Here is a 57,671-nt window from a genome sequence, read left to right as displayed (position 1 = left end):
CCGCTTTCATCGGTTGGAAGCCTGAAATTTTTCATGGCGGTTATTTCCAGCGCATCTTTTTTTACTAGTGTAAATTCATCAGCCTTATCTGTCGGCTGGTTCATCAATTTGTACTTGCCGGTTACAATTAAGTTGTGCCATTCGTTATAAGCATATCGTACGCCAGCGGAATCTTTAACAATAGTATTTGAGTCTATGTTGCTGGTTCTCTTTACGATGGTTGTGGTGGTGCCTGAGGCGTTGGTCCTAGTTATTGTCCCTGTAGTTTTAACGGTCTCTACCTGTGCGATAGCTGCCAGGCAGGAAATGGTGAGTGGTATAAGCAGGCTAATTATTTTTTTCATTATCGTGCAACGTTTAGATGAAATGAAAATACAGTTTACCGGGGATATAACAAACAGAAATAATTGCATTTAAAACAAAAAAGCACCATTGCGGTGCTTTTTGTTTGTATGTTAATAACGATTACTTCAACATAAAGCTGGTTTTACCCATCGTATAGCCATCAGCGTATAGCAGCACGGTATAGGAGCCTTTTTGGAAAGCCACCGGGTTTAGCCAGTCGATAGTATATGCGCTTCCGTCATCTTTAAACTCAATAGCTGTTTTATAGGTAAACTGCAGTTCCTGTCCGTCAGCATTAAATGTACCTGAGTCGGCCCCGGTTATTAAGTTACCTGTCGGGTCAATCACACGAACATAAATGTCGTGCATCGCTTTTTCGGCTACAGCATTGCTTGCAACGGTAAAGTTTATTTTGATTTTTTTAGCAGGACTAGCCCTTTTGGTATCTACCTCTTTACCACTGCCCCTTATTTTATAGGCCACAATATCAACGGTAGCAATTTTAAGTGCCGATGCTACTTTAACCTTGGTATCCAGTTCTTTATTTTGCTTTGTTAAAGCGCTGTCTTTTTTAGCAGCAGATACTAAGTTGGTTTTTAAGGTGTCGCGTTCAACAGCAAGTGATGCATTCTGTTTTTTCAATTCTTCAATATCAGCTGTATATTTGGTAACAAAATACCTTAACTGTTTTACATCTTCCTGGGCCTTTGATAGTTCGGCTACGGTTAGCTTGCCTTTTGAAAGCTCGCTGCGTAAAACCCTGATCTTAGCCTTAAGCGAATCGTTTTTTGCCTGCAACATTGCCGACATTTTTGTTTTACCCGCATTAACTTGTTCTATTTGTGCTTCAAGGCTATCAAGTTCCGTTTGCAGGCGGGTTTTTTCATCGTTTTGGTAAACAATCTTGGTGTCAGACTTGTTTTTTTGCAGGTACAAATACACATCCGTAGCAAGCAAAGCCAATACTACCACAATAAGGAAGTAAATGACATTCGAATTTTTTTTAGGTGTTTGGCCTGTTTGGTTTTCCATAGCGATTAGTTTAAAAAGTTTTCAATAATAGTTAAATATTAGCCGCTTGTAAAATAATATGTGTTGCAACTTATTTGTTTTTATTGCGTCAATATTTATTTCCGGTATTTAAATTATTTACTCCATTTTGCATTTTAACAGTGTTGAAAATATAACGCAGATATTAACCAGGTGATATAAAAAATAGTTTGAGCCGGGCTAAAAATAAACACAATATGGTTAAAACACAAAATACGGCTAATTATTATCCTGTATAATAAAACAGCTAAGCTATGAGTTTATATCTTTGCAGCTTTTAATTATTTATTTAATGTGCATCTATCGGCAGGTACTTTTTTTAATTTTTACATTAATTATTGTTAAAGAAGCAACGGCCCAGCCTATCCTTAATATTGACTCCGTCCATAATTCAGACACCGTTGTTAAAGATATGCTTGCTCCTAAACGCGAGTTTAGAGGCGTATGGATAGCTACTGTTGGTAATATTGACTGGCCAAGTAAGCCAGGCTTAAGCACTGCTGATCAAAAGCGGGAACTGATTGACCTGTTGAATATTCACCAGCAACAGGGCATTAATGCAGTAATGTTCCAGATAAGGCCTGCTGCAGATGCATTTTATGCAAAAAGCCGTGAACCGTGGTCAAAATGGCTTACAGGCAAACAGGGGCTGGCCCCCAGTCCGGCGTATGATCCCCTTGAATTTGCCATCAATGAAGCGCACAAACGCGGTATCGAGCTGCACGCCTGGTTTAATCCTTACCGCGCAACCAATGACGGCCAGTTTTCACTATTGAGCCCCTCACATATTACCCGGATTAAACCGGAATGGTTTTTTACTTACGGAGGCATTAAGTTGTTTAACCCCGGAATACCCGAAGTGCGCGACTATATTGTTAAGGTGTTTTTGGATGTGGTTGATAATTACGATATAGATGGCGTACACCTGGATGATTATTTTTATCCTTACCAGATTGACGGCCAGCATATAAATGATGCGGAAGCATTTGCAGCTTATGGAAAAGGCTATGATAATATAAAAGACTGGCGCCGCCATAATGTGGATACACTTATAGAAATGCTGAGCGACAGCATTCAAAAACACAAGCCGCATGTTAAGTTTGGCATCAGTCCGTTTGGAATTTGGGCTAACACTTACCAAAATCCCGAAGGCTCTGATACCCATGGCGGATCATCCTACTATGAATTATTTGCAGATTCACGCAGATGGATAAAAGAAGGATGGGTTGACTATATTAACCCACAGCTTTACTGGCCTATTGACAACCGTTCTGCCGCGTTCAATAAGTTGCTGGACTGGTGGAGCAATAATACTTATGGCAGGCATTTATACATTGGGATGGCAGCGTACCGGATAAATGAGCGCAAAGTAAGCAGGTTCAAGAATGCGGGGGAAATGCCGGACGAGATTAAATACCTGCGAAAAAACCCGAGGGTGCAGGGGAGCGTTTATTTCAGTTCAAAATCATTGGTTAATAACCCGCTTGGCTTTGCTGATTCGCTTAAACAAAATTATTATCATCATCCTGCACTTCCGCCTGTTATGCTTTGGCTCGATTCAATCCCCCCAAATGCACCGGTTAATTTTACCGCCGCTACAGGGGTAAATTGCGTTGAACTAACCTGGGCCACGCCGCCATTAGCCCGGGATCTGGAACCTGTTTATGGTTATGTAATTTACCGTTTTGACGGTAAAGAAAAGGTGAATTTAAATGATCCGGCCCATATTCTGCGTATTCAATATAATAACAGTACTTGTTTTGTGGATGATAGTGTAAAGAAAGGACAAACCTATTTATATGTTGTTACCGCGTTAGACCGGCTTAAGAATGAGAGTGAACCATCACCTACAATTGCAGCAACGCCGCGCTGGAAAGATCAGCGACCAGAAACAAGAAAGTAAGATATTCTTAACTGTTCATTACAGCCCCGCAGTTTATATCTATAGCCTGGCCGGTTATTGAACTTTGGCTTAAAAGGTAGGTAACCAATTGGGCTATTTCTTCGGGATCGCTCATTCGCCCCAGCGGTACGCTTTTCATTGCCATTTCATAAAATTCCTGTTTACTAATCCCTATTCCGTCGGCAATACCCTGCAAGCCGCTTTGTGCCATATCAGTGTTTACCCAGCCGGGGCAAATAGCATTTACTAAAATATTCCGGGGTGCATATTGGGTTGCCCATGAGCGCATTAAGCCCAGTAGTCCGGCCTTTGATGCACAATAAGCGGAGTAATTGGGCACGCCTAACCTTGCTAACACAGATGAAATTATAACTACCTGCTTAACTCCGGTTGGTTTGTTTAGGTAAGGCAGAAAAGTGTTTACAAAATTGTAAGTGCCTGTTAAATTGGTGGTAATTATATCATCCCAGCGGTCGTCTTCGCCCCAGTGATTTTCGCCGCCGAGGCCCGAGTTGGCAATTAAACCATCAATTGACAATACACTTAACAAGTCGGATGCTTTTTTTAAGCTCTCTTTATCTTTTATATCGGCAATTAATATTTGATGATTGCTTTTGGTAAGTGTTTCTAAGGTTTTTCTGAGATTCTCAGCATTGCGGCCAAGTAAGATGCAATTATGGCCACCGCCACTTAAAGCTTGAGCTATTGCCCTGCCTATGCCGCTGCCGGCACCACTAATAACATATGTTTTACTCATTTTACTGTATGCTGATCAAACCAAGTCGTTTAAGCTTGTCGAGATAAATATTTATTTCAGAATCGCCCATCCCGTAAATCTTTTCAGTTTTCCAAAATTCCAGGTAAATCTCCGGTTTCGTTCTGATTCCGTAATTATAAATATCCAGCAGCTTTTGTTCAACTGCATTTAAACCATGTTCATTTACCTGCAGGCGTTTAAGTTGTGCCTTCAAAGCGGGTTTTAAAAAATGAAGGCTTCCCCAAAATATGGTGCGTGTTAAAAATTCGGTAAGTAACTCAACATCAAGGCTACTGTAAGCTTTCCATGCCTTTTTTGCCAGCATAAAATCTTCATCGCTGAGTTCCTCGCGGATGTTATCATAAAGATATTCCAGCTCTTCACCATTTAATTCGCCCATACCCCTAAAGTTTTCTTTACCCGGAAAATCGCCCGGACAAATTAAATAAACTGAGGGACGGGAGAGGTCGGCCTTCTGTTCCAGGCAGGCAATAACTCCAAGCAGGTTTGCCTGGCAATGTAAATCAAATTCAAACCAGAGGTTTATTACCTCATAATGATCATTCAGCAGGCTAAGCTGGCCGAGCATTTTTTGCTGATAATTTTCCGGATTTTCATCGAAAGTGCTGCAGATCCATTCTTCGCGGTTTTTCCAGAAACGGGCCGCTGAAATATTTTCTTCCAGCGGCCCTTCTGATAAAACCTCGCGCCAAATCACCACATCTCCATCTAGCCCTGTTTCTTCAAAGGCGGGCAGGGTAGCATCTCCGTTAAGAATGTGAAGAATGTTCATACAGGCATTTAATATTCAAGGTGCTTTACCGGCACATCGCCAGTCAGCGTATTAGTCGTTTATCGCTTTAACCCCCGGAAGTTCTTTACCCTCCATGTATTCAAGTAAAGCGCCGCCGCCGGTTGAAACATAGCTAACATCGTCTGTAAAGTTAAATTTCGCTACGGCCGCAGCTGAATCGCCACCTCCAATTAAGGAAAATGCACCATTTTCAGTTGCCCTTACAACAGCTTCGGCAATTGCTTTGGTACCTGATTCAAACTTTTCCATTTCAAAAACCCCCATTGGGCCGTTCCACAATATAGTTTTTGATTCCTCCACTACTTTTGAGAAAGCTGCTATCGATTCCGGCCCAATGTCTAAACCCATCCAGCCATCTTTTATATTGTCGTTTTTAGCTACATCGGTGTTCGCGTCGTTGCTGAAATTATCTGCAATAATTGAATCGGCAGGCAACAGTAAATTGACGCCTTTTTCCTTTGCTTTTCTTACCAGGCTCAAAGCAAGATCAAGTTTGTCAGCTTCAACCAGTGATTTGCCTATGTTTCCGCCCTGCGCTTTTGCAAAGGTGTAGGCCATGCCTCCGCCGATGATCAGGTTATCAACCTTATCTAAAAGTTTTTCTATCAGTTCAATTTTATCAGACACCTTGGCGCCTCCCATTATAGCCGTAAATGGCTTAGCTGCGCCATTTAACACTTTTTCTGCATTCGCCAGTTCACCGGCCATCAGGTAGCCAAAATATTTTGCATTAGGGAAAAACTGCGCTATAATGGCTGTTGAGGCATGAGCGCGATGCGCAGTACCAAAAGCATCGTTTACATAAACATCGCCAAGCTTTGATAGTTTTTCAGCAAAGTCTTTATCACCTTGCTCTTCTTCTTTGTGAAAACGCAGGTTCTCTAACAAAAGCACTTCGCCTTTTCCCAACGCTTTTGATTTAGCAAGCGCATCTTCACCAATGCAATCATCAGCAAATTCAATCTGCTGGCCAAGAAGGTCGGCCAGATGCGGCACTATGTGCTTTAAAGAATATTTTTCTTCGGGGCCACCTTTTGGCCTTCCCAGGTGCGACATAAGGATCACTGCTCCGCCATCTTTCAGGATTTTTTTAATGGTAGGCAGGGCCGCGGTCATGCGGTTGTCGTCGGTAATAGTATAATTCTTATCAAGTGGCACGTTAAAGTCAACCCTTATAAGAGCGCGTTTGCCGGCAAAGCTAATTTGGTCAATGGTTTTCATTTAGCAATTGGTTTTAATGATGATGAATAAGCCGTCGCAGGGCTGGGCATTATTCAGGCCTCATGTAGTTAGTTTATTATAAGTAATGTATTCAGACGCCAAATTCAGCATTTAATTCTAAAATCGGAACGTAAAAGTTAAAAAGGTGTTTTTATTAATGAAAAAATCATTGAATTTTAACATACATTACGTGATGCGCGCCAATGCCAGCGACATCAAATTCGGCAGATATAATTTCAAAACCTGTGTTTAAGTAAAATTGAAGAGCTTTTTTACGGGCATTGCACCAAACGTAATTAGCTTTTTGCCCGCGAAGATAAACTACAGCAAAATTGAGCAATTGGTTACCGATACCTTTGCCCCTGTATGCCGCAGTGGTAGCCATACCACGCAATTGGTAGCCTGTACCTGTAAAATCACCGTAACTTTGCGGATAGAAAGATGCGATGCAGGCCAGTTCGCCATTTTTATAATAACCTAAATGAAATGCCCCAGGCAACTTGTCAGAAGGGAAAATACACTCTTCGGGGGATAATTTTCCATCCCGCAACACTTCATTACGCACAGAGAGTAGTTCTTCAACGGCAATAAATTTTATCATTGTTTAATTTTCTATAGTTCAGCGCCATAAAACCGGGCATTTTTTCCCCAAACTTATTTGTGTTTTCTCCGTATAATAACATTGTTTAATATGTTTTAACTCACATTTAAACGGGTTTCCCGCTTGTAGTTATGGCTTTTAACAAATACCGTAAAAATAGCACAACTATTGCATGATATGTTAGTGTTAGATATTAAGTTTTATCATGAAATCATTAGTTTCAATAATTTTACTTTGCGTAGTTGTTTGGGGATGCGGCAAGCAAACTGATATTAAGCCAACCGACCCAGCCAAAACGGACGGTAATCCATCAACTCCAATTAAAGATACCACAAAGACGCAGGGTAAGGATGATTCGGTACACATGGTAACTTTTGTAGTTTATGCTCAAAAAGTTAAAACCAGTGTATCCGGCAAGAAATTATCACTCGCATATGACGAAGATGTTAACCTGTTTTTAACTGCGGAAGGATATCATAAAACATCGGCTATTCATTTAAAGGAGGATTTTAAACAGTCAGCCCTTGGCGCATTTGATTTCAGAACGGAGAATGCGGAGGGACAATTAACGTTTAATTACGTTGACGATAATTTAAATAACGTGAAATTTAAGTCAATAACAGATACCGTTGTAAATGGTATAAAGATGGTTAAGATAAATGTTCATCGTTTAATAACATTTTCAAAAGAATACGGTGTGGCGCAGTTGGCTGTTGACCAGCAAAACCTGTTACTGGGTAAAACCGGAGACATGTTGACCTTTTCATCATTTACCTATTACAATCAAAAAAATTACCCGGCTGTAAGCGCCGTAGCTTATGTACAGTATATCAAATAGGGTAGTTTAGCGATAAATAGATTGCTACCCTGCTAACCGGGTGTTACATTGTTAAATAATATCAGTAATTTAGACTGATATTAATTTAATAAAGGGCTGATTAAACCCTCATTCTGGATAGTTATTGATGCCCTTGATCTTCTAAAAAATATGATTGCTATTGTGCTATCCGGCGGCCTCGGAAATCAGTTGTTTCAGTATGCATTTATATACAACCAACATAAAAGGCTAAATACCCCATTTTTCCTGGTTAAAAATGGTCTTCCCATTGATCTCTACAGGTATTTTGAGCTTGAAATGAATTTTTTTTACGGCCTTGACCGTGTTTTCTTTAATCATCGTGGCTTTAAATTATTGTTTAGCCATCATTTAAGGCGGGGGTTTTATAACAGGGTTTGTAACCTTTTAACACCGCGGCATTTAATGGTTAGCATGAGTGAAGATCCGGCTGATGTTTTAAATAAAGCTCAAAACGGGACTTTGTATTTTGGCTTTTTTCAATCTGAAAGCTATTTTAAAGATTACGCGGCCGGCTTATTAAACAGGTTTTCGATTAAACGGAAATATTTAAAGGCGTACTCCGAAAAATTTAGCTGGTTAAAAAAACACACCAGCGTTGTTGTTATTCATATCAGGATGACGGATTATAAGGCAGCCGGAGAAAACGAAGAAAGCCTGATTTTGCCGCTAAGCTATTATCACCAGATAATCGGTGAGATTCATACGCCCGCAAATTTTTATGTAATAATGTCTGACGACACGGCCGCTGTTCGTAAAGAATTTGATTATCTCGAAGCGAAATATTTTTCGGGAGAAAGTGAGATTATTGATTTTCAGCTCATGATGAATGCTGATATTTGTGTGATAGCGAACAGTACATTCAGCTGGTGGGCGGCGTATTTAAACAAAAAAAAGAACAAGAGCGTTTATTGTCCAAAGCACTTCCTGGGCTTTAATAAGGGTGAAGATTACCCGGCTAAAATATACCCTGCAAATTGGGTTACCGTACCTGTGCTTTAAATTGGAAGACCAGCCTGTTTAATATCGCTGATTTTTTTTACCAGGTCTGCAAGGCGGGCAGAATAGCCCATCTCATTGTCATACCAGCCCACAACCTTTACCAGTCCGCCAACAATTGAGGTAAGTTGGGCGTCAAATATACAGCTATGGGTATTTTCCAATATATCGGTCGATACGATAGGGTCTTCTGTATATTCAAGCACATTTTTCATAGGCCCGTTGGCGGCGTTTTTAAAAGCCAGGTTAATAGCTTCAACGGTGGGCTGTTTTTTTAGGCTGCAGGTAAAATCTGTTAGTGAGCCATTTAATACAGGCACCCTAATTCCTGCGCCACCAAGTCGCCCCTCGAGGTGGGGGAATATTGCGGTAATTGCTTTGGCGGCACCTGTAGTTGTTGGGATAATTGACGCTGATGCCGCTCTTGCCCTGCGCAAATCCTTATGTGGCGCATCGTGCAGGTTTTGATCTCCGGTCATAGAATGCACAGTGGTTATATAGCCGTCAATAATACCCCAGTTCTCATCAAGTATTTTAACCATCGCAGCCACGTTGTTGGTGGTGCACGAAGCGTTAGAAAGGATAGGCGCCTGCAGGTTAACCAGGCCATCGTTTACGCCAAGTACCACCGTTGGGATTGATTTATCAGTACCGGGCGCAGAAATAATAACCTGTTTTGCGCCAGCCTTCAAATGTTGTTCAGCGCCCTCTTTAGACGTGAACTTACCCGTTGATTCAATTACAAGATCGATATTAAACTGCTCCCAGGGCAATGCTGAGGGCTTGGGCTCGGCGATAACTTTTATAGCTAAATTATTGATGTATAAGTGGTTGTCGTCATAGGTTACGCTACCTTTAAAGCCGCGATGTACAGAATCGTATTTAAAAAGGTGAGCGAGTGTTTTAGTGTCCGTCAGATCGTTAACAGCAACAACTGTTACCTGGGGCATTATTAAAATGTTTCTTAAAAAAATACGCCCGATACGCCCAAACCCGTTTATTGCAATCCTCATTTGTGTAAAATATAAGATGGCAAATTTAACTAAAATTAAGGAAGGTAATATCCTTCCAATCTATTATGAATGCGGCCTGACAAAAAACGGGAAGTAGGTTAACAGGATGAAACGGATTAAATGAACAAATTACGGAAGGCCAGGCCCTCGCGCTCTTTGGAGCGGATAAAAAAGGTTATTACCCAGTTGAACGCCAATGACATTAACACAATTAAAACGATAAGAAAAGAGTTGCTGTAGTCTTTTAATAATAATATTATAAAAATGGTTAATATATTGGCACCGGTTAAAATAAGCGTGGTTTGTAAATGGTTTAGTCCCAGTTTTAACATCCGGTGATGTATATGGTTCCGATCGGCAACGAACGGCGAACCACCGTTAACAATTCGGATCACAAATACACGGATGGTATCAAAAATAGGGCCTATAAGTATAGCAATTGTTATTGCCGGGGCTTCGGGCAATTGCTGTAGTTTACCTGTAGGTTGCATATTTACTTCGATAAACTTCAATGCCATTACTGCAGATATTAACCCAATAAGCAAAGAGCCGGTATCGCCCATAAATATTTTTGCAGGCGTTAAATTAAACCGTAAAAAGCCCAATATTGACCCCGCCATTGCAAATGAAACAGCAGCCAGTTCATATTGCTTTATGTAGATAAACAAAATTGCAAATGCTCCGTTAGCAATAATTCCTGTTGTAGCCGCAAGCCCGTCAATCCCATCAATTAAATTAAAGGCATTCACAACAAGTAAAATTAATAAGATGGATAAGCCGGCACTGATAACATAAGGGAGTTCATAGATGCCAAATACGCCGTACATTCCGGTTAATCGAATGTTGCCAAGGATTACCAGGATAGCACAAACAACAAATTGAATAACAAATTTTGTATTGGAGTTTACGCCCGACAGATCATCTTTAAGGCCCATTGCAAATAAGATAATGCAGGCGGTAAGTAAATAGTTTATCGGTAATGACTTATCCGTCATGCAGAACAGCAGTGACGTTATTGTAAAGCCAACAAAAATGGCTACGCCGCCTAGCCTGGGTATGCCGTGATCATGTTCTTTCCTGAAATGGCCAAGGTCGTCGTATAAATGGCGAAAGCGTGCTACGTGTAAAATTGAAGGAATAGCGAAAGTGGTGATAATTGTAGAAACTGCAATGATGAAAACATAATATATATACGTGTAGTTATGTAAAAACTCCATCATTTTTTAATTCCGCTAAACTCAAAAGTTAATTAGTAGTGCAAATAAATGATAATTGTTTTTTATTTCTACTACTAATTATTAACATTTCAACACTAATTTTATCTGAGTTAAAAGTATTGCATGATTTTGCGTAAAGGTTTAATTATTAGTGTTAAAACCGGAAGCAAAATCCCGTTAGTCCTCATTGCTTTTAAATCAAAGAATAATCCTTTTACGCGGTTGTTTAAATTTTTGTTGCTTTTTCCACCCGTTTTCATATTAATCATTACTTTTTTTATATAGTATGATTTTAATTTGTTGATATACAGGTATCTGAGCATTAATTCATAATCAGCGGCGGTGCCATAATTTAAACTATACAACCCTAGTTTTTCAAATAAACTGCGTTTGCAATACAAAGTAGGATGTGGAGGCATCCACCCAAGGTTAAAGCTTTTGGAAGTAAATTCGCCAGCCCGCCATTTTCTGATCACTCGGCCGGCTTTATTTATGTAATTCAGATCGCCATAAAGCGCATCGATATCGTTTTTTTTAAAGGCGTCGGCAATTGCATTCAGAACAGTGTCATCAGCAAAAAAATCATCTGCGTTAAGTAAACCTACCACATCGCCTGTTGCCAGTGTTATGCCTTTATTCATCGCGTCATAAATACCTTTGTCGGGTTCTGAAATAAAAAGGCTTAAATGGTGCTTATATTTTTCAATCACCCGGACGGTACCGTCAGTTGATCCTCCATCGATAATTATATACTCCAGATTAGGGTACTTTTGCCTTAAAATAGATTCGATGCAATAACTTATAGTGCTTTCTGCATTAAAGGAAACTGTGATTAATGAAATTTTTAAGTCCTGCACTAAGGAAAATCTATTTAAGTCGCAAAAATATGTAAATTTGAAGCTGATCCCTAATCAAACAATTAGTTTAAAGGTGAGTGTATGGGTTATAAAATTTATTTTTATTTACTTCTTGGGTTGTTTTTAATTTGTACTTCCTGTTCAACACGTCAGTACCAGGTTCTTTTCCAGCAGAAAAACGCATTGTCAGACAGCTCTTATCAAAATACTGATACTGTTGCTGAATATAAAATAAAAGCCCAGGATGTTTTACAGGTTAGAAACCTTCAGGATACCAAACTACTTGTTAATAATAACCCCAGCCCGGCCCTTAATACCAGCGTGTTAGCGAGTGGCGCTGCGTCCACTTCTGAACAGGATTTTAAGGTTGATGATGACGGTACTGTTATATTGCCTGCCATAGGGCGGATAAAAGTTGCCGGTTACACCCGCATCGAAGCTCAAAAGCTTGTAGAAGAGGCCTATCGTAAAAATGTGCTAGTTAACCCCATAATTGAACTTAAGATTGTTAGTTTAAAAGTGACCATGCTTGGCGAAATAAGGGGCCAGGGGAATTTTCCGTTAATAAAAGATCACACTTCGCTAATTGAAATGATTGGCGCTGCAGGAGGAATTACCGAAAAAGCTGACGAAACCAATATTAAGATTATCAGGGGTACAAAAAAGAATCCAAAGGTTATTGTAGTTGATTTGGGGAATATACAATCAGTTAATGACCCGAAAACAATACTTCAAAATGGTGATATAATTTATATCGCACAAAATAAACGGGCAACACGCAACGATAACTACCAAAGTTTTACAACTACCATTTTTCAGCCGGCATTGCTTTTATTTAATACGGCGTTAATTATTTTTACGCTTATTCGTCATTAAATGGAAGAAATAAGTAAAACGCAGCCAAAGCTACCCAGCCAGGAGATAGATTATCTTAAGATAGTTAAAATAATTTTAAGCCGTTGGTATTGGATTGTTGGATCGCTTACCGTTTGCCTTATTATAGCCAATGTGTACTTATGGTACACACCTAAAACTTATGCAACGGGTGCAACGCTGAAGTTTGAAGAAAAAAAATCGGAAATATCTGACCTGATAAGTGTACCGGGGGCCAATGACCGGGGGAACGTATCTAAAATTCAAAGTGAAACAATAGTGTTGCAAAGTACCGCGCTTTTGCTTAACGCTATAAAGCATTTGGATTACAGGATTAGTTTTTATGTGGTTGGGCGTGTGCTGAACCGTACCAATGAGTTATATCCGCAAAAGCCGCTGGCTATTGAACTGATAAAGTTTGATAGTTTGAATTTTTTTCATGATATGGTTACTTACAGGCCAATTAACAGCAGTTCTTTTAGCATAAGTTACAAGGTTTCAGGAAAAGATATAAAGAATACGTATAACTATAATACGCCGTTTTCGATTGGCCCAACAGCTTTTAGCATTAAATATCCGGGCTTCCTTCCAAAAACAGCAATGTTTTTATTTAAACTAAACTCGCCCGAGGAATTTGTTGGAAGGGTAAGGGGCGGGCTGCATACTGCTGAAACTGCCAGGAATTCAAATATCATCTCACTGCAGGAAGTGGATTCAAACCCCCAGTTTGCTGCCGATGCTTTGAATGCGGTGATGAAAGAGTATTTGAACTACGACAGAAACCAGCGGACACAATCGGCTTCACAAATGATCAAATTTATTGACAAACAACTTGATTTTTTGTCAAATGAACTTAAGGGATCGGATAACTCCATAAAGGATTATCAAAATAAAAAAAAGATAATGGATGTGTCCACAGCATCCACCAGGGCCTTAAGTAAGGCAACTGACCTTGAGTCTCAAAGTTCCTTGTTAAAGATAGATGAACTGGCTATTGATCAGCTTAAACAGGAAGTAATTAAAGCTAATGATAATTTGCTTCCTAACTTTAGCATAGGTGGTGTTGAACATCAACAACTAAGCGAAGCTATAACCAGTCTTAATGTACTTATTAACGACAAAAAAAACGCATTAAAAACTTTTACCAAAAACTCCCAGACTATCCAGGACCTGGATCAGCAGATTTTGCAGGTAAAAAACAATATTTTAAACAGCATTAATGCCACACACGTTTTAATAGAAAACAAATTAAAATATATACAAAGCGAGCTTGGACCTATTAACCAACAAATATCAGAACTGCCGTCGGCTGAACGGGATATGGTGGCTTTGAAGCGCGATTTTGATATTAATGATAAAGTTTATTCCTTTCTTTCCGAAAAGAAATTAGATGCGCAGATAAATAGTGCAGGGATATTGCCGGGAGCTACTATTATTGATTTTGCGCAGCCAAATTACAGCCCGGTTTCGCCTGACGAGCGCGGCGTTGAGCGTTCAGCACAAATCTTTGGCCTGGCAATAGGGTTTGGGTTGATTGTACTGATAAGAATATTGAATCCATTTATTTACGATAAAGAGACCATTGAAAGCCTTACCACCATTCCAATAATAGGAGTGATAAGAAAATTTCCGGAAGAAATTGATGAATACAGCACCCAGATACTGGCCATTAGTAAACCAAAATCCATTTTTGCAGAATCGGTGCGGTCTGTGCGTACCAACTTAAGTTTCCTGGCTACCGATAAAATAAGCAAGGTAATTTGTATCACATCGGAAGTTGCGGGGGAAGGGAAATCGTTTGTGGCTGTTAATCTTTCAAGTACTTTGTCACTCATTGATAAAAAGGTGATATTGATAGCGGCAGATTTAAGGCGTTCTAAACTGCATAAAACGTTCCATGTACCTAATGACATTGGATTGAGTAGTTACCTTGCCAATCAATGTAACGTTGACGATATTATTTCTCATTCAAACCAGGAAAACCTTGATTTTATCATATCGGGACCGGTCCCGCCAAATCCCTCGGAATTATTGCATTCAAAAAGAATGGGGCTATTGATAGAAGAGTTAAAAAAACGATACGATGTCGTTATGATTGATACCGCGCCGATTGGTTTGGTATCAGACGCGATCCCTTTAATAAGAGTTAGTGACGTTAACTTATTCGTGATCCGGTCGGGAAAATCCAAATTCTATGCAGCTACAGTTCCGCAACGAATAGCCCAAGAGTATCATTTGGACAATACTGTAATAGTGTTGAATGCATTTGCACAGGATTTGCTGCACTCCAGGTTTTATACCACCAAATTTACAGGTGATAATTACGGATCAAAGTACTACTATTACTCTGATTATACCGGGTATGAAAGCTCCGGGTATTATATAGATAAAAGTGAAAATAAATGGTGGGATATTATGCGTTGGTTCAAAAAGCGCTGATGGGATTAACTTATGGCTTTAATAAATAAAGATACCTGTAAATGGTATCCGGTTTATACATCTCCCCGTGCAGAAAAAAAAGCTTACCAGGCATTGTCAGACAAGGGAATTGAGGCTTACCTGCCCCTGCATAAACAACTAAAGCAATGGAGTGACAGGAAGAAATGGACAGAAGAGCCATTTCTTAAATCATATTTATTTGTCAGGATAAAAGAACAGGAACAGATAGAGGTGTTAATGACAAAAGGGATTGCACGCTTTTTGTATTTTTCGGGTAAAATAGCGTCTATGCCTGACAGGCAGATAGATGAGCTTAAATTATTGATGGCAAGCCCTTATGAGTTGGAGATAACAGCGGAAGATTTAAAACCCGGAGAAAAAATCATGATCAAGGCAGGGCCGCTTAAAGGGTTCATTGGCGAAATCATATCTTATCGCTCACAAAAGCAACTGGCCCTGCGCCTTGATAGCCTTGGGTACTCCATAATTGTTTATGTTGCAGCAACATTGATTGATAGATTTTAGGTTTATATTAAGCGGATTAAACGTTGTTTTTGTTTAATTTGAGGCCTTAATATAGTAGTTAGGATAAATATATAATTATTTGATAAATAATAAGTTACATAATTAAATGTGACTTACGGGGCGAAGCTATGAATATTTATAACCTATGTGCAGGATAGCAGGTATTGTGTCAAATACGTTACCGGCAAGTGAAATTAGCGGGAGGGTAGGAATAATGTGCGATGCGTTAAGGCATGGGGGCCCTGACGACCAGGGTATATTTTTAAACGAAGAGGGCAGGCTGGCATTTGGGCACCGGCGGCTTGCAATAATTGACTTAAGTAAAAATGGGCACCAGCCAATGGCTGACGTTCAGAAAAGGGCCTGGATTACCTTTAACGGCGAAATCTATAACTTTTTTGAATTAAAAGAGCAGTTAGTTAAAGCCGGTTCAACGTTCTATTCGAATACAGATACTGAAGTTATTTTAGCCGCATACCTGCAGTGGGGAACGCCAGCCTTTTCCAAATTCAGGGGGATGTTTGCCTTTGCCTTGTACGACGTGGAAAAAGCAACTACCTATTTGGTTAGAGACACATCAGGAATAAAACCGCTTTATTATCACATCAATAATGATGGGTTGAGCTTTGCGTCAGAAATTAAGGCGTTTAAAGCTGCCGGCATAGCAACCGACGCAGACCCGGCTTGGGCGATAAGGTTTTTAGCTCTGGGCAATATTCCGGAACCGTACACAACGCTTAAAAATGTATTTAGCCTTGCAAAAGGACATTATTTATCATGGCATCACCCCAGTGCCACCTATAAGATTGTCCCTTATCAAGAGGCTCCGCCCGTTTTAAATTACATAACAGACATTGAGGTTGCAAAGGAGTATATTCACAATACCTTTAAAACGGCCATAGAGCGCCAGCTTATTTCCGATGCACCCATTGGGGTGTTTTTGAGCGGCGGTATCGATTCAAGCTTATTATCCCTGCTGGTCCACGAGCAACACCGCAATCTAAAAACTATCTCCATTTATTTTAACGAGAAAAGCTACGATGAACGGGCCTATCAAAATATAGTTCTTGACCGGTTAAGCGGCGAAAAATTTGCACATCTTGTTCAACAACATGATTTTGAGACCTTTTTACCTCAAATCATAAATAGTATGGATATGCCGACTACTGATGGTATAAACTCTTGGTTTATAAGCAAGTATGCGCATGAAGATGGTTTAAAAGCGGTGTTGTCGGGCGTGGGTGCTGATGAATTGTTTGGCGGATACCCATCTTTTAATCGCATTAAATATCTTGGTTACCTGCGTAAAATACCCGCGTTATTATTCGGGGCGGCTCATTATTTTAAGGAAGACAGGTACAGGAAAGTTTCTTTTTTACAGCATGATCATCCCCTGGCCGACTATCTTTTGCTTCGGGGCCTATTTGTACCCGACGATATTGCTCAAATACTGGATACGGATGTGAGGGAGGTAAATGAAGTGCTATTCGGCGAAAACAATATGCCGGAACTTGGGCCATATAACAAAGAACATGCGGCCTGGTTTGAAACTAACCTGTATATGCAAAATCAATTGCTTAGAGATACTGATGTTTTGAGCATGAGCCATGGGTTAGAAGTAAGAGTTCCGTTTTTGGACGAGGATTTTCAGCAACTGGTGCAGCGCATAGCACCTGCAATAAGGTTTAATTCAAAGCAGCCAAAAAGGCTGTTGATTGATAGCTTTAAAGGTGTTTTACCTGATGAGGTTTGGAACAGGCCTAAAATGGGATTTACCTTTCCTTTGCAGGAATGGATGAGCAAACACCCCGAAATAAGTAATTTAAACAGGTATAAGGGGAAGCCGGCCCAAACCCTGGTGAGAAGTTTTAAAGAAGGACATTTACACTGGTCAAAAATTTTCGCGCTTTATCAGGTTCAGCTCAATAACTAATGCGTATTTTTAATAAAATTAAAAACACTACCACAATCCGTTTGAATGACTAAAAAGGTTATTTTATATACCTTACAAACCTTTAGTACCACCGGAGGCATTCAAAAAATGACCCGTACGCTTGCGCATTCTTTACACCTGCTGGCTGAACGCAACAACTGGGATTTTAAATTATGGTCGGCCTACGATTCAAATAGTGATTTAATGCCAAAGTATCTGCCCGGAAAAGAATTTAGAGGGTTTAAGGCAAACCGTGCGGATTTTGTTTTAAAAACTTTAATGCTTAAAAAAAAGCCCGACATAATTATTATCAGCCATATTAACCTGGCGCTTATTGGGTTGCTGATAAAAATAATGCACCCCAGCAGTAAAGTATGGCTTATTGCACACGGTATTGAGGTTTGGCGGCCCTTGTCGGTATTGAAAAATTTATTTTTAAAGCAGTGCGATAAAGTGATTTGTGTAAGCAAATTCACAAAGCAGCAGATGATTGTGCGCCACCGTACGGATGCAGCAAAATGCGAGGTTTTAAATAATGCTGTTGATTCTTTTATAAAATTACCGGGCGTGTTTGAAAAGCCTGCTGAGCTGCTTACCCGGTATGGCCTTACAGCGGATACACCTGTTATATTTACATTAACCCGGCTGGCATCAACTGAACAGTACAAAGGGCATGACCAGGTAATAAAAGCAATAAGCAATTTGAAAATAAAATTCCCGGGGATAAAATATATACTTTCCGGAAAATATGATCAGAAGGAAGAGATCAGGATTCAGAAATTAATAACACTGGCAGCTGTTAATGACCAGGTTATCCTTACCGGCTTTATAGAAGAAGACGAAATTACAGATCATTTTTTATTGGCTGATTTGTTTGTTCTGCCTAGTAAAAAGGAAGGGTTCGGAATAGTTTTTATTGAAGCTTTAGCCTGCGGTTTGCCTGTTGTATGCGGTAATGCTGACGGAAGTACAGATGCTATATGCAACGGTGAATTGGGCACTGCAGTCGATGTCGACGATGTGGCTGCATTGGAAAACGTTATAACAGACTACCTGGAAAACCCTTTAACAAAGGAAAAAAGAAAGGATCTTCAGCAAGAGTGTCTCAGGCATTTTAATGAAAATGATTACATGGATAAATTAGAAAAAATACTTAGTTAATGATTGATACAGAGCAGGAAGAGTGGGATATTGAACTAACGCCGGAAAACAACATGCTGGATTTAAAGCTTAAAGACATCTGGCATTACCGGGATTTATTGGTGCTGCTGGTTAGGCGCGATTTTGTGTCTTTTTATAAGCAAACCATTTTGGGGCCTTTATGGTTTTTTATACAGCCATTATTCACTACCATTATTTACACGTTTGTATTTGGCAACCTGGCCAGTATTTCGACAGATGGTTTGCCTCAGCCCTTATTTTACCTGGCGGGTATAACAGCCTGGAACTATTTTGCAGACTGCCTGGGAAAAACCTCATCGGTGTTTGTTTCTAACGCGGGGCTGTTTGGCAAAGTTTACTTTCCCCGGCTTATTGTTCCTTTAAGTATCGTGGTATCAAATTTAATCAGGTTTGCAGTTCAAATGCTGTTGTTTATTATCATGATGGGTGCTTATTGGGCCAAAGGAGCTACTTTTCATCCCAATGCCTATTTATTATTGTTCCCGGTATTGTTATTGTTAATGGCCATGCTGGGATTAGGCCTGGGGATGATTATTTCGGCGATGACAACCAAATACAGGGATTTAACTTTCCTGATCTCTTTTGGGGTGCAACTAATGATGTATTTAACTACCGTTATTTACCCGCTATCTACAGTAAAGGCTAAGTATCCTAAATACCAGTGGATGGTTGAGTATAATCCCATGACATCAATTATTGAAGCTTTCAGATACGGTTTTTTGGGAAAAGGAACCTTTACAATGCTATCACTGGCAATTACAACTGTTATTACCTGTTTTATAATGCTTATCGGGATCATAGTTTTTAACCGGGTTGAGCGCAATTTTATCGATACCGTATAATATGTCAGTAGTAATTAAAGTAGAGAACTTGTCGAAAGCTTACCAGTTAGGCGAGATCGGTACCGGTACATTATCGCGCGATTTGGAGCGTTCATGGGCCAGGCTGCGGGGCAAAGAAGACCCGTTTTTAAAAATCGGCGAGGTGAATGACCGGACGGTGAAGGGCACAAGTAATATTGTTTGGAGTTTGAAAAATTTAAACTTTGATATTCAACAAGGTGACGCAGTAGGTATAATTGGGCGCAATGGTGCGGGCAAAAGCACGCTGCTTAAGATTTTAAGCAGGGTCACAGCACCCACAACCGGCTCGGTAAAAGTAAAAGGGCGCATAGCCAGTTTATTGGAAGTAGGTACAGGGTTTCATCCGGAATTAAGCGGCCGCGAAAATATTTATCTGAACGGTGCTATTTTAGGAATGCGCAAGGCCGAAATAAAAAGAAAGTTTGACGAGATAGTTGATTTTTCTGGAGTTGAACGTTATATCGACACACCGGTAAAACGATACTCATCCGGCATGTATGTACGTTTGGCATTTGCCGTGGCGGCACACCTTGAAAGCGAGATCATGATAGTAGATGAGGTACTGGCCGTTGGCGATGCCGAGTTTCAAAAAAAATGCCTGGGTAAAATGGGCGATGTTAGCCAAGGTGAGGGTAGAACGGTATTATTCGTCAGCCATAATATGCAGGCAATACAAAAACTGTGTAGGAATACAATATTTCTTCATCAGGGTGAAATTGACTCCATAGGTACCCCTGAAAACATAATAACCAAGTACCTTCAAAGATCGCAAATTAAAAAGGCCGTTTTTGATATTCCCAAACCTGATGATAACGGGGACAATATTGGTTATGCTACTAAATTGCAAATTGAGGACATCAATAATAACATTGTCCAGGAAATACCTGTGGGCAGCCCATGGCAAATCAGGGTGTTTTTTAAAATAAATAAACGGGCACAGCACTTTATCGCTGGCTTAGGAATTAACAGTGCTACTGACATAAATATTAGAACCAGTTGGAGTACTGTTTCCGATTTGGCAGAAGGTTGCTATGAAGTGGTTTTTAAAGAGAATCATCTCATTCTAACACCGGGTACATATAACCTTATATTGGGTTTATCTAATTACGAAAGAACTGTTCACTACGTAGAAAATGTGGCTATGCTAACAATTTCGCCAACCGCCGATCTGGCATTGGATGACACGATTATCAGGCTAAATAATGTTGGTTTTATTGTTAACCCAATGTCTATTAACATCTCTCCAGTTGAAGATTTTTAACTCCAATAAAATTGTCAATCCCTTATCTTTAGTCAAAAGGTTTTAAGAAAAGTGTTTGGTCAAAACATATGATTTATAATAGAGAATCTTATATAAATGAGCCTGTTCCGATAGAAAAGGAATTAAAAATTTTATTTGAAGGTTTTGATGCACCAATCATATTTGAGATAGGCGCGTGCGAGGGGGAAGACAGTATTAAATATTCCCGCTTATTTCCTAAATCTGATATTTACGCTTTTGAACCTTTTCCGCAGAATGTGGAGATGGCTCAAAACAATATTGCCAAATACAACATTAAAAACGTTAGGCTTTTCAATAAAGCGCTATCCATAACGGAGGGTACCGCAGAATTTTATATATCCGCCGGTCGACCGGAAGGAGCAGCTGAAAGTGATTGGGAGTATGGCAACAAATCCAGTTCATTATTGCCGCCCGATAAACACACCGAAATGGTGCCGTTTATTAAATTCGACCAGAAGATAACGGTTGAAACAACAACAATTGCGGCTTTTTGCAAAAGCAATGATATTGAGAAAATAGAGTATATCCACATGGATGTACAGGGTGCAGAGCTAATGGTTTTGCAGGGCGCTGGTGAGTATATAAAATCTATAAAAGTTATCTGGCTTGAGGTGGCTAAAATTCAACTTTATAAAGATCAGCCCCTGGTAAGCGATATCAATAAATTCCTCACCGATAATGACTTTGTTTTGGCAAAAAATTGCGTGGATGACATCCAGGGCGATCAGTTATATATATCAAAATCGTTTTATCCTCAATACAAAGGCATTGTCAGAAAATTCAATAAGCCTGCTAATTCTTTACTGAAAAGGATAGGAAGGAAAATTGGGGTCATTAAATAATACAAACGTTTTTGATACTTATTAAACTACAAGGCGGCCTGGGAAATCAAATGTTTCAATATGCTTTCGGCCTGGCCTTGTCAGCAAAATTAAACACGCATTTGTATTTTGACCTTTCCTTTTTTAAACAGGACGATCATGGCCTTACGCCGCGAACGTATCAATTGGATCTTTTCAGCAAACGTGTAAACATAGCCGGCGATGGTATGATAAACCGGTTTTTAAATCCGGGCCTCATGCAACGCATCTGTAATAAAACGGGAATTGGCAAAACTACCATTTACCGGGAAAAGGCTATGAGTTTTAACCCCGATGTTTTTGCTGTAAAGCAGCCGGCATACGTTGAAGGTTTTTGGCAAAGTGAACTTTATTTTGCCCCTGTTTCAGCCTCAATAAGGAAGGCTTTAACGTTTCGGGCGCCATTAAATGAGGAATCAGCAAAAATTGCAGCCGGGCTGGCACAGCAAGCCAATACGGTAAGTGTTCATGTTCGCCGGGGTGATTACGTGAGTTCAAAAACCACAAATCAACTCCACGGCACTTGTTCGGTAACGTATTATCAAAAAGCAATAGCCCTGGTAAAAGAACAGGTGGCCGATCCTGTATTTTTCTTTTTTTCGGACGATTCCGAATGGGTTCAGCAGCACCTGTTACCTTTAACTGAAAAGGGCGTGCTGGTGCAGCACAACCTGCATAACGATAGCTGGCAGGATATGGCGCTGATGAGCAAGTGCAAGCATCATATAATAGCAAACAGCAGCTTTAGCTGGTGGGGAGCATGGCTAAACCCCGATATAGAAAAGGTGGTTATTGCGCCGGAAGACTGGTTTAATACGAAATCAGAATATTTTGTTGCAAGCAATATTGTACCTTCAAATTGGCTCAGATTACCTAATGAATAATGGGTTGATTTCTGTAATAATGCCCGCTTTTAATGCCGGAAAATATATTGAAGAGACGATAGGCTCAGTTGTTGCACAGACGTATAAAAACTGGGAGTTAATTGTAGTTGATGATGGATCAACAGACAATACGGCAGAAATTGTGAAACTTTACACCAACGAAGATTCAAGGATTCAATACATTTTTCAGGAAAATGGGAGGCAGGGCAAAGCGAGAAACACCGGAATTAAAAATAGCAAAGGTCCATATATAGCTTTTTTGGATGCTGACGACATTTGGATGCCTGATAAATTAACGATTCAGATTAAGGAGTTATCAAGTGCAAATAACATTGACTTGCTGTTTTCCCAGGGCTATTTCATAAACAACGATGAAGTTAAAGATTATAATGTATTGGTAAAGGATTGGTGGGATATAAACGACCTTGAATGCTTTCTCAATTACAATCAGATTCCGATTCTATCTGTTTTAATGAAAAGAGCCCCTTTAATAGCAGAACACTGTTTTATAGAAGAGCTGAGTGTTCAAAACATGGAGGATTATCACCTATGGTTGAAATTATTAATAAGCAACTGCAAATTCAGATCGATACCCGACAGGTTGTTTTACTACCGCATTCACCCGGAACAAAGCACGGTTAAAAATGCCGATATGGATATGCAAATTTTTTATACGTACCAGGATATTTACTATAGATACCCTGAATTAGTTGTTCAAAAGGCTATCGTTAATAAGTTAAAGTGGTACCTCTTTAAAGATGGTTTTTATGCTATATCTCTTAAAATGATATCACAATATTTTAATAGGGCTGGACATTTTTTGGTTTCTTTCCTGATAAAAAATATTTTAAAAAGCAGTAATTCTGTATCTAAAAAAATAGTATTTCATTTGATCGAAAGCTATAAGTAAATTTAGGAAAGGTAATAACGTAGAATTGAAACAAGCAGTAAAGAGTTTTATAGGTAAGTTGGTTGAAAGTCTGAAAGCTATTTATGAGCAAAACAAGCTTTATGATTTTCGCCATAATCCCAATATTACCATTGAGGCAGGGCTTACCATTGAATCTTATTTTTCTGCCAACCTGCCTGAAGATAAATTTTCAATTAAGTTCGGGTCGCATGTGCGCATTAAAAAGTACTGTCATATTTTAATGTTCCCGGGGGCCGCGTTAACAATAGGGTCAAATGTTTTTTTCAATAATTATTGTTCTATAAATTGCCTGGAAAAAATAAGCATCGGTGAAAATACCATGTTTGGCGAAGGCGTAAAGCTGTACGATCATAACCATTTATTTGGCTATAAGGAAAAGGTACTTGAAGTTTCAAGGGATCAGTTTCAAACAGCACCTGTTACTATCGGAAAAAACTGCTGGATAGGCAGCAACGTAGCCATATTGAAGGGCGTAACCATTGGCGATAACGTCATTGTGGGTGCCAATTGCCTGGTTTATAAGTCGGTTGAAAGCAATACCGTTATAAAGGCAAAGTCGGAATATATTATTGAAAGCAGCCAAAATTAAGAGGGTTTTATTTATAAGTCATGAGGCATCACGCAGCGGTGCGCCTATTGTGTTATTACACCTGCTTAAATGGTTGAAAACGAATACTAACCTTGAGTTTGATATATTACTTTTAGGCGATGGCCCGCTTAAAGCTGATTTTGAACTATTGGGTAAAACAATGGTTTTAAGCGATATTACACGGCAGCATACTTACCCGGTAAGGATTAAAAAGAAGCTGTTAAGTATCAACCAGCAGCAATTGGATAAAAGGGCGGTAAGCCAGCTTGCAAAGCAGAAGTATGACCTGGTTTACGGGAATACCATTGCGAGTTTGCCATTGTTATCCCTGTTTAAGAAGAGGCATGCTGTTAAAACGCTTTGCTGCATCCATGAGCTCTCATATGTATTAAATTATTTCTTTTCAAAAGCGTATCTGCACGAAAACCTGGGGCTTACCGACTCCATTATTGCTGTTTCAAAAGCTGTAAAAGAGAACCTGGTAAATGAATTTAATGTTCCCGCAGAAAAAATAAACCTGCATTACGAGTTTATAGCTATTGAAGATGCAGGGGTTAAAAGTAACAATTGCGGCAAAGCGGCTTTGGATATAACAGAGGAGGCTTTTGTGATAGGGATGGGCGGTACGCCAGAATGGCGAAAGGGTACTGACCTGGTAATCCCGCTCGCCTTAAAATTGACAGAACAGTATCCCGAGCTTAAATTTAAGATAATTTGGTTGGGGGCAGGTGATAACCATCCGTTTGTAAAACAACTGCTGTATGATGCCCGTAAATGTGGAATAGAAAACCGTTTGGTATTTTTAGAGAGCACGCCCGAGCCGCTGCCTTTTATTAAATTATTTGATGTTTTTGTTTTACTGTCGCGGGAAGATCCTTTTCCGCTGATCGTACTGGAAGCGGCTTTTTTAAAAAAACCGGTTATAGCGTTTGAAAACAGCGGCGGCATCCCTGAACTGTTAAAGCAGGGGGCAGGATTGGCAGCGCCCTACCTGAATATTTCAAAAATGGCCACCCTTATATACACGTTAAGCCAGGATGCTGAGCTTATTGCAAAAACAGGGAACAAGGCTAATCAACTGGTAGTTGATCATTACAATACAAATGTTGTTGCACCCGGTATTTACGCCGAAATAAATAAACTGATTGAGAGCGTTTAAAACGGTACTTAGTTTATGATCTCCGTTATTATTTGCTCCCGGTCAGCTAATCCGCAATTGTTAGCAAACATTGAAAATACAATAGGTGTGCTGCACGAGGTTATATTGATAGACAATTCGACTAACAAGTATGGCATTTGCGCCGCCTATAATGCAGGCGTTAAAAAAAGCAGGTACCCGGTGCTGTGCTTCATGCACGACGATATACAATACCATACCAATAATTGGGGTAGTGCTGTTTTAGATCATTTTAGTAGCGACGATGTTGGCGGCATAGGTGTTGCCGGAACACCGTATTACAGCTATATGCCTGGTGCATGGTGGGGGAGCGGTGTTTTTTACGAGCATATTTTGCAGTCTTCGCAAACAGATCCGGTTCCTGTTTTAAAGTCAAACATTGACAGGCAGCCTATATGGCAGGTAGTAGCCTTTGACGGGGTATGGTTTTGTGTTAAAAAAAGCCTTTTTGAGCAGGTGGCATTTGATGAAACCACCTTTAAGGGCTTTCATTTTTATGATGTGGACCTTTGCATGCAATTGCATACGCTGGGTGTAAAAATGTACTGTGTAAATGATATTCTTATTCATCATTCATCCATTGGAAGCATGAATAATACCTGGATTGAAAATGCACGTGTTTTTCAAAAAAAATGGGCACAAAAGTTACCTGCATTTTGTGTTAATACCAGCTTTAACAGCTTATGCAGGTTTGAATATAAAATTCTTAATGAATTTATCTGGATCTGTGCCTCAAACAATTGGCCCAACAGGAAAATTTATAGCCTTGCATTAAAATATCTTTTGAGTTTTAAAAAGGGATTTCTGTTTTACAAAACGCCGGGTTATTTTATAAAGTTTACCTTTAAAATGATCTTCAAAAAAGGATCGCCATTTTATTCAATATAGCTAAATAATGAAAGAGAAAGTTAGCATCGATATTATTATCCTGAGTTACGCGAAGGATGAGCATCTCAAAAATCTGACCATCCAAACTATTGATACGTTATTAGCTTCGGAAGACCCTGAAAAGATTCATTTCAATATAGTAGTAGTTGAATCGAATAAATCATTGCAGCCCTACCAGTTTGAAAACGCCATGACAATTTATCCGGCTGAGAAATTTGGCTTTCATAAATATTTAAACATGGGCATAAAACTAACAGGCAACCCTTATGTGTGCCTGTGTAATAATGACCTGATTTTTCACAAGGGCTGGGCCACCGAAATATTAAACGCCATGGATAACGACCCGGTGATGATGAGTGCGGTACCTTATTGTCCTAATTTTCATAAAAAGGAAGGTTTTGCGGAAAATGCGCCGCCATTGGAAGGCTATTTCGGCGTTTTAATAGGCTGGTGCATTTTTGTAAAAAGGGAAATATTTGACACCATCGGGATGCTGGATGAAAAGTTTGTGTTTTGGTATTGCGATTATGATTACTCAAACACCCTTGAAAAATATAAGGTAAAAAACTGCCTGGTGTCCACATCGGTCGTAACCCATTTGGGCAGCGAATCAATCACCAAAGTAGATAGCAAAGAACACCGGAAGTTAACACAGGTCCCAAGGTTTTATTTTAGCTATAAATGGCACCACCATTCTTATATCCGCTACAAAGCAGAAACCTGGTTATTTAAAATAAAAATGGCGCTTAATCTTTAATGATGCAACCCAACACAATGCGCTATAAATGAAGATCTACCTGCTAAATGTTGCCGGTATTTTGCAACCGGAAAGCCAGTCGTTTCAGTACCCTGCCCATAATAAGGACTATGGTATTGAGCAGGATTTTTTGATTTGGATTAAAAAGCAAAATGGGATAGTTACATCTAACCCTGCAGAAGCTGACTGGCATTATCTGCCTGTTTACTGGACCCGCTGGCACATTAACCATAACTTTGCTACCAATGATGAAGGATTGGCCAAATTGCAGGACGAAGTCAGCAAAGCTATAATTGACGATAAAAAGACTTTTACCATTACGCAGTTTGACGGCGGCACTTTGATTGATACAGGCGGGGCGGTTGTGTTTACGGCTGCGCGTACCATTAATCCGGGTATTGATATCCCGATTTTATGCAGCCCGCATCGCAGGCCGCCGATCCCCGTAAAAAAGAAATACCTCGCCACCTTTAACGGGTCGTTTGACACGCATCCTATCCGGATTGAAATGGCGAAACGGTTTGCGGGCCATCCGGAGATAGAGATAGGAGGCAGCCTGCCTACCCGTTTTTATAAAAGATGGCTATGGGCTAAAAATTATAATTTAAGAACTCTTGAATCTTATGTGGCGTTATGCCCGCGGGGAACCAGTTGTAACTCATTCCGTTTTTTTGAGGCGATGCAACTGGGCGTTGCACCCTGCCTGGTTGGCGACAGGGATGTAAGGCCTTTTAAAAACTTCATCCCCTGGGATGAAATAAGCTACTACGCAGCCACCGTGGACGAACTGGAGGAGTTATTAATGAATCTGGATAAAAAAGACGCGCTAAAAAAGGGGCAGAAAGCATACCAGTATTGGAAAAACGAACTATACTACCAGAAGTGGTGCAAATACATTATCAAAGAACTTGAGCAAGGTACCTGAAAAATTAGATTACATTCCGGGGTTAGATGGAATCCGTGCGCTGGCTGCTTTGCTGGTGATTTCCACACATTGGCCAAATAACAGCATCTCGCTCAAATTTGGATGGGTGGGTGTAAATATCTTCTTTGTGTTGTCGGGATTTTTAATAACCAGGATCTTAGTGAATGAGAAACAACGTGCATTTAAACAATACCTGGGTGACTTTTTTTACAAAAGGGCGCTGCGGATATTTCCGGTATATTACCTGTTTATCTTCAGTACCGCTTTAATTGTACTGCTGATCTATTATTTTGTACCGGCACTGTCAAAGGAGGGGAGCCTGCTTGCCGGCGTGAATGCCATCAGGCACGATATGCCCTTTTATCTAACCTATACCTATAACATTAAGCTTAATCTGGCCCCGTTGTTTCATTTTGGCGATTATGCAAATGATTTTTTTGGACATTTATGGTCGTTAGCCGTTGAGGAACAATTTTATCTCATATTTCCTTTTTTGGTTTATTTTTTAAACAGCAGGCAATTGAAGAAATTGGTTATCGCCATTATGATTATTTGTCCGCTGATCAGGCTTTGGGCAGCGGTAATAGGGATCCATTTGGTATCAAACAGGTACTGGCTGGGCGAATTTTTGTACACCAATACTTTTTGCCAGGCTGATGCATTGGCTGCGGGAGCATTACTTGCCTTGCACCCATTTAATATAAATTTTCCGTACCGCACTTTTTTTATCACCGCATTTATATGCCTGGCTACCGGCTTAACCTGCCTGTATTATTTACGGCATGCCGGTTATTTTTTAGTTGACGGGAAAAGCCTGGGGTTTGATTTTCCGGCCTTTTGGCTGATGGAGACCACCCCGCATTTTTTAATAAACATAAGGGCGTTTTATCAATATAGCCTGGTTAATTTATTGGCGTTTGTTTTAATAGCACCTGCCGTAATCAAAAAACCACTTTTTCCTGCTATACTTCAATCTGCACCGATAAGTTACCTCGGGAAAATATCTTATGGCGTGTATCTGTTCCATTATCCTATGAAAGCGCTTTTTGTAATTGGCGGCGGCTTTTTTGGCGGTTGGTTTACATTAACAGCAAATCCAGTAATTCATATCGGCCTCTTTATTCTTTATTTATTTGTGGTAATTATGCTTGCCCACTTCAGCTACCAGTACTTTGAGCGGAAAATAATGTTAAAATATAAACCCGGTAATGCCGTCAATTAGTTTTTTTATACCTGCTTATAATTGCGCGGGTACAATTGCAGAAGCAGTTGAATCTGTTATGCAAACTAACTTTACAGATGATGACGAACTGATCATCACAAACGATTGTTCAACAGATGACACTGTAACGGTATTGAAGGAACTGAAAAATAAATATCCGGATATAGTTTTGCACGGGCACATTAGGAATAAAGGAGGTGCTGCCGCCCGTAATACTGCGGTTGAAAACGCTAAACATGATTTGCTGTTTTGCCTTGATGCCGATAATGTTTTGGCGCCGCTAAGTATTGCACCGCTAAAGAAATACCTGCTGGATAGCAAAGCTGATGCTGCATCGTTTCAGCATCAGCATTATTTTTTGGCGGACAAGTTTACCCCTGAGTACATATGGTCGATACCCGAAGGGGAGGTTAGCGTTAAAAGCTATTTGATGGGTGATAATTCTCCCGGTCAGCACGGTAATTATTTGTTTACCAAACAAAGCTGGGTAAATGCAAAGGGGTATGCAGAAGGCTCCGGCGCGCTTGACACCTGGACGTTTGGATTAAGGCAAATTATAACCGGCGCAAAAATGGTGGTGTTGAAAGATACCTTTTATTATCACCGGCTTGATTATGCTAACTCTTATTGGATGAGTGATGCCGAAGCCAATTTGTGGTCTGTTTCAATAAAGGCTACTTATGCGTTATTCCCGTTTTTTGATATTATAGACGAAGGTTTTATTAATTATATGCTGGGCGAAGGGAAATACGATTGGTTTTACAGGCTAAAGCAGAAACCAATAGTACTCGTGAGTAAAGAAGCTAAAAGAGACTTTTATACAAAATTGCACCTGGAGGTTAAAAATGTAGCTTATCCGGGGGCTTCCTTTTTTAGTAAGGTTACCCATAAATTAAAAAGGTTATTGAAGATTAAGCAATGAAAATTTTCGGGCTATAACGGCAATATGATAGCGGTAAGATTACAGGGGAGATTAGGGAATCAATTGTTTCAGTATGCTTTTATAATGGCGACTTCGCAAAAGTTAAACACTAGCTTTTATATCGACCAGTACATTGAGTTTTCTGCTGTAGATAAATACTTCAGCAGTATAAATGGTAATCCCCAAAGCGGGCTTAAACAGCTTTTTAAGATACAGGGGTTTAAAAATATATTTAGCTTTTATCTCCGCAGGTACTACTATAACTATTTAGTACGCGCAAATAAACTTGCAGTGTGCAATTATGGTTTTAACGGTATTACAACTGAAGCAATACCCGAAGACAACCAATTGTATCTGGGCTTTTTTCAGTCGGAATTGTTTTTTGAGCCGGTAAAGCAAGTGTTAAAAAATAAGTTCAGCTTAAAAAAAAGCTTTACTGATGCATTCAGGCTTAAATATGAAAACCTGTATAAAAACAATACTACTGTAGCGGTTCACATCCGACGTACAGATTATCAAAGCCTGGAAAGTTTAAATTTAGGCGGGAGCGACCTTTCGTTACCGCTTGCATACTATGAAAAAGCACTAGCAAGGTTTGATCAGCAAAATGTTCACTTTGTGTTTGTAAGCGATGATGTAGATTTTGTAAATAGAAATTTTACCGCGATCAATAATAAAACAGTTTCGACTGATACGGAGATAATGGATTTTCAGCATTTGCTTAACGCCGATGCATGTATTATTTCGAACAGCACCTTTAGCTGGTGGGCCGCATGGCTGAATGATAAGCCCGGAAAGGTTATTTACGCCCCGCAGTATTTTTTGGGCTGGCGCATTAAGCAGGAAACCCCCCGCAATATTTACCCCGATAATTGGACGATAATTGATTTTTAGCTGTTGAAAGAAGGTGTATCAGTTATAGTCTGTTGCTACAACAGTTCATTAAGGATTGTTAAAACGCTGGAATATTTAGCTGCCCAAACTATTAAAAATATCGGCTGTGAAATTGTTTTAGTTGACAATGCTTCTGCCGATGATACAGGCACTGTTGCAGCATCAATCTGGGCCGGGCTGCAGCCAAACGGAATAGCATTCACCATCGTATCTGAACCTAAACCGGGGCTTTCAAACGCCAGGCTGAAAGGTATTTTAGCCGCTACTTACGAGTACCTGGTTTTTTGCGATGATGACAACTGGTTAGACGAAAACTATATTCAAAATGTTTACCGGCTATTTAAAGAAGAGCCGGAGGTAGGTATAATAGGTGGCTTTGGCACTGCTGTATTTGAGAATGCACAGCAGAAACCATTTTGGTTTGATACCTTTCATCAAAGTTACGCCGTAGGGTTGGAGCCCGGTGAAACAGCAATGGTTGATACCGTTTATGGTGCCGGTATAGCTATCCGTAAATCGGTTTTAGAAAATGTAACCCAAAAATACCCAATGTTTTTGGATGACCGGAAAGAGAAGGAACTTTCTGCGGGAGGCGATTCGGAGCTTTGTGGCAGGGTGCGGCTTTCGGGGTATAAAATTTTGTACACACCATTGCTTACATTCAGGCATTATATCACCAGCACACGCCTTACTTGGGCATATTTGAAAAAACTCCACATCGGGTTTGCCAAAAGCCATTTAGTACTAAATTTATATAATGAGGCGTTAACCAGTACGAGTCAGCAGTTGCCTTCGCTTTATTGGCTCAAAAAAGCACTGTATTATTGGGGTATTTATTTGAAATACTGGCCCCGCCATTATTTGGCCTATAGAACGACTGAGGGTACTAATGAAGAAATTCACCATATAACCTGGAAAAATATAGGGCTAAACTACTTTGCCTATAATTTCAAGACCAGCCAAATTTATAGCAAGGTGGTAGATTTAAAAAAGAATAGCGACGTTTAATGGCCGACAGATCTGTACTACTATTAGCAACCAATAAAAGCGAATACCTTAAGTTCGCTATTAATTGTGCTGAATCAATTAAACTGCACAACCCCGGCCTGCCAATTTTTATTGCGACCAATATTAAGCCTGATAAGCAGATTGATGGGGTGACCTTTCTTGCGGTAAATGATGACGTTGCAAAGCTATATATTGAAGCTAAGTTATACCTTGATACGTACCTGCAAACCGAGGAAACCTTATTTATAGATTCCGATTGCCTTTGTTATGACAACCTGGAACCTATATTTGAAGCCTGCCAGGGCATGGATGTCACCGTTATTGGCCGCCTTACCCCGCTTGAAAAATACTGGGGAACCGGCGATAAAGGAGCCGATTACGCAAGGAGCGAATTTTCTATTGACAATGCTATCCTTTTTAATGGCGGCTTTTACTACATAAAAAAGACAGCGTTAACCAAACTTATTTTTGACAGGGCAAGGGAAATCTCCGTTAGATATGACGAATATGAGTTTCACCGCATTAAAAATAAATGGAAGAATGAAGAGGATCTGTTGTCAATAGGTATGATCGCAAATAAACAGCTTCCGGTTAAGGATACCGGTGAATTTATGTCGGACCTTTCAACAGATCAAAAACCGAATAAGCTGAATGTTTTAAAAGGGGAAAGGGTTTTGCGCAATCCTGCAAACAAATTTACGCCGGCCAGAAGCGGGTACCCACCATCCTATTCACCCATTCTGGTGCACTTCGGTGGCAGTAATATCAAGTCGTACCCCTATGTTTCGCAGCGTTTACTGCTAAAGTTGTTTTTATCGGGACTGCCTGTTTCATTAGCGAGTTTAATTGTTTTTTTGGCTGTCCATATTCCCTATAAAACCTATCATTGGATAAGAAGATCAATTGGTTTGAGGTAAAATTTAAATGAGCGCATACCAACTATCCTTTATCATCGCTACCCGCAACCGGCTGCCTTTTTTAAAGATTACTTTAGAGAAGCTGATGTGCGCATTGCAGCCTGATGAAGAGATAGTAGTAGTTGACGGCGACAGCACAGATGGCGCAAAGGAATACCTTCAACAGCTTTTTGGTGAGGGGAAGATTCACCAGTTTGTTTCGGAACCGGATCATAACCAGGCACATGGCTGGAATAAAGCCTTGTTACTGGCAAGGGGCACCATCATAAAAAAAGTAATTGATGATGATGTGTATTCGTTTACCGCAATAAGCAAATGCAAGCAATTTATGTTGGCCAACCCGCTTGTTGATATCTGCATTTCCAACGGTTTAACAGCTGATCTGCTCGCCCCGGAAGAGATAGCAACAACCGGTAGGTTAAAATATTTTAAAGAATGGAAAAGCGGTAATGCCAATTGCTTCACCTTCAGCGATGTTTATATGCTGATAAGGAAAAGCGCCTTAAGTTACCTGGGCTTATTTGATACGCAATTTACTATGTTGGATTGGGAGTATTCTTTAAGGTGCTCCTATTTAAAAGCCAATATAGTTTACTATACCGGCTACAACGCGTTATCAGTAAATACCCCCGGAAACGTTACGTCATCGGCAGGCGCGGAAACGTTAAAAAGGGAAGGTATAATCGGCAAAGAAAAGTACGGGTATAAGGGCGATCGTTCTGATATTTCCTTGTTTTCAGAAATGAAAATTGCAATAGGGAAAGCCATTAATTACAAAGCCGGCACCCGTAACACACAAGCAGCAGCGGCGCAACCGTCCGCGGTGGCTGAAATGGAAGAGGTTTACAACAGGTTATATGATGCGATTGAAGCCTATAACCTGGGGACTGAAGCCGCATTTATTTCATAAATGAAAAAAAAAATAAAGATCAAATTTCAAAATGGCATTTTATACCACACAGGGATTTATGATATATTGAATGTTGTTGCGGATAAGTTTGATTTTGTTGAAAGTGAGGATGCCGATTACATATTTTTTGGACCGTATGGTAATGACGTCCCTCCGCCCGGCCCGTATGTAAGGATCGGGTATTTCTGCGAAAATATAACTCCAGACCTGGAGAGCTGCGAATGGGCCTTCGGGATTCCGTCTGAACAGGAAGTAAACAGTGCCAAATACAAACGTATTCAATGGCACAACTTAAACCCGGAAGACCTGGTAAAGAAAGATTGGGATGTGGAGCGGATTCTTGCATCGAAAACCAGGTTCTGTAATTTTTTTTATTCAGCACCGGTGCCTTACCGGGAAGAATTTTTCAGGCAGTTATCTAAATATAAAAAGGTTGATGCCCCGGGCAAAAGCATGAACAATATGCCATCTGTTGATAAGGTGTATAAAGGCGATAAATGGGCAGTTAAGCACCAGTTTTTATCGCAATATAAGTTTACAATAGCTTTTGAAAACTACGTTTATCCAGGCTATCAAACCGAAAAGCTTTACGATGCTATGCTTTGCCGGAGTTTGCCGGTTTACTGTGGCGACCCTAATGTTAGTGAAATATTTAACACACAAAGTTTTTTGTTCGCCAATGATTTTATCAGGACCAATGATACCAGTCTGGTTAAGTTTTTAGAAAATGCATCACAATTGAATTTTACTGATATCAGACCGCTGTATTATAAATCACCCAAACAGAGGCTGCAGCGGAAATTTAAATCAATTGGCAAAAACCTGAAAATGAAACTTCAGTTTAACAAGCTTGATTTTAGCCCATTGATAGATCAGATAATATTGTTGGATAAGGACCCGGATAAATACATGGATTATTTAAAACAACCATGGTTTAACAAGAACACCCCACCGGCTAATGTTTCCTTAAGAGCTAGATGGATAACGATTTTCTCGGGAAAGGATTAATGGATCAGGTGGATAATTCTAAACCTTTGGTTTCTATTATTATTCCCCTGTACAATGCCGAAGCATATATTGCTGATACCATCCAATCAGCGCTTGATCAGTCATGGCCCAACAAGGAGCTTATTATTATCAATGATAGCTCAACAGACAATTCACTGGCTATAGCTGCGCAATATAACGCCGCAAATGTAAAGGTATTAACACAAGAGAATAAAGGGGCAAGTGCAGCCCGTAATTATGGTTTAAGAGAAGCAAAAGGGAAATACATCCAGTTTTTGGATGCCGACGACTTGCTGAGCCCTGATAAGATTGAAGGGCAAATGAACAGCTTAAACGGGTCACTAACCCATGTAGGTTTATGCCGCGTTGTGCACTTTGAAAATGGGGAAGACTATCACAAAATAGCGCTTAAAGATGATGACTGGTTTTGTGAGGATAGCGACAATCCGGTAGATTTTTTGCTGAAACTGCATGCCGGTGACGAGGTGATGCCCGGGTACGGCAGCATGGTTCAGCCCAATTCCTGGATAACACCCAGGGCGCTTATAGACGAAGCCGGAATGTGGAATGAGTTTAGATGCCCCGATGACGACGGCGAATTTTTTTGCCGGGTGTTACTGGCTTCCAAAGGGGTTAGATACAGCGCTGCAGGCACCAATTACTATCGGAAGCATAAACATAATAACACGCTGTCGGGTCAAAAAAGTCTTGCCGCTTTTGAGAGCATGCTGTTATCTGTTGATCTTAAATATGGTTATTTAAAGGCAAAATTAAATGACCCGGTTCTTGAACGGATCTTTGCAAGGCATTATTGGGAAATTGGGGTTGCCGCATTTCCAAAATACCGGCAACTATCCCAAACGGCTATTGCGAAAGCCACCGCTTTTGGATATAACGGCAAAAAGTATAAAGCCGGGCCGCTAACCACGCTGTTAGCTAACTTGTTTGGCTGGCGGCTCGCAAGGACTATAACATATTTAAGGTACAAAATGTAAAAAGTTTACCTTTCAAAAAAGGTTCAAATAAAAAGCAATTATGATAAAAAGAATAATCAGGTATATTATCCGGCGAAACGTTGTGATTCCGGAGTATGAGGAAAAACGAGCGATCATTCTGTCATATAAAAAGAAATATAATCCATCAATATTTGTGGAGACGGGTACTTTTTTAGGTGATACCATAGAATGTTTACGTAAAGATTTTAAATTTTTATATTCTATTGAACTGAGTGAGGAATTGGCATCAAGAGCGCAGGCCCGTTTTTCGGCGTATGAAAATGTTAAAATCATTAACGGCAGCAGCGACGTAGAACTGGAGCATATTTTACGAGAGGTAAAGGAGCCCATGTTGTTTTGGCTGGATGGCCATTACTCAGGAGAGTTTACCTATAATAATGAATATATAAAAACAGCCAAAGGCGACCTAAATACGCCTGTTGTAAGCGAACTGGAGTTAATCTTTAATTCGGAATTACCGCATGTGATTTTAATAGATGACGCCAGGTTTTTTAACGGTACAGATGATTATCCTGCAATAAGGACGTTAAAAAATATGCTGAAAAAAAGTAAAGTAAAGCGGGAACTGTCTGTAAAAAGGGATATCATCAGAATAGTTCCAACATCTGCATGAAAGTAATTAAACTTACTACGCCCTGGCGGCACGACTTTTTAAAGAGTCAGCTTGATCCGGGTATAGTTGACTATAGATTTGAAATTGATAACAATTGCGATGTTTGTGATTACTGGATAGTTTGGGGCGATATTCCGCACGAGTTTGAAAAAATGACTGTTAAATGCCCGCCTTCGAACGTAATTTATATGACAGATGAGGCGCATGAAGGAAAACAGTTTAATCAAAAATTTTTAAACCAGTTCAATTATGTTATAACCTGCCGGGACGATCTGCAACACCGGAACATAATAAACACGCACGAAATTAATCAGTGGCAGCTAAGTAAGTCGTTTGCGGAAGTCAATAATCAAATAAAGATCCCCAAAACTAAAACGCTGTCGGTGGTGTGTTCCGATCTTACCATTTTAAGCGGGCACAAAAAACGCTTCTCTTTTGTTAATAAAATGATAGGGCATTTTAAGGACAGGATTGATGTGTTTGGACGCGGCTTTAACCCCATTGATGATAAGTGGGATGCTTTAGCGCCTTATAAGTACTCACTAGCGATAGAGAATTCAGCGATACCCGGTTATTTTACCGAAAAAATAACGGAATGCTACCTGGCCCATACTATGCCAATTTATTATGGCGCCCCTGACATTACAAATTATTTTGCGCCGGCTTCGCTGGTGCAGATTGATATTGAAGATTACAAGGCGAGTATATTAACTATTGAAAAGCTGTTGGAAGAAGCCCCCTGGGCGGAGCTTGAGGACACGTTGATTGATCAAAAACTGCTATTCCTTAAAAAATACCAGTTGTTCCCGGCACTTTGCAATGTTGTATCAAAATTAGATGATGCGAATAGCATTAATAAGCGCTGCACTGTAAACGGCCATGAAACCTATTATAGCAATTACAGGTTGCGGAAATTATACCAGCAACTGCAACAAAGGCTTAATAAATGAAAGGTGTTTCGGTAATAATTTGTTGTTATAACAGCGCTTTGCGGTTGCCTGAAACATTGTTATATATCGCGCTTCAAAAAGTTCCGGACCATATTCAATGGGAACTAATTGTAGTAAATAATAGTTCGGCCGATAATACTGCACAGTTTGCTGCCGAAGAATGGGTTAAATACAAACTCCCTGGTGTTGGGTTTAAAGTGGTTGACCAGCCTGTTGCCGGGCTGAGCTTTGCCCGCGAAAAAGGCGTGGCGGAGTCAATGTATGATTCTATTATATTTTGTGACGATGATAACTGGCTTTTTGACAGCTACGTAAATAGCGCTTATAACCTTTTGGAAAGCCACCCGAACTGGGGTATTATTGGTGGATGCGGAATTCCTAAGCCTGAAATAGAGCCACCGGAATGGTTCGGCACTTACAGCGGCAACTACGCTACTGGTGCACAAAGCAGCCACAACGGGGTAATTGAAGGGGACAGCCCTTATGTCTACGGCGCTGGCTCAGTAGTAAGAAAATCAGTACTGGAGCAACTTAAAGCAATGGATTTTACACCTATCGCAACGGACAGGCTCAGCGATAAGTTGAGTTCGGGCGGCGATGTAGAGGTGTGTTATGCTATTAAGCTGCTGAACTTTGATATAGCTTACAGCGAGGATTTGAAATTTTACCACTTTATACCCAAAAACAGGCTTACCGATAAGTATCTTCTTAACCTTGTTTACCAGTTTGGGTACTGCAATATCCTGCATCGTCCGTATTCATGGCTATTTAACCCAACGCTTCCATGGTTTAAGAAAACATGGGGCTGGACGTTGGCCATCAGCCTGAATATTTATTTGATCAGCCTGGTTAACACGCTCAAAAAAGGGGACTCGTTAAAAAAGTTTATTGGCAGAGTGAATGTTAACCACGCAAAGGGACGTTTAGCAGCTATTGTTAAATTGAATTCGGACATTGAAAGATATTACCGTACCATTAGTGAAAAATTTAGAAAGGCGATAGCAGCGGGTTGAAAAAAACTGTTTTAACCATAGCAACAGGCAAACCATTGTATATTAACCTGGCTGTTAATTTGGCAAGGTCATTTTACCGGTGGAATACCAATGCGGAGATCACTTTTTGCATAGTAACAGACAGCCCCGAATTATTGCCCGAAGATGTGGCGTTTAGCGCCGAAATTAAAACCATAAGGCCCGGCGAACTTGGCGAGGGCTTTTCAACCAAGTTATTTTTAGATAAAGTTGCACCCCAGGGTCAAACGCTGTTTATTGATAGTGACTGCCTGATCTTCGGGGACCTTTCATCGTTGTTCGATCGGTTTAAGGGAATGCAGGTGGCCGTGGTGGGCAACTATATTTCATCCGGCGAATGGTTTGGCGATATCAACGCGGTATGTAAAAGATTTGATGTGCCGCACTTGCCCAAATTTAACGGCGGACTTTATTACCTCGAAAATGGCGATGCCGCTGCCCGGGTTTATGAGCGCGCGCGCCTGATTGAAAAACAGTATGATGAAATTGGTTTTGTGCGGCTGCGAAACCGGCCGAATGATGAAGTGATCATGGCGTTGGCCATGCAGCTGGAAGGTATGAAGCCACTAATTGACGATGGCAGTATAATGAGCGACCCGCTGGCATGCCCGGGCAAATATCAAATAGATATAATAAAAGGAAATACACTTTTGGTTAACCCCCCGTTACCACACCCTGAACACAGGGCATGGTATCCGTTTGAAAAAGTGCACCCGCTTATAGTGCATTTTTTAGGGGAGTACACCTTGCATTATCCCTACCGGCGCGAAGTTTTCAGGCTTGAAAAAGCAGCCGATGATAAATTGACGCAGCTGGATAATTTAAGAAGTTTAATCAGGATAGAATATCCTGAACGGTTAAAATTGTTTTTTAAGAATACTTTCAGAAGTACCTACCACAGACTTTTTGGAGTAAGGAAAATTAAAAGTTCAGACCGCATAATTACCTGATGGCTGCAATGGATATTTCAATTATTATACCTGCATATAACCGTTTGTGGAGTTTGCCGCAAACAATTGACAGTTGCAGAAATAATAAGTGCCGGGTAGAAATAATTGTTATTGATGATGGCAGCAGTGATGGAACAGCGACTTGGCTGGCCCGCCAAAACGACCTGGTGATATTAAGCCAGCCCAATTCAGGTAAATGTGTTGCAGTAAATAAGGCATTTGAAATAGCCAAAGGAAAGTATATCCGTTTTTTAGATTCGGATGACCTGATAAGCCAGGGGGCTAACGACCAACAATTTGAGCTGGCCGAAGCAGGCTTTGCCGATATAGTAGTAAGCGGCTACCAATTATTTGAGCGGGAGGGGCAAATACTAAAAGTCCAGCCCTGGGCTGATACGGACGATTTTATAGCCCGGCAGTTGGGTGAAGGGGACGGGTCGCACTACTCAGCATTTTTGTTTAAAAAAGATTTTATCACGGATATAACCCACCGGCAGGAATTTGCATTAAGAGATGACAGGTTTTTTATACTGGAGGTAGCTTTAAAGGAACCTAAGGTTGCAGCGCATAAGGGTGCTGCGCTTATACACCGCGTGGCCCATCATGACAGGTTACAAATTAGCAGTGGTGTAAAACAACACCTGCAGAATTCACAGCACCTGGGCCTCTATAAAAATATATTAAACAAGTTACGCACCAGTGGAAAACTTACCCCCCGACGCATCAATGCCGCAATAAATATACTTTGGCCACTGGCCCACTGGATTGCCATTTATGATTTGGGTGAGGCTGCCCGGCTTGTTAACTGGATAAGAGCGCTCAACCCAGAATTTAAAGCACCGGAGCCCGGCTTGTTAGGCAAGTGTTATCAGAAGCTTGGTTTTGTTAATACAGAAAAGCTGTTAAGGCTTCGCCGGAAATTTTTGTTACGTTGAGCAGCAAGGCCCTGAATATTTTTTATGAAGAACCGGACCCCGACCGCTGGATAAAGTTTGACCGGTACCCGAGGCGCTGGATCAGAAGGATGGTGCGCGGTAAACAGCGGCCGGGCGGAGTAATGATGGTAGCTTTGGAGCTAATGAAGGGGCTGGATAAAATAAACGTGCCCTATCGTTTTAATGATTTCGCATATATCAAAAAGCATCCGGAAGAGATTGCCTGTATTATAGGAAAGCCCCAGTTGCTGTTTGAGCGAAAATGGGAAAATCCGGTGATTTTTGGCGCCGGGGTTTATTCGCACCCCATTGAATGCCCTGATCTTTTTGAAAAGTATCCTAATGTGAAGCGGTTTTTAGTGCCGGGCGACTGGATGGCAGAGATGTGCCGCCCATGGTATGGCAGCAAAGCCATAGCCTGGCCGGTTGGCATTGATACAGAAAAATGGACGCCGTATGCGGGGCAGAAAAGCACAGACTTCCTCATATACGATAAGATCCGCTGGCAACGCGATACATTCGGAAAAACGCTGATTGATCCTATATTGAAGATTTTAGACCAGCATAAGCTAAACTATACGTTTGTGCGCTATGGCAGTTATACCCATAGCGAATTGCAGGAAAAAATTGCAGATAGTAAGGCCGTGATATTTTTGTGTGAACATGAAACACAGGGATTGGCCTATCAGCAGATATTGGCTACAGATACGCCCATACTTGCGTGGGACCGGGGCGGTTTTTGGCAGGACCCCTACTACTACCCTGAAAAGGTAAAGTATGCGCCGGTGAGCTCCGTTCCTTACTGGCATGAAAGCTGCGGACTGAAGTTTAAGGAGATCTCCGAATTTGAAAAGCAGCTTGATACGTTTTTAAGTATGCGCGACAAGTTTAAGCCCCGTCAATTCATTTTAAATAACCTGACGCTTGAACGCTCCGCAGAAAGATACCTACAGATTTTTAATGGGGTTGAAAAAGAAATAGCTTGAAGATATTACTGATCATGGATCCGGGTATACCTGTACCGCCACCGCTATACGGCGGGCATGAGCGATTGGTACACATGTTTGCGGAAGAATATAAAAGACAAGGGCACGAGGTAAGTTTATTGGCAGGTCCCGGTTCCCACATCCCGGGTGAGTGTTATGCTTTCGGTGTAAACAACCTGGAGAGATCATCTGCTCAAAAAAGTAAGGAACTGCTGCAAGCCTGGGCTTTTCTTTACAAACGCCGGAACGATTTTGACCTGATCCATAATTTTGGACGGTTGGTTTACCTGTTGCCTGTTTTAAACGCACCCGTAAAAAAAATAATGACCTATGGGCGGCCGGTGAGCACCAAAGGAATAAAAATTGTTACCAGCCTGCCTAACCGTAACCTGATCTTCACGGCCTGCAGTAACTATTGCGTATCCACAGGGAACGTTGCGGGGAGCTGGAAAACGGTTTACAACGCTATTGACTTTTCAAAGTACCGGGTAAATGCCCGGGTTGACCATGATTCGCCTTTAATGTTTTTGGGCCGTTTAGACAAAGTGAAGGGGGCACATACAGCTATAAAAATAGCTAAGCGTACAGCTAATACTTTGTGGATAGCAGGTAATATTCCTGAAACGGCAGATAATTTGGCGTACTATAAACAGCAAATTGAGCCTTTGATTGATGGCAAACAGGTTATTTATCTGGGGGCCTTAAACGATGAGGAAAAAAATCTCTACCTGGGGCAGGCTAAAGCACTATTGTTTCCTATTGAGTGGGATGAACCCTTCGGGATGGTGATGGTTGAAGCAATGGCCTGCGGTACTCCGGTAATTGCGTTTAACCGGGGCTCGGTTCCCGAGGTTGTGAATAATGGCATAACCGGATTTATAGTAGAAGACGAAGCGCAAATGACCAACAAGATTCCGCTTTTGAAGGAAATTGACCGGGAGAAATGCAGAGCGGCAGCAGCGCAAAAATTCAATGTTACTAAAATAGCTGCCAGGTACCTTTCACTGTTTGATTACCATGATTAAAAAGATCATAAATAAAATAAAGTACGAGCTTCAGTTTAGTAACACCAGTTATTACACCCGGGTATCTGAAAAAACAAAAAAGCTAACCTACCGCAGCCTCCTGAAAAGAAAAGTTCGGTCACTGCCGCCTATTGTTTTAAAGCCCGAAAGCGCCAGCCTTACGTTAGCCACGGTTTCCAGTAAAAAAAATTTCTACGAATCGGTAGCCGCTCTTTACAGTTTTTGTTTCTGGAACAAGGATGTTTACCTGCATTACCATGAAGACGGAACGCTTACTGACAAAGAGATCAGTTTCCTGAAAAAAATGTTTCCGGGGATTAAGATATTTTTAAGGGTTGATGAAAATAAAAAGGTTAAAGCATTGCTGGAATCGAAGGGGCTGGAAAATTGCACGCAATTAAGGGAGGTATTTTTTTTATCAATCAAGTTATTTGACATGATCGTAGAAAAAACAACAGCCTATTTATTGCATATTGATTCGGATGTGCTTTTTTTTTCGAGGCCCGATGAAATACTGGAAGTAGTTGAAAAACGTAATTACAACGGCTGTTATAACCGGGATGTAAATAACTCATATACTTTTGATGACGACACGCTGGGCCGGTATCTTACCTCGCCAATGATAGACCTTTTTAACTCCGGATTACTGCTGCATAATTTTGATGAACACTTTTTCCCTTTTATAAATAAAGTAATGGAGGGCAACCTGTATAAAACGGAATCATGGCACCTGGAGCAAACACTACTGGCTATGTTCGCCAGCGAGAAAGGCAACTTTTTAGGTTTGCCAAAACAGTATGACCTGGCCCGTAAGGAGATGTTTTTAGGCAATAAAATAACAAGCGAACATTATGTTTATGGCGGGGGAAGCGCTTTTCATAAAGATTTTATCTATAAATTATATCCCCTGTTTAAAGGCAAGTGACTTTAAAAGACAATCCTGTTAAAAAAAAGATAGTACTGGTTTCGTCAGGGCAACCGGCATTGAACCCGCGGCTGGTAAAGGAAGCCGATACCCTGGCCGAAAACGGGTACGATGTTACTGTGCTTTATGCATACTGGAATGAGTGGGGAACCATTATCGACAAAAATCTTTTACCTTCAAAAAAATGGCAGGCAATACGGGTGGGGGGCGACCCGGTTGGGAAACGACTGGTTTATTTTTTTAGCCGCTTAATTACCTGGATTGCAGCATTACTTACCAGGAAAATGGGAATAAGCTATTTTTCGGAATTCGCCATTTCCAGGAATAGTTATTTTCTTATCCGTGCGGCTAAAAGCTACCAGGCCGATCTGTATATTGGCCATAACCTGGGCGCATTACCTGCAGTAGTGAAGGCAGCAAAAAAATATAATAAGCCGTGCGGGTTTGATGCAGAGGATCTTCACCGGTATGAATCATCAAGTAACGACAAAGATTATAAAGTAGCCCTGAAAGCAGGTATCGAAAACAAATATATCCCGCACGTAAGCTATTTAACTGCCAGCAGCCAGCAAATCACACAAGCTTACGACCGGCTTTTTCCGGGTAAGACACCTGTAACACTGTTAAATGTTTTCCCGGCAGGTGCGATAAGGGAGCCGGTTAAACCAAACACTACCGGGCCTGTGAAGTTGTTTTGGTTTTCGCAGGTTATTGGCAACAGCAGGGGCATTGAGGACGTTGTAAAGGCATTGCACATGTTGGCCGATAAGAATTTTGAATTGCATTTGTTGGGCTATCACTCCGGCCAAACAACAGCTTTTATTGATGAATTGAATAATGGGATTGCGAAGATATTTTATCATGAGCCCGTTATGCCCGGTGCATTGGCTGAATTTGCCGCAGAATTTGATATTGGGCTGGCAATGGAGCCGGGGTTCAGCATAAACAATGACTTTGCTTTAAGCAATAAAATTTTCACCTATATGCAAGCCGGTTTAGCAATTGTAGCAAGTGATACAACTGCGCAAAGTGCGTTGTTGTCAAAATATCCTGCAATTGGAGCTTTATACCGGAAAGGTGATGTAGGCACATTGGCAGCGCTGTTATCCGTGTTTAACAAAGACAGGAGTAAGCTTTTAGCCTGCCGGGAAGCTTCACTGGCCCTGGCGACGAATACATTGAACTGGGAAAATGAAAGCAAAAAGTTTTTAACCCTAATTACCCAAACCCTAGATAAAACTGAACGCTAAAGTTCTGATTATTTCTCCCTATTTCCCGCCGTCAAATGCTGCGGATATGCAGCGCGTTAGGATGAGCCTGCCTTATTTTAAAGAATTCGGGTGGGATGTTGCGGTAGTTACCGTAGATGAAAAATATTCGGATGTGGTGCAGGATGAATTGCTGGTTCAGAGTATCCCGGAGGATATTAAAATTTATAAAGTAAAAGCCTTGAGCAGGTCGGTAACTTCAAGGATAGGATTGGGTAGCCTTGCACTGCGTTCACTTTGGTCGTATCGTAAAAAAGTAAACGAAATTTTGCGGCATGAAAAATATGATCTTATTTATTTTTCGACCACGCAGTTCCCGGTTTGCATTTTAGGAGCATATTGGAAAAGACGCTTTGCGGTACCATATGTGATAGATATGCAGGACCCATGGCATTCTGAATATTACCGGGATAAACCCAAAGAGCAGCGCCCCGCCAAATATTGGTTCTCGTACAGGTTGCACAAATATTTAGAGCCGGTAGCTATGAAGGCGGCAGATGGGTTGATAAGCGTTTCGGCTGCTTATATTAATGATTTAAAGGCAAGGTATCCTGAAATAAAGGGTTTACCGTCGGCCACCATCAACTTCGGCGCTTTTGAGCCCGATTTAAAAATAGCTGCAGATAATAAGGGCGATTTTAAGATGCTGCTGCAAAGCGGATTCACCAACATAGTGTATGTTGGCCGCGGCGGAATGGACATGCAAAAAGCCATTACCCCTTTATTCGAGGCGGTAAAGCAGGGGTTGGCTGAAAACCCGGAAGTATTCAGCAGGCTGCGCCTGTATTTTATAGGCACCAGCTATGCGCCTGCAGGGCAGGGTAAACCTACGATATTGCCTCTTGCTGAAAAATATGGTATTGAAGAATCAGTAGTTGAAATTACTGACCGGATCAGTTATTATCATACCTTATGGACCTTGCAGCAAGCGGATGCCTTATTTGTGCCTGGCTCTGATGATCCGAAATATACAGCGTCAAAAATTTTTCCATACCTGTTAACAGGCAAACCATTGCTGGCTATTTTTAACGAAAATAGTAATGCTGTTGCAGCTATAAAGGAATGCACAAATGACGCCGTTGTTTTGACTTTTAACCAGGACGCGTCGAATTTAAATGAGGTTATCTGCCAAACGCTTAACGAGTGGGGGAACGGTAACCTGAAACACCTGACGCTTACTGATAAATTTAAAAAATATAGCGCCGAAAGTCTTACCGGGCGGCAGGTAGAACTGTTTTCTATAGCCATCAAACATTTTAGAGCAAAATGAAGAAGCTGGCCATTATAACAACCCATCCTATCCAATATTACGCCCCTATATTTAAGTTGTTAAGCCACCGGGGGAAAATAGCGGTCAGGGTGTTTTACACAATGGGCGAAAGTGCTGTTGATAAACAGGACGAAGGATTTAAAAAAGCAATTAAGTGGGATGTTCCGCTGCTGGAAGGCTATGAGTTTGAATGGATGGAAAATGTTGCGGGCAATGCGGGCTCTCATCGTTTTAAAGGAATAGTAACCCCGGGTGCAATTGAGCAGGTGAAAAAGTATAATCCCGATGCCCTATTGGTTTTTGGCTGGGCCTATCAGTCTCATCTAAAAATAATCCGTTTTTTTAACGGTAAAATACCCATATATTTCCGTGGTGATTCCACCTTACTGAATGAGGTGGGTGGCTTGAGGAAAACGCTTAGGTATATATTTTTGAGATGGATATACGGGCATATTGACCACGCCTTTTATGTCGGGAAAAATAACAACGATTATTACCTTAAGTACGGATTAAGAGAAGGAGAGCTAAGTTTTGCGCCACATGCCATTGACAATAGCCGGTTTGAAATTGAAAGGAGCAGGGAAGCAGATGAATTGCGGTTAGCTTTAGGCTTAACTAATAATGATATATTGGTTTTGTATGCCGGCAAATTTGAACCGGTTAAAAACCTTGAATTGTTGGTGCAGGCTTTCAGTGCGTTAAACAAGCCGGATGTTCATTTGCTTTTGGCTGGCAACGGCCCGGATGAGGATAAGTTGAAGGCTATGGTGAAAAGTAGCAATATCCACTTCACCGGGTTTAAAAATCAAACTTATATGCCTGTTTTGTACCAGGCTGCTGATTTGTTTTGCCTGCCTTCGAAAAGTGAAACCTGGGGACTAAGTGTAAACGAAGCAATGGCTTGTGGAAAAGCAGTGCTTGCATCAGACAAAGTAGGTTGTGCTGCTGATTTAATAGCCGGCCGAAAAAACGGGGCCGTTTTTGTGAGCAACAATGCCGGTAGCCTGCTGGATGAATTACAACAATTAACGGCGGACAAGGCCCGATTGACTAAATTAGGCTGGCAATCAAAATTGATTATTAAAGACTGGGATTTTTTACACATTGCGGAAGCAATTGAAAATAAGTTATTGAATGAAGCGCATTGACCGTATTAAACTTGATTTTACCCGAAACTGGAAACTGCCGGGAAAGGAACGACTTTCGAATTTGCTGACGCCATCTGATAAGCTGAAGGCCAGCATAAAGGAAGGGATTGTATGGTTAAGCGACGAGGACATTGCTATTTATACCAGCGCCGATAATTATATTGAGTGGACGATATTTAGTACCGGAACGTATGAAGCGGAAATAAATAAACTGATCAGGATTTCGCTAAAGAGCGGGGGGAATGCGTTGGATATTGGCGGAAACATAGGCTTACAAAGTATCCGCATGTCGCAATGTGCGGGCGCTGCCGGCAAGGTTTATGCATTTGAACCCTTAAATTATTTACAGGAAAAATTCAGACGTAATGTTTTGTTAAACAAGGCAGCAAATGTTACCCTGTTACCGTATGCCTTATCTAACAAAGAGGGGGAAGCTGATTTCACGATAAATAAAACTTCATGGAACCAGGGTACCTTTAGTTTAAACAACGCCGGTTATACGGGAACAGATCAGCAGCGGGTGTTGATAAAAGTTGCTGATGATCTCCCGGAAATCCAGTTACTTAACTCACTAGATTTGGTAAAAATTGATGTGGAAGGATATGAGTACCAGGTTTTATTAGGGCTTGCAAAAACGCTGCAAAAGCATAAGCCGCGGATAATTTTTGAGTACGATGATAATTATTGGCTGAAAAGCGGTCAAAAAATGGCTGATTGCTGGTTATACCTGCAATCTTTTGGTTACATCATGTACCAGATAACGCCGGTAGGATGTGAACTTTTAAAAACGGCAGAAGCTGTTGAGGGTGGTAATGTGTTTTGCATTCCGGCTTAATTTATGAAAAAGGGCAATGACATAACAAAATTCTTTTTGCTCTTTGCGCCATGGGCGCTTGCCATGCTCTTTGAGCCATCACCTGTTACGTCGTATTTTATTGCCTGGCTTGGATCGTTCTTTATTTTCTATGTTACGTTAACAGGGAAGATAAAGCCACTCCCTGCCGACAGAACGTTCGGTGAACAATTAATGCGGCCAATCTTTATCATCCAGATTGTTTTTGCCGGTTACATGTGCTGTACATCGATATTTTATTTTTTGAGCCTTTTAGGTTATGAATACTTAAGCAAGACAAATACCCTGTTTGCGCTTGACCAGGATGCGATACAGCTTGCGGCACAATGCCAGCGCTATTATTGCTTAGGACATGCCGCGTTTGTTTCGGGGATCTTGTTTTTTATGAATTACCCGGTTGAGAAAAAATATTATATTGAAAAAGAAAAAATAGCCAACCTGTTGTTAATGACTGCGTTGATATCATTTCCTGTTTCAATTCTGTTTTTAAGGCTGCCGGGCCTGTCGCAGTTTTATTTTCAATTGAGCTCGCTGAGTTTTATAGCCGGAACGCTGGCGCTGGCATTTGCATTGCCCCTGCAAAAAATAACGAATACGCTGATCTGTCTGGCGTTATACCTTTTTAACCTGTACCAGGCGCTTACTTCGGGATTTAAGGAGCCTATAATTATTAGCATCCTGGTTTTGGGGATTTTTTTATATCCCAATTATAAAAAAATAGTAACGGTGGTTTTTGTGCCGTTGTTAATATCGCTGTTTATATTTTTACCTGCTTACGTAAGCAGTTTCCGCGGAACAGCCTGGACGGGTGAGGAGAATGTTGACGATGCCAGCCAGATAGCATTAAATGCCGCGCTTAATAAAGATGCTGATGATAACAGCAACTGGGGGTTCTTAGTATTCAGGCTGAGCGAGATCGAAATGTTCACCAAATATGTTAAATCCACCCCTGAAAAAGTGGATTTTTACGGGTTACAGCTGTTAAAACAGTCGGCAATAGCCATAGTGCCACGGGCATTGTGGCCATCAAAGCCCATTACAGAGAGCCTGATAATGGAGCGCGTGTACGCAGCCGGTGTGGTGAATAAAAACTCGAATGTTTCGGCAAAGCCGGCTTACATAGTTGATGCTTATTTATCTTACGGCGCCATGGGAATTTTTATTTTCCTGTTTGCATACGGTGCCGTGGCGCAAATAATAGCCTGCAAAGCGGAAGAAATGTTTGGCGGTTATATTTTAGGTACAGCGCTGATTTTCAGTGGGCTGTTTCAAATATTCTGGCGGGGGCTTAGCTTCGAGTTTTTGATCAATTCAGTTTTTTGGAGTTATGTCACCATGCTGATAGTTTTTAAAATACTGCGCTCCAGAAATATATTAAAAGAAATTTGAGGGTTTTACAGATCTGCGCTGCCTACAAACCTGCTTTTATTTACGGCGGGCCAACCATGTCTGTATCTATGCTAAGCGAGCAACTGTCAAAGGCGGGAGTTTATACTGAGGTTTACGCAACCACCGCCAACGGAAAAACCGAGTTAAACGTAGCACCCAATAAGCCTCTTGATGTTGATGGAGTTACGGTAACCTACTTTAAAAGGATCACTAAAGATCACAGCCATTTTTCGCCGGCGTTGTTAGGTAAATTATGGAAAGAAGCGAATACTTTTGATGTAATACATATTCATGCCTGGTGGAACCTGGTATCACTGTTTTCGTGTTTAATCGGGCTGGTACGCAATGTTCCGGTTGTGGTGTCGCCTAGGGGCACACTAAGCCCTTATTCTTTTCAAAATAAAAATATAGGCACTAAATGGCTCATTCATCATTTGTTGGGCAAGCCAATGCTCAAAAGGAGCATTATCCACGTAACATCAAAAAGGGAAAGCGATGCTATTGCCGCTATTGTTACACCTAAAAGAATAATTAACTTACCAAACTTTGTAAAGCTGCCTGCTGAAGTTCCGGTGGCTTGTCCAACCCCTGATATTTTTAAACTGCTCTTTTTTTCTAGAGTGGAGGAGAAAAAGGGCCTTGATATTTTAATAAATGCCTTGCCGTTTTTAACCTTCCCCTACCGACTGACTATTGCCGGCGACGGCAACGTTAATTATGTGAATGAAATGAAAGCATTGGCGACAAAAAATGCTGTGGATGGGAATGTTATATGGGCCGGTTTTCAAAGTGACAATAAGTTTAAACTATTGCGTGAGCATCAGCTGCTTATTTTACCTTCGCACGATGAGAATTTTGGGAACGTGATCATCGAAAGCCTGAGCCAGGGCACTGCGGTGTTGGTAAGTCCTTTCGTTGGTTTGTGCGGCTACGTTATCGAAAAAAAACTGGGCTGGCAATGTGAACTAAATGCAGCAGCTGTGAGTAATATGATTAATTTTATTCACGGACAGCAGGAGGCATTGAACAACATCAGGGAAAAAGCGCCCGATATTATCCATACTGATTTTGACGAGGTTAAGTTGATTAAAGAATATAGGGACATGTATAATACTATAATAAATGGCTGATTATAAAGATTATGGTTTTCATAGTGCAGGGCCTACGCATAACTTTGGCTACCAGCTAAATGATTTGATCAGCTTAATTGATCAAACTAAAAACAAGTATATTCTTGACCTGGGCTGCGGCAATGGCTATTTAGTTAACTACCTTATTGAAAACGGGTATAATGCCTACGGTACAGATGCTTCTGAAAAAGGAATTGCTATTGCCCGGCAGACTAATCCGGACCGCTTTTTTGTGCAGGACTTATCGTCAGATGCTTTACCGGTTGAGTTGGCTGACAGCGGGTTTGATACCATTATATCAACGGAGGTAATTGAGCATTTATACAACCCGGAAGCATTTATTGATTTTTGTAAGCGGCAGTTAACGCCCGGGGGCGAATTGATTTTAACCACGCCTTACCACGGGTACCTGAAAAATTTAACCCTGAGCATCTTCAATCGCTGGGATTCACATTTGGATCCGCTTTGGCTTGGCGGGCATATTAAATTCTGGTCGCGGAAAACGTTAAGCCGGGTGTTAACCAATGCCGGTTTTACCGTGGTTTCATTTACAGGCTGTGGCAGGTTCCCTTACTTTTGGAAATCCATGATTATCAAAGCAAAGTTATAGTGAACGGCCAGTTTTCATTTATTATTATCACTTTCAATGAGGAGGTTCATCTGCCCCGGCTGCTTGAATCCATCAAACAACTTGATGCCCCGCTTTTTATTTTAGATTCAGGCAGTACCGACAATACTTTAGCGATAGCTGAACAGGCCGGTGCAAAAATTTTGCATAACAATTTCATAAACCATCCGGCTCAATGGGATTTTGCATTGAAAAATTTTCCGGTTGAAACGCCCTGGGTAATTTGTTTGGATGCAGACCAGGTAGTAACCCCGGAGTTAAGCGCCCGTTTGGCAAAATTCAGCGATGCAGATAACCGGGACTTAGATGGGATTTACTTTAACCGTAAAAACTTTTTTAAAGGCCGGTGGATAAGGCATGGGGGCTATTCGCCTTTTTACCTGTTGAAGATGATCCGTTTTGGTAAGGGATATTCTGATTTAAATGAGAATATGGACCACCGTTTAATTGTACCCGGAAAAACCGCGATATGGAAAGATGGCTACATTTTAGAGGAGAACTTAAAAGAGAATAAAATAAGTTTTTGGATAGAAAAGCACAACCGCTATAGCGACCTCGTAGCGCAGGAGGAAGTTGAACGGATGCTGGAGATGCGGTCGCAAACGGTTAAGCCGCATTTTTGGGGCTCGCCTGATGAACGTACGGCATGGTTAAAACAGTTTTGGTGGAAATTGCCCCGTTACGTTAGGCCGATGCTGTATTTTATTTACCGGCTATTTTTTCAGCTGGGCATATTGGACGGCCGCATTGGTGTTATCTTTCACTTTTTGCAGGCATTTTGGTTCCGCCTGATAATTGATGTGAAAATTGATGAGATCCTTAAACAGGACCAGCCTCAATTAAAAAAAACCGGCAAAAGCATCGGACCGCTCAGGTTCGTTATTACTTTCCTGGTGCTTTTTGCTGCATTTTACTATTTCAATATATTTATTTTCGGTATCACGGCGCCGGGAAACCATTACAGCGCATTTATAGCCGACCATTTGAACTACATCAGGTGGCTCAGATTGGCGCTGTTAAGAGGCAGTGTAGCGGTGCTTTCCTGGTTTGGCTTTACGGCAATTACAAATGAATATGAACTGCTGGTGGCAGGAAAAGGTGTTATAGTGTTGGTTTACTCGTGCCTGGGTTTAGGTCTGATTAGTTTTTTTTCAGCATTTGTTTTAGCTTACCCGGCAAAACTTAAATCGAAGCTGATTTTTATTATTTGCGGCATACTGGGTATTGAAGCATTGAATATTTTGCGGTTTGTGCTGCTTTCTTTGTTCTGGGGTAAAAACCAGAACCGAATAGTTGATCACCATACCATTTTTAATTTGATTATGTATGTACTTATTGCCGTAACACTTTATTTTTGGGTGAAACACAATGATGCATTGACTAATGGCGATGAAGCAAACTGACCTTTCATTATATAATAACGCACCTTATCAGCCAGGCGGCAGTGCATTAAAGCGCCTGTTATGGTATTATGTCAACTGGATTTTTTTAACCAGCGGGCTGGTGCCTTCACGGGCGGTGAAGGTATTTTTTCTTCGGCTGTTTGGTGCTAAAATAGGGAAAGGCGTTAACATAAAACCGGGTGTAAGCGTCAAATATCCCTGGCGCTTAACTATTGGCCATAACAGCTGGATTGGGGAAAATGTATGGATTGACTGCCTTGTTGATGTAGTGATAGGTGAAAATGTATGCATCTCGCAGGGTGCTGTGATTCTCACCGGGGGGCATGACTATAAAAAGGCGACGTTTGACCTGATAACCCGGAAGGTGATACTGGAAGACGGTGTATGGATTTGTGCCGGTGGAATTGTTAACCCGGGTGTTGTTGCCGCATCACATGCGGTGCTTACCAGCGGCTCAGTAGCTAATAAAAACCTTGATGCCTGGTGTATTTACCAGGGGAACCCGGCAGTGATGGTCCGCAAGAGAATTTTTAGCCAAATGAAGACAGATTGATACAGTCAGCCAAACAGGATAAAGCCGCAACCGGCTTAAACTATTTTAATACCCCGTTAACCGTTGGCTTGTTCTGCATAGTTGCACTGCTGGTGTTGCTTAATATTTTCACCCCGCTGCGGCTTATAACCGATGGCATCAGGTATCTGAATATCCTGGAATTGTTAAACGGGACACTGGATACGAACAGCAATTTAGCACATGACGTGTTACCGCATGGCTATCCGCAGCTTTTGTTTTTACTTAACAAGCTACACTTGTTAAACTCCATGTCAATTACCGCGGTTAATATATTGTGTACGCTGGTAGCCTGCTACATGCTTACAAAAGTGTTATATATTGATAATAAGCTCTTCTTTTTTTCGCTGGTGATGTTATCGTTTATCAATATCAAGCATTTTACTTTGCCGGTGTCCGACCAATTATTTGCTGCACTTTTTATATCGGGTATTTATTGCTGGACAAAATTTTTTGAAGGCTCTGTGATCTTTGTTGCAGCAGCGCTGCTGTTCACTGCTGCAAGTATTTATGTCCGCACCGCAGGGGTTGCCATAGCCCCTGGCATGGTTCTTTATCTTATTTATACTAACCGGGCAAAAATTGCGGCTTACTGGGTGCTGTTGCTTTCGGTATTTGTTGTGATTTCGGCGGCTTTAGCCGTGTTTATTATCAAACTGCCCTTTTTGCAAACCAAAGTTGATTATTTACGCCAACTGGATTTGACGCTGATGATTAAAGACCCCCTTTCGATAGCCGGCCGGTTATCATTGCATTTTAAAGAGCTTGGCGAGTTGATCTGGAATATTCCGTACAGCAAACTTGCGGGTGTTGTGACCATAAAAGGGTTTGACAACGCTCAATATTTGCTGGTTATAACAGGAGGTGCAGCATTATTTATTTTTTTTAGAGCCACTGTTAAACTGAAATTGATTGATCATTTTGCATTTTGGGTGTTTTTAACCTACCTGGTGATGATTTTTTTGTGGCCCTATTACGATACGAGATTTTTGATTCCGATAATTCCGGTGTTCGTTTATGTTTTCTTTACTTATCTGTTTAAGTTTGTGAAATCGGGCTATCTTAAAATGGCCCCTATAGTAATTTATGTGCTATTGGGATTTGTTAGCCTGGGGTATTCTGATGCTATCTCGTTAAACAACGCTTTTTTTTTAAAGCATTACGGAGCCGATAAAGAGCTTACCGAAAAATATCGGGTGCACTTTCAAAATAAAACTGTGGGCATTAAACCCACATGCAATATTTTCAGTGATAACGTATCGTATTTTTTGGAAAAATATGACAGGTAATATTAATTGGTAAATCTGATGGTTCCGCAAAAAAGTTCTTCGTATAAGATCATCCTGCTGGTAGTTGGTATTGCTGTACTGGCTGTGGGCGTAGTTCTGTTTTTTATTCCGCCGGCGCTTTTTCCAGACCCGGCGAATGGGTTTAATATATTGCGAAGTATGCGGCTGGGTAGTGGGTTTAATGTACTATCGGCACCTGATCAGAGTGATATCTCACAGAACTACGACGAGTTTTCTGTGTGGTGGTCGCCGGGACAATATCTTGTTCCATATTTTTTTAATCTTGCGGCGGATATTAATATAGGGCAGGCAATGGCGGTAACTGTTGCGCTGGCCCAGCTTTGCGGACTGGCAGGCTTTTATTGTTTTTTTAAAAAAATAGGCTTTACACCATTTATATCAGCACTAAGCTTAGTATTTATTGTTTGCCAGCTTGCTTTTTTTGTCCCTTATGTTTTTTACAATGGTGGCGAAGTATTGCTTTTCGCATTCCAGGGGTGGTTTTTATATGGATGTTTTTCATTTAAAAAAACGGGGTGGAAAATGGTGCTGTTTGTCCTTTTTTCGGGCTGGATAGGTTTCTTTTGTAAGTCCTCATTTATCTGGATGTACGTTGCCGGCCTTTTTTGCCTATGGGTAAGCACGTGCTCCTACCGGGCCGGTATTTTAGAATGGGTTAAAAAAGGTTTATGGACAGGAGTTCCCGCCGCTGTTTCGCTGGCTGCCATTTATGTGTTTTTCTTGTCAAAGGGGCAAAGTCCCGCAACTATTTCAAAAGGATTTAAGTTAAGTGCCGAAGCATTCAGCTTCCCGTTGTCAACGCCTGTTCTTTCCGGTTTTTCGCTTGATGATTTTTTTCACGGGCTGATGTATAATTTTGGCCGGCCAATGTTCAGTCATCAATGGGCTTTGGTTATTTTGATAGTTCTCGCCATTTTAAGCTTAACATTAATCTATGTGCTAGTCCGCAAAGTTCCAAACAGTAACTACCGGTTAATTATTATGGTGTTCTACTTTGGCGCAGTGCTTTTCTTTGCCATCGCCTATCTGCGGCAGCTTAATATTTCATACGAAGCGCGGCATTTTAGAATAATTGGCTTGTTGATGGTGCCCGGAATGCTTTACCTGGTGGCCCGGCTAAAACGCGGATATCAGGTAGGTTTTGGCGTTTTATGCCTGGGGATTGCCGTTTACAGCGTAAATTACCTTGTTAAAGGTTACGATATAAATCAAAACCGGAGCGCAAAAGGTGTTTCCGGAATCTCGCAGATAAATATTGATCAGTCGGCGTTAAACGCCGTTATGAAACTTGACCGCGAAAATAAAAATGCCATTTTTGTTTTTATATCAAACGAAATAGGGCAGGAGATTCTGCATAACCGGGTTATCAACCTGTCGCCCATTGCTGACGATTTAAAGATAGATATGGATGAATACCGTTACGATGGTTTTTCAGGCCCGCTTTACATCGTGTTACCTGAGAGTTACAACGGGCCAAAAGAGAAAATGATTATGAAAAGCTTTCCCGGCTATACCGGCTTCAACCTGTCAATGCTGAGCGATAACTACGTGTTATATTCAACAAACAGAAAGCGGTAACCGGTCATTTTTTCCCTCTCAAAAAAGCACTTATTCTTTTTTCAATAGTCTCGCTGTACAGGATGCTTATAAACGTTAAGCAGCAGATGAGCAAAATTGTAAAAACAAAGCCGGCCGGCATAAAGTGTTTCCCCAGTTTGTTTATCATTAATACACCTATATGCTCGTGGATAAGGTACAGGAAATAGGATGAAATCCCGATCCGTGAAATTAATGGGTTGTTTAAAAATGCTAGCTTTTTGGGATAATAGATAAAGCAGAAAAACAAAGCAAACATGAAGGTATAAATGAAATGTTCGGCAACGCCAAATCCTGTATAGAAAATATAGGTCAGGAAAAAACCAAGGCAAATTTTAACAGACAAATTAGCTTGGTTGTTGTGTTTGTATAATAAATAAAAAAGCATTCCCGCGCAAAAAAATGGAAGGAAGTACAGTAAATTGAAAAGCTGGTAAAAAAATAAATAGTTGTTCAAAAAGGCTTGTGGCAAATGAATGTGCAGCACGTTATTTTTAAGTATATTTTGCATTAAGTGGTTAACGCAAATCAGGAAAACGGAAATTAAACTGAAGTTTCGGGTAAAGTTTTTTTTATTGATGTAAAATAGAACACTTGCAAAAAGATAAAATTGTATTTCAGGCCATAAGCTCCAGTAAGATCCGCTTAAATACTGGAAACCGACGCGGGGATGCAACATGTAATTAATTAAGGCAGGATTGATGAAAGTTAAGCCGGTTGCAAAATTAGCAACCCGATGGCTCTCGGGGAAAAGTAGCTGGTTGTCAAAAAGACGGAAGATGATGAACGTTAAAACGGATGCTATCGCCATGGAGGGAAAGAGCCTAATGAGGCGTTTTTTCCAGAAAGCAGGAAAGGTTGCTGTTTTTTCGAGGGTAAAGAAAATTACAAATCCGCTGATGAGGAAGAAAAAATGTACCCCCATAAAGCCGTACGAAAAAAAGTTGTACTTATTGTTGTAAGGGTAAAGTGACGGCGAACCTGCGTATCTGGAAAAAAAATGGAAAAGCAGCACAGCCATTATGGCAATAGCCCTAAACCCGTCTAAAAGTTTTATCCGATTGCCCGGTTTTTCCATTTCAATTAACCACCATGTGCTTTTAGCGCGTTACTGCCATTAAAACGATGATAAGATAGCGATACCTTTTAATTTAAAGCTATTTGGTGATCTCTTTCCATAACAGGTCTTTTAGCTCATTGATGTTTTTCTGGGCTACTGACGAGATAAAGATGGACGGAACATCAGTAGGGAGTTCCTTTTTCATTTCGGTCATTAGTTCATCATCCAGCATGTCTGATTTGGTGACCGCCAGTACCCTTGGCTTGTGAAGCATTTCAGGATTATATTCTTTCAGTTCGTGCAGTAAAATCTGGTATTCTTCTTTGATAGACCGGTTGGTATCTGCCGGTACCATAAATAACAATACCGAGTTGCGTTCAATATGCCTTAAAAACCGGAAACCCAAACCTTTCCCCTGCGATGCCCCTTCAATTATTCCCGGGATATCAGCCATAACGAACGACTTGCCGCCCCTGTAGGCCACAATCCCCAGGTTAGGCACTATAGTGGTAAATGCATAGTCAGCAATCTCGGGTTTGGCGGCTGATACCACAGAAAGCAGGGTTGACTTACCGGCATTAGGGAATCCAACCAGGCCAACATCGGCTAATATTTTCAGCTCCAGTATGTTCCAATCTTCTTTACCTTCTTCGCCGGGTTGTGAATAACGGGGTGTTTGTTGGGTGGATGTTTTAAAGTGCCAGTTTCCCTGCCCGCCCCGACCGCCGGGGGTTAATATTCTTGTTTCGCCATCTTCCGTAATCTCAAAAATAATCTCGCCGGTTTCAGCATTTTTTACAGTAGTACCCAAGGGTACTTCCAGGATCTCGTCCCTGCCGGTTTTTCCGCTGCGTAATGAGCTGCCGCCCGAATCACCATCTCCGGCAATTACATGTTTACGGTATTTAAGGTGTAACATGGTCCATAACTGGGCGTTACCTTTTACAATAACGTGCCCGCCACGGCCACCGTCGCCGCCATCAGGGCCGCCT

56 protein-coding genes (2 of these 56 running past the window's edge) are annotated in these 57,671 nt (G+C 40.9%); 45 read left to right on the top strand and 11 right to left on the bottom strand.

Annotation, left to right across the window (positions count from 1 at the left end; translation table 11 throughout):
• On the bottom strand, nucleotides 1-344 hold the 5' portion of the coding sequence (locus MuYL_RS23050; protein ID WP_157741091.1) for a TlpA disulfide reductase family protein. The gene continues 427 nt to the left of window position 1, outside the view; the window shows 344 of its 771 coding nt (coding positions 1-344); it begins with the start codon at nucleotides 342-344; the stop codon falls past the left edge of the window.
• Between the two features lie 121 nt (nucleotides 345-465).
• Entirely contained in the window at nucleotides 466-1,377 is a 912-nt protein-coding gene (locus MuYL_RS23045; protein WP_094572788.1) for a hypothetical protein, read from the bottom strand.
• A gap of 310 nt (nucleotides 1,378-1,687) precedes the next feature.
• Between MuYL_RS23045 and MuYL_RS23040 the strand changes: the two genes are divergently transcribed.
• Nucleotides 1,688-3,298, top strand: a complete 1,611-nt coding sequence (locus MuYL_RS23040) for a glycoside hydrolase family 10 protein (RefSeq protein ID WP_245845708.1) — start codon at nucleotides 1,688-1,690, stop codon at nucleotides 3,296-3,298.
• Between the two features lie 7 nt (nucleotides 3,299-3,305).
• Here the strand turns inward: MuYL_RS23040 and MuYL_RS23035 are convergent, their stop codons facing one another.
• From MuYL_RS23035 to MuYL_RS23020, 4 genes are all read right to left on the bottom strand, one after another.
• A complete protein-coding gene (locus MuYL_RS23035) occupies nucleotides 3,306-4,055 on the bottom strand; it encodes an SDR family NAD(P)-dependent oxidoreductase (protein WP_094572787.1) in 750 nt (249 codons plus the stop codon).
• A gap of 1 nt (nucleotide 4,056) precedes the next feature.
• The gene (locus MuYL_RS23030) at nucleotides 4,057-4,848 is read right to left on the bottom strand and encodes a DUF1835 domain-containing protein (protein ID WP_094572786.1); all 792 of its coding nucleotides are present in this window, start codon (nucleotides 4,846-4,848) and stop codon (nucleotides 4,057-4,059) included.
• 51 nt (nucleotides 4,849-4,899) lie between these two features.
• On the bottom strand, nucleotides 4,900-6,090 hold the full coding sequence (locus MuYL_RS23025) for a phosphoglycerate kinase (protein WP_094572785.1): 1,191 nt from the start codon (nucleotides 6,088-6,090) through the stop codon (nucleotides 4,900-4,902).
• A gap of 166 nt (nucleotides 6,091-6,256) precedes the next feature.
• On the bottom strand, nucleotides 6,257-6,691 hold the full coding sequence (locus MuYL_RS23020) for a GNAT family N-acetyltransferase (protein ID WP_094572784.1): 435 nt from the start codon (nucleotides 6,689-6,691) through the stop codon (nucleotides 6,257-6,259).
• Between the two features lie 205 nt (nucleotides 6,692-6,896).
• Here MuYL_RS23020 and MuYL_RS23015 point away from each other — a divergent pair, with 205 nt between their 5' ends.
• Nucleotides 6,897-7,529: a hypothetical protein gene (locus MuYL_RS23015; RefSeq protein ID WP_094572783.1), complete on the top strand. Its 633-nt coding sequence runs from the start codon at nucleotides 6,897-6,899 to the stop codon at nucleotides 7,527-7,529.
• Between the two features lie 150 nt (nucleotides 7,530-7,679).
• Nucleotides 7,680-8,549, top strand: a complete 870-nt coding sequence (locus tag MuYL_RS23010; RefSeq protein WP_094572782.1) for an alpha-1,2-fucosyltransferase — start codon at nucleotides 7,680-7,682, stop codon at nucleotides 8,547-8,549.
• Here the strand turns inward: MuYL_RS23010 and gap are convergent.
• The 3 genes from gap to MuYL_RS22995 form a co-directional block, all read right to left on the bottom strand.
• Complete coding sequence (gap, locus tag MuYL_RS23005; RefSeq protein ID WP_094572781.1) at nucleotides 8,546-9,559, bottom strand: type I glyceraldehyde-3-phosphate dehydrogenase; 1,014 nt, start codon at nucleotides 9,557-9,559, stop codon at nucleotides 8,546-8,548. The genes MuYL_RS23010 and gap overlap by 4 nt on opposite strands.
• Before the next feature lie 116 nt (nucleotides 9,560-9,675).
• A complete protein-coding gene (locus MuYL_RS23000; RefSeq protein WP_094572780.1) occupies nucleotides 9,676-10,779 on the bottom strand; it encodes an MraY family glycosyltransferase in 1,104 nt (367 codons plus the stop codon).
• Between the two features lie 107 nt (nucleotides 10,780-10,886).
• Nucleotides 10,887-11,633: a glycosyltransferase family 2 protein gene (locus MuYL_RS22995; RefSeq protein ID WP_094572779.1), complete on the bottom strand. Its 747-nt coding sequence runs from the start codon at nucleotides 11,631-11,633 to the stop codon at nucleotides 10,887-10,889.
• A gap of 81 nt (nucleotides 11,634-11,714) precedes the next feature.
• On the opposite strand from MuYL_RS22995, the gene MuYL_RS22990 reads away from it, so the two are divergent.
• The 42 genes from MuYL_RS22990 (at nucleotide 11,715) to MuYL_RS22785 (ending at nucleotide 55,601) form a co-directional block, all read left to right on the top strand.
• On the top strand, nucleotides 11,715-12,509 hold the full coding sequence (locus MuYL_RS22990) for a polysaccharide biosynthesis/export family protein (RefSeq protein ID WP_094572778.1): 795 nt from the start codon (nucleotides 11,715-11,717) through the stop codon (nucleotides 12,507-12,509).
• Nucleotides 12,510-14,945 carry a GumC family protein gene (locus tag MuYL_RS22985; protein ID WP_094572777.1) on the top strand — a complete coding sequence of 812 codons (2,436 nt, stop codon included), beginning with the start codon at nucleotides 12,510-12,512 and terminating at the stop codon, nucleotides 14,943-14,945. It abuts the gene before it with no gap.
• 12 nt (nucleotides 14,946-14,957) lie between these two features.
• Nucleotides 14,958-15,470 (top strand): UpxY family transcription antiterminator, encoded by a 513-nt coding sequence (locus MuYL_RS22980; protein ID WP_094572776.1) that lies wholly within the window; start codon nucleotides 14,958-14,960, stop codon nucleotides 15,468-15,470.
• A gap of 145 nt (nucleotides 15,471-15,615) precedes the next feature.
• The gene (gene asnB, locus MuYL_RS22975) at nucleotides 15,616-17,403 is read left to right on the top strand and encodes an asparagine synthase (glutamine-hydrolyzing) (protein WP_094572775.1); all 1,788 of its coding nucleotides are present in this window, start codon (nucleotides 15,616-15,618) and stop codon (nucleotides 17,401-17,403) included.
• A 45-nt stretch (nucleotides 17,404-17,448) separates the two neighbouring features.
• Nucleotides 17,449-18,564, top strand: a complete 1,116-nt coding sequence (locus MuYL_RS22970; RefSeq protein WP_094572774.1) for a glycosyltransferase family 4 protein — start codon at nucleotides 17,449-17,451, stop codon at nucleotides 18,562-18,564.
• Nucleotides 18,564-19,427, top strand: coding sequence for an ABC transporter permease (locus tag MuYL_RS22965; protein WP_094572773.1), 864 nt, complete (start codon nucleotides 18,564-18,566; stop codon nucleotides 19,425-19,427). The genes MuYL_RS22970 and MuYL_RS22965 overlap by 1 nt, the downstream gene beginning before the upstream one ends.
• Nucleotide 19,428: 1 nt before the next feature.
• Complete coding sequence (locus tag MuYL_RS22960; RefSeq protein WP_094572772.1) at nucleotides 19,429-20,709, top strand: ABC transporter ATP-binding protein; 1,281 nt, start codon at nucleotides 19,429-19,431, stop codon at nucleotides 20,707-20,709.
• 68 nt (nucleotides 20,710-20,777) lie between these two features.
• A complete protein-coding gene (locus MuYL_RS22955) occupies nucleotides 20,778-21,572 on the top strand; it encodes an FkbM family methyltransferase (protein WP_094572771.1) in 795 nt (264 codons plus the stop codon).
• Nucleotides 21,573-21,583: 11 nt separating this feature from the next.
• Nucleotides 21,584-22,474 (top strand): alpha-1,2-fucosyltransferase, encoded by an 891-nt coding sequence (locus MuYL_RS22950; protein WP_157741089.1) that lies wholly within the window; start codon nucleotides 21,584-21,586, stop codon nucleotides 22,472-22,474.
• Nucleotides 22,467-23,384, top strand: coding sequence for a glycosyltransferase family 2 protein (locus tag MuYL_RS22945; protein ID WP_094572769.1), 918 nt, complete (start codon nucleotides 22,467-22,469; stop codon nucleotides 23,382-23,384). The genes MuYL_RS22950 and MuYL_RS22945 overlap by 8 nt, the downstream gene beginning before the upstream one ends.
• Nucleotides 23,385-23,409: 25 nt before the next feature.
• A complete protein-coding gene (locus MuYL_RS23565) occupies nucleotides 23,410-23,994 on the top strand; it encodes an acyltransferase (protein ID WP_211710207.1) in 585 nt (194 codons plus the stop codon).
• 49 nt (nucleotides 23,995-24,043) lie between these two features.
• The gene (locus MuYL_RS22935) at nucleotides 24,044-25,153 is read left to right on the top strand and encodes a glycosyltransferase family 4 protein (RefSeq protein WP_262493693.1); all 1,110 of its coding nucleotides are present in this window, start codon (nucleotides 24,044-24,046) and stop codon (nucleotides 25,151-25,153) included.
• Nucleotides 25,154-25,168: 15 nt separating this feature from the next.
• Nucleotides 25,169-26,059: a glycosyltransferase gene (locus MuYL_RS22930; RefSeq protein WP_094572767.1), complete on the top strand. Its 891-nt coding sequence runs from the start codon at nucleotides 25,169-25,171 to the stop codon at nucleotides 26,057-26,059.
• Between the two features lie 7 nt (nucleotides 26,060-26,066).
• A complete protein-coding gene (locus MuYL_RS22925; protein ID WP_094572766.1) occupies nucleotides 26,067-26,816 on the top strand; it encodes a glycosyltransferase family 2 protein in 750 nt (249 codons plus the stop codon).
• Between the two features lie 28 nt (nucleotides 26,817-26,844).
• Complete coding sequence (locus MuYL_RS22920; RefSeq protein WP_094572765.1) at nucleotides 26,845-27,741, top strand: exostosin domain-containing protein; 897 nt, start codon at nucleotides 26,845-26,847, stop codon at nucleotides 27,739-27,741.
• The gene (locus MuYL_RS22915; protein ID WP_157741085.1) at nucleotides 27,725-28,963 is read left to right on the top strand and encodes an acyltransferase family protein; all 1,239 of its coding nucleotides are present in this window, start codon (nucleotides 27,725-27,727) and stop codon (nucleotides 28,961-28,963) included. Before MuYL_RS22920 ends, MuYL_RS22915 begins: the two co-directional genes overlap by 17 nt.
• Complete coding sequence (locus MuYL_RS22910; protein WP_094572763.1) at nucleotides 28,950-29,885, top strand: glycosyltransferase family 2 protein; 936 nt, start codon at nucleotides 28,950-28,952, stop codon at nucleotides 29,883-29,885. The genes MuYL_RS22915 and MuYL_RS22910 overlap by 14 nt, the downstream gene beginning before the upstream one ends.
• Nucleotides 29,886-29,909: 24 nt before the next feature.
• Nucleotides 29,910-30,779 carry an alpha-1,2-fucosyltransferase gene (locus MuYL_RS22905; RefSeq protein ID WP_094572762.1) on the top strand — a complete coding sequence of 290 codons (870 nt, stop codon included), beginning with the start codon at nucleotides 29,910-29,912 and terminating at the stop codon, nucleotides 30,777-30,779.
• A 3-nt stretch (nucleotides 30,780-30,782) separates the two neighbouring features.
• Nucleotides 30,783-31,787, top strand: a complete 1,005-nt coding sequence (locus MuYL_RS22900) for a glycosyltransferase family 2 protein (protein WP_157741083.1) — start codon at nucleotides 30,783-30,785, stop codon at nucleotides 31,785-31,787.
• Complete coding sequence (locus tag MuYL_RS22895) at nucleotides 31,787-32,704, top strand: hypothetical protein (protein ID WP_094572760.1); 918 nt, start codon at nucleotides 31,787-31,789, stop codon at nucleotides 32,702-32,704. The genes MuYL_RS22900 and MuYL_RS22895 overlap by 1 nt, the downstream gene beginning before the upstream one ends.
• A gap of 7 nt (nucleotides 32,705-32,711) precedes the next feature.
• Nucleotides 32,712-33,614 (top strand): glycosyltransferase, encoded by a 903-nt coding sequence (locus MuYL_RS22890; RefSeq protein ID WP_094572759.1) that lies wholly within the window; start codon nucleotides 32,712-32,714, stop codon nucleotides 33,612-33,614.
• Nucleotides 33,615-34,622 (top strand): glycosyltransferase family 10 domain-containing protein, encoded by a 1,008-nt coding sequence (locus MuYL_RS22885; RefSeq protein ID WP_094572758.1) that lies wholly within the window; start codon nucleotides 33,615-33,617, stop codon nucleotides 34,620-34,622.
• Nucleotides 34,592-35,617 carry a glycosyltransferase family 2 protein gene (locus tag MuYL_RS22880; RefSeq protein ID WP_094572757.1) on the top strand — a complete coding sequence of 342 codons (1,026 nt, stop codon included), beginning with the start codon at nucleotides 34,592-34,594 and terminating at the stop codon, nucleotides 35,615-35,617. The genes MuYL_RS22885 and MuYL_RS22880 overlap by 31 nt, the downstream gene beginning before the upstream one ends.
• A gap of 40 nt (nucleotides 35,618-35,657) precedes the next feature.
• Nucleotides 35,658-36,251 (top strand): hypothetical protein, encoded by a 594-nt coding sequence (locus MuYL_RS22875; RefSeq protein WP_094572756.1) that lies wholly within the window; start codon nucleotides 35,658-35,660, stop codon nucleotides 36,249-36,251.
• A complete protein-coding gene (locus MuYL_RS22870; protein WP_094572755.1) occupies nucleotides 36,248-37,201 on the top strand; it encodes a glycosyltransferase family 10 domain-containing protein in 954 nt (317 codons plus the stop codon). The genes MuYL_RS22875 and MuYL_RS22870 overlap by 4 nt, the downstream gene beginning before the upstream one ends.
• Complete coding sequence (locus tag MuYL_RS22865; RefSeq protein WP_094572754.1) at nucleotides 37,198-38,214, top strand: glycosyltransferase; 1,017 nt, start codon at nucleotides 37,198-37,200, stop codon at nucleotides 38,212-38,214. Before MuYL_RS22870 ends, MuYL_RS22865 begins: the two co-directional genes overlap by 4 nt.
• On the top strand, nucleotides 38,211-39,182 hold the full coding sequence (locus tag MuYL_RS22860) for a hypothetical protein (protein ID WP_094572753.1): 972 nt from the start codon (nucleotides 38,211-38,213) through the stop codon (nucleotides 39,180-39,182). Before MuYL_RS22865 ends, MuYL_RS22860 begins: the two co-directional genes overlap by 4 nt.
• 8 nt (nucleotides 39,183-39,190) lie before the next feature.
• Nucleotides 39,191-40,117 (top strand): glycosyltransferase family 2 protein, encoded by a 927-nt coding sequence (locus MuYL_RS22855; RefSeq protein ID WP_157741081.1) that lies wholly within the window; start codon nucleotides 39,191-39,193, stop codon nucleotides 40,115-40,117.
• Nucleotides 40,114-41,103 carry a glycosyltransferase gene (locus MuYL_RS22850; RefSeq protein ID WP_094572751.1) on the top strand — a complete coding sequence of 330 codons (990 nt, stop codon included), beginning with the start codon at nucleotides 40,114-40,116 and terminating at the stop codon, nucleotides 41,101-41,103. The genes MuYL_RS22855 and MuYL_RS22850 overlap by 4 nt, the downstream gene beginning before the upstream one ends.
• A gap of 14 nt (nucleotides 41,104-41,117) precedes the next feature.
• On the top strand, nucleotides 41,118-42,128 hold the full coding sequence (locus MuYL_RS22845; protein ID WP_157741079.1) for a glycosyltransferase: 1,011 nt from the start codon (nucleotides 41,118-41,120) through the stop codon (nucleotides 42,126-42,128).
• A complete protein-coding gene (locus tag MuYL_RS22840) occupies nucleotides 42,121-43,053 on the top strand; it encodes a hypothetical protein (protein ID WP_094572749.1) in 933 nt (310 codons plus the stop codon). Before MuYL_RS22845 ends, MuYL_RS22840 begins: the two co-directional genes overlap by 8 nt.
• Nucleotides 43,050-44,303, top strand: coding sequence for a glycosyltransferase family protein (locus MuYL_RS22835; RefSeq protein WP_094572748.1), 1,254 nt, complete (start codon nucleotides 43,050-43,052; stop codon nucleotides 44,301-44,303). The genes MuYL_RS22840 and MuYL_RS22835 overlap by 4 nt, the downstream gene beginning before the upstream one ends.
• A gap of 46 nt (nucleotides 44,304-44,349) precedes the next feature.
• The gene (locus MuYL_RS22830) at nucleotides 44,350-45,591 is read left to right on the top strand and encodes a glycosyltransferase (protein ID WP_245845704.1); all 1,242 of its coding nucleotides are present in this window, start codon (nucleotides 44,350-44,352) and stop codon (nucleotides 45,589-45,591) included.
• The gene (locus MuYL_RS22825; RefSeq protein ID WP_094572747.1) at nucleotides 45,588-46,739 is read left to right on the top strand and encodes a glycosyltransferase family 4 protein; all 1,152 of its coding nucleotides are present in this window, start codon (nucleotides 45,588-45,590) and stop codon (nucleotides 46,737-46,739) included. The genes MuYL_RS22830 and MuYL_RS22825 overlap by 4 nt, the downstream gene beginning before the upstream one ends.
• Nucleotides 46,726-47,574 (top strand): FkbM family methyltransferase, encoded by an 849-nt coding sequence (locus tag MuYL_RS22820; RefSeq protein WP_094572746.1) that lies wholly within the window; start codon nucleotides 46,726-46,728, stop codon nucleotides 47,572-47,574. Before MuYL_RS22825 ends, MuYL_RS22820 begins: the two co-directional genes overlap by 14 nt.
• A 3-nt stretch (nucleotides 47,575-47,577) precedes the next feature.
• The gene (locus MuYL_RS22815; RefSeq protein WP_245845701.1) at nucleotides 47,578-48,981 is read left to right on the top strand and encodes an exosortase Y-associated Wzy-like protein; all 1,404 of its coding nucleotides are present in this window, start codon (nucleotides 47,578-47,580) and stop codon (nucleotides 48,979-48,981) included.
• A complete protein-coding gene (locus MuYL_RS22810; RefSeq protein WP_094572745.1) occupies nucleotides 48,978-50,111 on the top strand; it encodes an XrtY-associated glycosyltransferase XYAG1 in 1,134 nt (377 codons plus the stop codon). The genes MuYL_RS22815 and MuYL_RS22810 overlap by 4 nt, the downstream gene beginning before the upstream one ends.
• The gene (locus MuYL_RS22805; RefSeq protein WP_094572744.1) at nucleotides 50,104-50,721 is read left to right on the top strand and encodes a class I SAM-dependent methyltransferase; all 618 of its coding nucleotides are present in this window, start codon (nucleotides 50,104-50,106) and stop codon (nucleotides 50,719-50,721) included. Before MuYL_RS22810 ends, MuYL_RS22805 begins: the two co-directional genes overlap by 8 nt.
• Nucleotides 50,721-52,142 (top strand): exosortase Y, encoded by a 1,422-nt coding sequence (xrtY, locus tag MuYL_RS22800; RefSeq protein ID WP_157741075.1) that lies wholly within the window; start codon nucleotides 50,721-50,723, stop codon nucleotides 52,140-52,142. Before MuYL_RS22805 ends, xrtY begins: the two co-directional genes overlap by 1 nt.
• The gene (locus tag MuYL_RS22795; RefSeq protein ID WP_094572742.1) at nucleotides 52,129-52,695 is read left to right on the top strand and encodes a WcaF family extracellular polysaccharide biosynthesis acetyltransferase; all 567 of its coding nucleotides are present in this window, start codon (nucleotides 52,129-52,131) and stop codon (nucleotides 52,693-52,695) included. Before xrtY ends, MuYL_RS22795 begins: the two co-directional genes overlap by 14 nt.
• Nucleotides 52,692-54,002, top strand: coding sequence for a hypothetical protein (locus MuYL_RS22790; RefSeq protein ID WP_094572741.1), 1,311 nt, complete (start codon nucleotides 52,692-52,694; stop codon nucleotides 54,000-54,002). Before MuYL_RS22795 ends, MuYL_RS22790 begins: the two co-directional genes overlap by 4 nt.
• 18 nt (nucleotides 54,003-54,020) lie before the next feature.
• Complete coding sequence (locus tag MuYL_RS22785; RefSeq protein ID WP_094572740.1) at nucleotides 54,021-55,601, top strand: hypothetical protein; 1,581 nt, start codon at nucleotides 54,021-54,023, stop codon at nucleotides 55,599-55,601.
• Nucleotides 55,602-55,605: 4 nt separating this feature from the next.
• On the opposite strand, the gene MuYL_RS22780 is transcribed toward MuYL_RS22785, so the two are convergent.
• The gene (locus tag MuYL_RS22780; RefSeq protein WP_094572739.1) at nucleotides 55,606-56,697 is read right to left on the bottom strand and encodes an acyltransferase family protein; all 1,092 of its coding nucleotides are present in this window, start codon (nucleotides 56,695-56,697) and stop codon (nucleotides 55,606-55,608) included.
• 79 nt (nucleotides 56,698-56,776) lie between these two features.
• Nucleotides 56,777-57,671, bottom strand: partial view of a GTPase ObgE gene (gene obgE, locus MuYL_RS22775; protein ID WP_094572738.1) — the 3' portion only. 104 nt of this gene lie beyond the right edge of the window; 895 of the gene's 999 nt are visible here — the last part of the coding sequence; its start codon lies beyond the right edge, outside the window; it ends in the stop codon at nucleotides 56,777-56,779.

It is taken from the genome of Mucilaginibacter xinganensis, from assembly GCF_002257585.1.
GTDB lineage: Bacteria > Bacteroidota > Bacteroidia > Sphingobacteriales > Sphingobacteriaceae > Mucilaginibacter > Mucilaginibacter xinganensis.
The sequence above is the reverse complement of the archived record's forward strand: the minus strand, read 5'-3'. Positions and strand labels throughout refer to the sequence as shown.

Coding starts and splice junctions, on each gene's coding strand:
- MuYL_RS23000 (WP_094572780.1), bottom strand. CDS start 10,779: ATGATGGAGTTTTTACATAACTACACGTATATATATTATGTTTTCATC.
- MuYL_RS22865 (WP_094572754.1), top strand. CDS start 37,198: ATGAAAGGTGTTTCGGTAATAATTTGTTGTTATAACAGCGCTTTGCGG.
- MuYL_RS22925 (WP_094572766.1), top strand. CDS start 26,067: ATGAAAGAGAAAGTTAGCATCGATATTATTATCCTGAGTTACGCGAAG.
- MuYL_RS22870 (WP_094572755.1), top strand. CDS start 36,248: ATGAAAGTAATTAAACTTACTACGCCCTGGCGGCACGACTTTTTAAAG.
- MuYL_RS22805 (WP_094572744.1), top strand. CDS start 50,104: ATGGCTGATTATAAAGATTATGGTTTTCATAGTGCAGGGCCTACGCAT.
- MuYL_RS23045 (WP_094572788.1), bottom strand. CDS start 1,377: ATGGAAAACCAAACAGGCCAAACACCTAAAAAAAATTCGAATGTCATT.
- MuYL_RS22830 (WP_245845704.1), top strand. CDS start 44,350: ATGCAGCGCGTTAGGATGAGCCTGCCTTATTTTAAAGAATTCGGGTGG.
- MuYL_RS23025 (WP_094572785.1), bottom strand. CDS start 6,090: ATGAAAACCATTGACCAAATTAGCTTTGCCGGCAAACGCGCTCTTATA.
- MuYL_RS23040 (WP_245845708.1), top strand. CDS start 1,688: ATGTGCATCTATCGGCAGGTACTTTTTTTAATTTTTACATTAATTATT.
- MuYL_RS22840 (WP_094572749.1), top strand. CDS start 42,121: ATGATTAAAAAGATCATAAATAAAATAAAGTACGAGCTTCAGTTTAGT.
- MuYL_RS22855 (WP_157741081.1), top strand. CDS start 39,191: ATGGATATTTCAATTATTATACCTGCATATAACCGTTTGTGGAGTTTG.
- asnB (WP_094572775.1), top strand. CDS start 15,616: ATGTGCAGGATAGCAGGTATTGTGTCAAATACGTTACCGGCAAGTGAA.
- MuYL_RS22875 (WP_094572756.1), top strand. CDS start 35,658: ATGATAAAAAGAATAATCAGGTATATTATCCGGCGAAACGTTGTGATT.
- MuYL_RS22910 (WP_094572763.1), top strand. CDS start 28,950: ATGCCGTCAATTAGTTTTTTTATACCTGCTTATAATTGCGCGGGTACA.
- MuYL_RS23020 (WP_094572784.1), bottom strand. CDS start 6,691: ATGATAAAATTTATTGCCGTTGAAGAACTACTCTCTGTGCGTAATGAA.
- MuYL_RS22785 (WP_094572740.1), top strand. CDS start 54,021: ATGGTTCCGCAAAAAAGTTCTTCGTATAAGATCATCCTGCTGGTAGTT.
- MuYL_RS22955 (WP_094572771.1), top strand. CDS start 20,778: ATGATTTATAATAGAGAATCTTATATAAATGAGCCTGTTCCGATAGAA.
- MuYL_RS22820 (WP_094572746.1), top strand. CDS start 46,726: ATGAAGCGCATTGACCGTATTAAACTTGATTTTACCCGAAACTGGAAA.
- MuYL_RS22980 (WP_094572776.1), top strand. CDS start 14,958: ATGGCTTTAATAAATAAAGATACCTGTAAATGGTATCCGGTTTATACA.
- MuYL_RS22965 (WP_094572773.1), top strand. CDS start 18,564: ATGATTGATACAGAGCAGGAAGAGTGGGATATTGAACTAACGCCGGAA.
- MuYL_RS22905 (WP_094572762.1), top strand. CDS start 29,910: ATGATAGCGGTAAGATTACAGGGGAGATTAGGGAATCAATTGTTTCAG.
- MuYL_RS23010 (WP_094572782.1), top strand. CDS start 7,680: ATGATTGCTATTGTGCTATCCGGCGGCCTCGGAAATCAGTTGTTTCAG.
- MuYL_RS22815 (WP_245845701.1), top strand. CDS start 47,578: ATGAAAAAGGGCAATGACATAACAAAATTCTTTTTGCTCTTTGCGCCA.
- MuYL_RS22825 (WP_094572747.1), top strand. CDS start 45,588: ATGAAGAAGCTGGCCATTATAACAACCCATCCTATCCAATATTACGCC.
- MuYL_RS22920 (WP_094572765.1), top strand. CDS start 26,845: ATGAAGATCTACCTGCTAAATGTTGCCGGTATTTTGCAACCGGAAAGC.
- MuYL_RS22960 (WP_094572772.1), top strand. CDS start 19,429: ATGTCAGTAGTAATTAAAGTAGAGAACTTGTCGAAAGCTTACCAGTTA.
- MuYL_RS22890 (WP_094572759.1), top strand. CDS start 32,712: ATGAGCGCATACCAACTATCCTTTATCATCGCTACCCGCAACCGGCTG.
- MuYL_RS22880 (WP_094572757.1), top strand. CDS start 34,592: ATGGATAACGATTTTCTCGGGAAAGGATTAATGGATCAGGTGGATAAT.
- MuYL_RS22985 (WP_094572777.1), top strand. CDS start 12,510: ATGGAAGAAATAAGTAAAACGCAGCCAAAGCTACCCAGCCAGGAGATA.
- MuYL_RS22990 (WP_094572778.1), top strand. CDS start 11,715: ATGGGTTATAAAATTTATTTTTATTTACTTCTTGGGTTGTTTTTAATT.
- MuYL_RS23035 (WP_094572787.1), bottom strand. CDS start 4,055: ATGAGTAAAACATATGTTATTAGTGGTGCCGGCAGCGGCATAGGCAGG.
- MuYL_RS22945 (WP_094572769.1), top strand. CDS start 22,467: ATGAATAATGGGTTGATTTCTGTAATAATGCCCGCTTTTAATGCCGGA.
- MuYL_RS23015 (WP_094572783.1), top strand. CDS start 6,897: ATGAAATCATTAGTTTCAATAATTTTACTTTGCGTAGTTGTTTGGGGA.
- MuYL_RS22895 (WP_094572760.1), top strand. CDS start 31,787: ATGGCCGACAGATCTGTACTACTATTAGCAACCAATAAAAGCGAATAC.
- gap (WP_094572781.1), bottom strand. CDS start 9,559: ATGAGGATTGCAATAAACGGGTTTGGGCGTATCGGGCGTATTTTTTTA.
- MuYL_RS22845 (WP_157741079.1), top strand. CDS start 41,118: ATGGATCCGGGTATACCTGTACCGCCACCGCTATACGGCGGGCATGAG.
- MuYL_RS22885 (WP_094572758.1), top strand. CDS start 33,615: ATGAAAAAAAAAATAAAGATCAAATTTCAAAATGGCATTTTATACCAC.
- MuYL_RS22795 (WP_094572742.1), top strand. CDS start 52,129: ATGAAGCAAACTGACCTTTCATTATATAATAACGCACCTTATCAGCCA.
- MuYL_RS22970 (WP_094572774.1), top strand. CDS start 17,449: ATGACTAAAAAGGTTATTTTATATACCTTACAAACCTTTAGTACCACC.
- MuYL_RS23030 (WP_094572786.1), bottom strand. CDS start 4,848: ATGAACATTCTTCACATTCTTAACGGAGATGCTACCCTGCCCGCCTTT.
- MuYL_RS22780 (WP_094572739.1), bottom strand. CDS start 56,697: ATGGAAAAACCGGGCAATCGGATAAAACTTTTAGACGGGTTTAGGGCT.
- MuYL_RS22930 (WP_094572767.1), top strand. CDS start 25,169: ATGATCTCCGTTATTATTTGCTCCCGGTCAGCTAATCCGCAATTGTTA.